Annotated in this window: 47 protein-coding genes and 2 tRNA genes; 20 read left to right on the top strand and 29 right to left on the bottom strand. The window is 41.0% G+C overall.

What is annotated here, in order from left to right; genetic code table 11:
* Positions 1–316 precede the first annotated feature (316 nt).
* From J0X14_RS18480 to J0X14_RS18495, 4 genes are all read right to left on the bottom strand, one after another.
* A complete protein-coding gene (locus J0X14_RS18480; RefSeq protein WP_207099311.1) occupies positions 317–871 on the bottom strand; it encodes a hypothetical protein in 555 nt (184 codons plus the stop codon).
* A 122-nt stretch (positions 872–993) separates the two neighbouring features.
* Entirely contained in the window at positions 994–2,451 is a 1,458-nt protein-coding gene (locus J0X14_RS18485) for a hypothetical protein (RefSeq protein WP_207099312.1), read from the bottom strand.
* Positions 2,452–2,524: 73 nt separating this feature from the next.
* Positions 2,525–3,505 (bottom strand): helix-turn-helix domain-containing protein, encoded by a 981-nt coding sequence (locus tag J0X14_RS18490; RefSeq protein ID WP_207099313.1) that lies wholly within the window; start codon positions 3,503–3,505, stop codon positions 2,525–2,527.
* 187 nt (positions 3,506–3,692) lie between these two features.
* Positions 3,693–3,774 (bottom strand) — tRNA-Leu (locus J0X14_RS18495).
* A 97-nt stretch (positions 3,775–3,871) separates the two neighbouring features.
* On the opposite strand from J0X14_RS18495, the gene J0X14_RS18500 reads away from it, so the two are divergent.
* Complete coding sequence (locus J0X14_RS18500; protein ID WP_207099314.1) at positions 3,872–5,260, top strand: dipeptidase; 1,389 nt, start codon at positions 3,872–3,874, stop codon at positions 5,258–5,260.
* Here J0X14_RS18500 and J0X14_RS18505 read toward each other — a convergent pair.
* Positions 5,257–5,835: a PhnA domain-containing protein gene (locus tag J0X14_RS18505; RefSeq protein WP_207099315.1), complete on the bottom strand. Its 579-nt coding sequence runs from the start codon at positions 5,833–5,835 to the stop codon at positions 5,257–5,259. The genes J0X14_RS18500 and J0X14_RS18505 overlap by 4 nt on opposite strands.
* A gap of 116 nt (positions 5,836–5,951) precedes the next feature.
* Positions 5,952–7,154 (bottom strand): NAD(P)/FAD-dependent oxidoreductase, encoded by a 1,203-nt coding sequence (locus tag J0X14_RS18510; protein WP_207099316.1) that lies wholly within the window; start codon positions 7,152–7,154, stop codon positions 5,952–5,954.
* Between the two features lie 198 nt (positions 7,155–7,352).
* Between J0X14_RS18510 and J0X14_RS18515 the strand changes: the two genes are divergently transcribed.
* Positions 7,353–8,453, top strand: coding sequence for a DUF4407 domain-containing protein (locus tag J0X14_RS18515; RefSeq protein WP_207099317.1), 1,101 nt, complete (start codon positions 7,353–7,355; stop codon positions 8,451–8,453).
* Here the strand turns inward: J0X14_RS18515 and J0X14_RS18520 are convergent.
* From J0X14_RS18520 to J0X14_RS18545, 6 genes are read right to left on the bottom strand one after another with little or no spacing between them, the layout of a single operon-like run.
* A complete protein-coding gene (locus tag J0X14_RS18520) occupies positions 8,450–10,219 on the bottom strand; it encodes a MutS-related protein (RefSeq protein WP_207099318.1) in 1,770 nt (589 codons plus the stop codon). The genes J0X14_RS18515 and J0X14_RS18520 overlap by 4 nt on opposite strands.
* A complete protein-coding gene (locus J0X14_RS18525; RefSeq protein WP_207099319.1) occupies positions 10,220–10,585 on the bottom strand; it encodes an MmcQ/YjbR family DNA-binding protein in 366 nt (121 codons plus the stop codon).
* 2 nt (positions 10,586–10,587) lie between these two features.
* Positions 10,588–10,986, bottom strand: coding sequence for a Dabb family protein (locus J0X14_RS18530; RefSeq protein WP_207099320.1), 399 nt, complete (start codon positions 10,984–10,986; stop codon positions 10,588–10,590).
* A 6-nt stretch (positions 10,987–10,992) separates the two neighbouring features.
* The gene (locus tag J0X14_RS18535; RefSeq protein WP_207099321.1) at positions 10,993–11,616 is read right to left on the bottom strand and encodes a DUF4230 domain-containing protein; all 624 of its coding nucleotides are present in this window, start codon (positions 11,614–11,616) and stop codon (positions 10,993–10,995) included.
* Positions 11,609–11,965, bottom strand: a complete 357-nt coding sequence (locus J0X14_RS18540) for a DUF4260 domain-containing protein (protein WP_207099322.1) — start codon at positions 11,963–11,965, stop codon at positions 11,609–11,611. The genes J0X14_RS18535 and J0X14_RS18540 overlap by 8 nt, the downstream gene beginning before the upstream one ends.
* Complete coding sequence (locus tag J0X14_RS18545) at positions 11,962–12,714, bottom strand: cyclase family protein (protein ID WP_207099323.1); 753 nt, start codon at positions 12,712–12,714, stop codon at positions 11,962–11,964. Before J0X14_RS18545 ends, J0X14_RS18540 begins: the two co-directional genes overlap by 4 nt.
* A 179-nt stretch (positions 12,715–12,893) precedes the next feature.
* Here J0X14_RS18545 and J0X14_RS18550 point away from each other — a divergent pair, with 179 nt between their 5' ends.
* The 3 genes from J0X14_RS18550 (at position 12,894) to J0X14_RS18560 (ending at position 14,324) form a co-directional block, all read left to right on the top strand.
* Positions 12,894–13,145, top strand: coding sequence for a type II toxin-antitoxin system ParD family antitoxin (locus J0X14_RS18550; protein WP_207099324.1), 252 nt, complete (start codon positions 12,894–12,896; stop codon positions 13,143–13,145).
* On the top strand, positions 13,138–13,437 hold the full coding sequence (locus tag J0X14_RS18555) for a type II toxin-antitoxin system RelE/ParE family toxin (RefSeq protein WP_207099325.1): 300 nt from the start codon (positions 13,138–13,140) through the stop codon (positions 13,435–13,437). The genes J0X14_RS18550 and J0X14_RS18555 overlap by 8 nt, the downstream gene beginning before the upstream one ends.
* 317 nt (positions 13,438–13,754) lie before the next feature.
* On the top strand, positions 13,755–14,324 hold the full coding sequence (locus J0X14_RS18560; protein ID WP_207099326.1) for a hypothetical protein: 570 nt from the start codon (positions 13,755–13,757) through the stop codon (positions 14,322–14,324).
* A 173-nt stretch (positions 14,325–14,497) separates the two neighbouring features.
* Here J0X14_RS18560 and hemW read toward each other — a convergent pair whose 3' ends face one another.
* From hemW to J0X14_RS18585, 5 genes are all read right to left on the bottom strand, one after another.
* A complete protein-coding gene (hemW, locus tag J0X14_RS18565) occupies positions 14,498–15,625 on the bottom strand; it encodes a radical SAM family heme chaperone HemW (protein ID WP_207099327.1) in 1,128 nt (375 codons plus the stop codon).
* Between the two features lie 2 nt (positions 15,626–15,627).
* Complete coding sequence (gene ruvC, locus J0X14_RS18570; RefSeq protein WP_207099328.1) at positions 15,628–16,179, bottom strand: crossover junction endodeoxyribonuclease RuvC; 552 nt, start codon at positions 16,177–16,179, stop codon at positions 15,628–15,630.
* Positions 16,180–16,183: 4 nt separating this feature from the next.
* Positions 16,184–16,660, bottom strand: coding sequence for a hypothetical protein (locus J0X14_RS18575; RefSeq protein ID WP_207099329.1), 477 nt, complete (start codon positions 16,658–16,660; stop codon positions 16,184–16,186).
* Positions 16,661–16,777: 117 nt separating this feature from the next.
* A complete protein-coding gene (locus J0X14_RS18580) occupies positions 16,778–19,003 on the bottom strand; it encodes a TonB-dependent receptor (RefSeq protein WP_207099330.1) in 2,226 nt (741 codons plus the stop codon).
* Positions 19,004–19,112: 109 nt separating this feature from the next.
* On the bottom strand, positions 19,113–19,556 hold the full coding sequence (locus tag J0X14_RS18585; protein ID WP_207099331.1) for a hypothetical protein: 444 nt from the start codon (positions 19,554–19,556) through the stop codon (positions 19,113–19,115).
* A gap of 114 nt (positions 19,557–19,670) precedes the next feature.
* Between J0X14_RS18585 and J0X14_RS18590 the strand changes: the two genes are divergently transcribed.
* A complete protein-coding gene (locus tag J0X14_RS18590) occupies positions 19,671–20,177 on the top strand; it encodes a DUF456 domain-containing protein (RefSeq protein ID WP_207099332.1) in 507 nt (168 codons plus the stop codon).
* Here the strand turns inward: J0X14_RS18590 and J0X14_RS18595 are convergent.
* Together J0X14_RS18595 and J0X14_RS18600 are read right to left on the bottom strand one after the other, a co-directional pair.
* On the bottom strand, positions 20,174–20,728 hold the full coding sequence (locus J0X14_RS18595) for a nitroreductase (RefSeq protein WP_207099333.1): 555 nt from the start codon (positions 20,726–20,728) through the stop codon (positions 20,174–20,176). The two genes, J0X14_RS18590 and J0X14_RS18595, sit on opposite strands and share 4 nt — an antisense overlap.
* Before the next feature lie 48 nt (positions 20,729–20,776).
* Entirely contained in the window at positions 20,777–21,664 is an 888-nt protein-coding gene (locus J0X14_RS18600) for a LysR family transcriptional regulator (RefSeq protein ID WP_207099334.1), read from the bottom strand.
* Positions 21,665–21,739: 75 nt separating this feature from the next.
* Here J0X14_RS18600 and hutH point away from each other — a divergent pair, with 75 nt between their 5' ends.
* The 5 genes from hutH to hutG are packed head-to-tail and all read left to right on the top strand — an operon-like array spanning position 21,740 to position 27,822.
* Positions 21,740–23,317 (top strand): histidine ammonia-lyase, encoded by a 1,578-nt coding sequence (hutH, locus tag J0X14_RS18605; protein ID WP_207099335.1) that lies wholly within the window; start codon positions 21,740–21,742, stop codon positions 23,315–23,317.
* Between the two features lies 1 nt (position 23,318).
* Positions 23,319–24,551 carry an imidazolonepropionase gene (gene hutI / locus J0X14_RS18610; protein WP_207099336.1) on the top strand — a complete coding sequence of 411 codons (1,233 nt, stop codon included), beginning with the start codon at positions 23,319–23,321 and terminating at the stop codon, positions 24,549–24,551.
* Between the two features lies 1 nt (position 24,552).
* Positions 24,553–24,846, top strand: a complete 294-nt coding sequence (locus J0X14_RS18615) for a hypothetical protein (RefSeq protein WP_207099337.1) — start codon at positions 24,553–24,555, stop codon at positions 24,844–24,846.
* The gene (locus J0X14_RS18620; protein ID WP_207099356.1) at positions 24,846–26,846 is read left to right on the top strand and encodes a urocanate hydratase; all 2,001 of its coding nucleotides are present in this window, start codon (positions 24,846–24,848) and stop codon (positions 26,844–26,846) included. The genes J0X14_RS18615 and J0X14_RS18620 overlap by 1 nt, the downstream gene beginning before the upstream one ends.
* A 4-nt stretch (positions 26,847–26,850) precedes the next feature.
* On the top strand, positions 26,851–27,822 hold the full coding sequence (gene hutG, locus J0X14_RS18625) for a formimidoylglutamase (RefSeq protein WP_207099338.1): 972 nt from the start codon (positions 26,851–26,853) through the stop codon (positions 27,820–27,822).
* Positions 27,823–27,995: 173 nt separating this feature from the next.
* On the opposite strand, the gene J0X14_RS18630 is transcribed toward hutG, so the two are convergent.
* Both J0X14_RS18630 and J0X14_RS18635 read right to left on the bottom strand, forming a co-directional pair.
* Complete coding sequence (locus J0X14_RS18630; RefSeq protein ID WP_207099339.1) at positions 27,996–28,445, bottom strand: LexA family protein; 450 nt, start codon at positions 28,443–28,445, stop codon at positions 27,996–27,998.
* Positions 28,442–29,701 carry a Y-family DNA polymerase gene (locus J0X14_RS18635; protein ID WP_207099340.1) on the bottom strand — a complete coding sequence of 420 codons (1,260 nt, stop codon included), beginning with the start codon at positions 29,699–29,701 and terminating at the stop codon, positions 28,442–28,444. Before J0X14_RS18635 ends, J0X14_RS18630 begins: the two co-directional genes overlap by 4 nt.
* Positions 29,702–29,817: 116 nt before the next feature.
* On the opposite strand from J0X14_RS18635, the gene J0X14_RS18640 reads away from it, so the two are divergent.
* The 3 genes from J0X14_RS18640 (at position 29,818) to J0X14_RS18650 (ending at position 33,318) form a co-directional block, all read left to right on the top strand.
* On the top strand, positions 29,818–32,115 hold the full coding sequence (locus J0X14_RS18640) for an FdhF/YdeP family oxidoreductase (RefSeq protein ID WP_207099341.1): 2,298 nt from the start codon (positions 29,818–29,820) through the stop codon (positions 32,113–32,115).
* A gap of 125 nt (positions 32,116–32,240) precedes the next feature.
* Entirely contained in the window at positions 32,241–32,915 is a 675-nt protein-coding gene (locus tag J0X14_RS18645) for a DUF433 domain-containing protein (protein WP_207099342.1), read from the top strand.
* Positions 32,884–33,318, top strand: a complete 435-nt coding sequence (locus J0X14_RS18650; protein ID WP_207099343.1) for a hypothetical protein — start codon at positions 32,884–32,886, stop codon at positions 33,316–33,318. The genes J0X14_RS18645 and J0X14_RS18650 overlap by 32 nt, the downstream gene beginning before the upstream one ends.
* Here the strand turns inward: J0X14_RS18650 and J0X14_RS18655 are convergent, their stop codons facing one another.
* Positions 33,319–34,497 (bottom strand): acyl-CoA dehydrogenase family protein, encoded by a 1,179-nt coding sequence (locus J0X14_RS18655; protein ID WP_207099344.1) that lies wholly within the window; start codon positions 34,495–34,497, stop codon positions 33,319–33,321.
* A gap of 46 nt (positions 34,498–34,543) precedes the next feature.
* Positions 34,544–35,254, bottom strand: a complete 711-nt coding sequence (locus J0X14_RS18660) for a tRNA1(Val) (adenine(37)-N6)-methyltransferase (protein ID WP_207099345.1) — start codon at positions 35,252–35,254, stop codon at positions 34,544–34,546.
* A 170-nt stretch (positions 35,255–35,424) separates the two neighbouring features.
* Between J0X14_RS18660 and J0X14_RS18665 the strand changes: the two genes are divergently transcribed.
* A complete protein-coding gene (locus tag J0X14_RS18665) occupies positions 35,425–35,994 on the top strand; it encodes an OmpW family outer membrane protein (protein ID WP_207099346.1) in 570 nt (189 codons plus the stop codon).
* A 67-nt stretch (positions 35,995–36,061) separates the two neighbouring features.
* Here the strand turns inward: J0X14_RS18665 and J0X14_RS18670 are convergent, their stop codons facing one another.
* From J0X14_RS18670 to J0X14_RS18680, 3 genes are read right to left on the bottom strand one after another with little or no spacing between them, the layout of a single operon-like run.
* A complete protein-coding gene (locus tag J0X14_RS18670) occupies positions 36,062–37,492 on the bottom strand; it encodes a sulfatase (RefSeq protein WP_207099347.1) in 1,431 nt (476 codons plus the stop codon).
* A 46-nt stretch (positions 37,493–37,538) separates the two neighbouring features.
* Positions 37,539–38,069 (bottom strand): ribosome maturation factor RimM, encoded by a 531-nt coding sequence (rimM, locus tag J0X14_RS18675; RefSeq protein WP_207099348.1) that lies wholly within the window; start codon positions 38,067–38,069, stop codon positions 37,539–37,541.
* A gap of 11 nt (positions 38,070–38,080) precedes the next feature.
* Complete coding sequence (locus J0X14_RS18680; protein ID WP_207099349.1) at positions 38,081–38,662, bottom strand: 30S ribosomal protein S16; 582 nt, start codon at positions 38,660–38,662, stop codon at positions 38,081–38,083.
* A gap of 222 nt (positions 38,663–38,884) precedes the next feature.
* Between J0X14_RS18680 and dnaE the strand changes: the two genes are divergently transcribed.
* From dnaE to J0X14_RS18705, 5 genes are all read left to right on the top strand, one after another.
* Positions 38,885–43,270, top strand: a complete 4,386-nt coding sequence (gene dnaE, locus J0X14_RS18685; RefSeq protein ID WP_207099350.1) for a DNA polymerase III subunit alpha — start codon at positions 38,885–38,887, stop codon at positions 43,268–43,270.
* An 88-nt stretch (positions 43,271–43,358) separates the two neighbouring features.
* The gene (gene trxA, locus J0X14_RS18690) at positions 43,359–43,691 is read left to right on the top strand and encodes a thioredoxin (protein ID WP_379831569.1); all 333 of its coding nucleotides are present in this window, start codon (positions 43,359–43,361) and stop codon (positions 43,689–43,691) included.
* 73 nt (positions 43,692–43,764) lie between these two features.
* Positions 43,765–44,694, top strand: a complete 930-nt coding sequence (locus J0X14_RS18695) for a DUF58 domain-containing protein (protein ID WP_207099351.1) — start codon at positions 43,765–43,767, stop codon at positions 44,692–44,694.
* A 126-nt stretch (positions 44,695–44,820) separates the two neighbouring features.
* A tRNA-Asp gene (locus J0X14_RS18700) sits at positions 44,821–44,894 on the top strand.
* Between the two features lie 252 nt (positions 44,895–45,146).
* Positions 45,147–46,382, top strand: a complete 1,236-nt coding sequence (locus J0X14_RS18705) for a site-specific integrase (protein ID WP_207099352.1) — start codon at positions 45,147–45,149, stop codon at positions 46,380–46,382.
* Between the two features lie 240 nt (positions 46,383–46,622).
* Here J0X14_RS18705 and J0X14_RS18710 read toward each other — a convergent pair whose 3' ends face one another.
* From J0X14_RS18710 to J0X14_RS18720, 3 genes are all read right to left on the bottom strand, one after another.
* Entirely contained in the window at positions 46,623–47,915 is a 1,293-nt protein-coding gene (locus tag J0X14_RS18710; RefSeq protein ID WP_207099353.1) for a hypothetical protein, read from the bottom strand.
* Complete coding sequence (locus J0X14_RS18715) at positions 47,903–48,337, bottom strand: hypothetical protein (RefSeq protein ID WP_207099354.1); 435 nt, start codon at positions 48,335–48,337, stop codon at positions 47,903–47,905. The genes J0X14_RS18710 and J0X14_RS18715 overlap by 13 nt, the downstream gene beginning before the upstream one ends.
* A gap of 198 nt (positions 48,338–48,535) precedes the next feature.
* Positions 48,536–48,790 carry a hypothetical protein gene (locus J0X14_RS18720; protein WP_207099355.1) on the bottom strand — a complete coding sequence of 85 codons (255 nt, stop codon included), beginning with the start codon at positions 48,788–48,790 and terminating at the stop codon, positions 48,536–48,538.
* Between the last annotated feature and the right edge of the window lie 149 nt (positions 48,791–48,939).

Below are 48,939 nucleotides of genomic sequence, written 5' to 3' on the forward strand. Positions count from 1 at the left end.
TACAACCATGAAAGAAGACACCAGTCCATTGAATACCAAAGACCAAACGATGTTTATAGAAAAGCAGCTTGATAATTATGTTAGTTTTGTAGAGAAACTGTCCTAAAGATCGGGGTATCTACAATCACAATTATTGCATCCAAACCGTTTTCATCTTTTTCAAAAACAAAAATTCCAGACTCTAGATCAAGTCTTATTTTTAAATTTAGAAATGAGTAGCCAAGAAATGCCAATATAACTATTAATTTCAATTTCGTTATATGGATTTTTTTTGCAAAAATGGATAAAACCTTTGTCCACATATTTTAAATAGGGCTTAAGAAGGATTAGTTTTTTTATTGAGAACAATTCTGCCTTGATAAACATAATTATCAATCTTATCATTTAAAGTATAAAAGTATTTGGCTCTTTCACTTAGAATACTTTCTAGCTCATTAATATTCCATTTTGAAAACCGAACGGTTTTTCTTAGATAGGTTATCATTTGTATTTCGTCTTCGACCTCTATTTGGATTTTAATAATCTCTTCCCTTATCTTATCAGGAGCCTCTTTCGGAGCCACAATTCTTTCCAGCTTTTCCCTGTAAAAAAACAATTGATTTTGTAAATTCAACAGAGAGGGAAAAACTCTTACTTCAATTTGCCTGAAATAACCAACGTTATGTAGCATTGAATAACTGATAATCAGAATTCCTAAAATTGCTGGGATTAAAAGTTTGACGGAGTAACCCATGTAAACTCCTATTGAAAAAATCATTACAATCAAAACAACGGTAAAAATTAGCAATTCACCATGTAAAGTTTGTAAAGTTTGTAATTGTCTGTAATTAACGGAATGTCTATATAGTCCGAATCGATCTTTAGTTCTCATTCCTATTGTTATTATTAAAATGAAAACAATTTTTTAGATTAATTGAGTAAAAAAATGTTTTACTAACTACGATGATTAATAACTCCAAAATACGATAAATCTGTTAAAATTGCTGTTCTTATTCATTTCAAGTCATATAAATACCTGAAAGCTATAATAAACTGATAAATGAAATAGGCTATTAATATTCTAAAGGAATTATCAATAATATAAATCCAATTTGCACTCATATTACTATTTGGACATGCATCAATCATTGTCAGAATGGTTTCGGTCCTGTGTGCCGGATTAATCAGACTGATAAGTTTCCCCCAATTATCCATAAATGATTCAATACATGCTAATGAAACTAGTGATAGCAGTAGAATTTCAATTCCTAGAAGAATCAATATCCAAATCAGAGGTCTAGTAACTGAAAGTCCATACTTATTTGATATCCAACCAAGAATTAAAGGAAAATTGAAGTTTTTATGATGTTCATTATGAAACCTTTTTTCAAATGCTCTAAAAAGACGATTATTAGGGGAATCTTGCTTTTTGTCGTAAAGTAATTTGAAAAGTAAAATGGTGCTTAGTTTCTGATGAGGTGAATCTTTATGTTTAAAGTTAACTATGGATTCATATGTCCAATTCAAGTTATTGGCTTGCACTTCTTCAAAATCATTATCTTCATTAATTTCCAAATAAAAACCAAAATATTTGGTGCCTGTCAAAATATAGTCCTTAAACATCCAACTCGGAACCTTTCCTTTTGCTGTAAAAGCTATACCGTCAAGCAATAACCGTTTTGTAATTTTATTACTAATTAATGAAATGGAACTCTGTTGTTTAAAGTTGGTTGGCTTGATTGATTTGAGATAAAGGTTTTCTATTGAATTGTATTTAAAATCAAGACGTTGAGTGTTTAACTCAACAATTTCAACAACACTAAATTTGTTTTGTTCAATTGACAATTTTTCAATTTTAGAAGCCAGTAATTGAAACTTTGAATCACCTCTATTATCCGCTAATTCAACATCGTTGGCTTCAAAATTTTCAATTACCATTTCCATTATATTTCCTTTACTGTTTAGATTCCGGGTTGTTTCAATTACCAGTTTATTAACTTTCCCTAAAACAGCAATTTCTTGAACTTGGTTATCAACTAATTTTAAAAATTCATTTTCAGATTTAACCTTGATTAGCGAGCATCTAAGATTACATATTTTAATTCCCAAGAATGGATGATTTCCGTATACTGAAATAAACAGCCTTTCCATTATTCTGGAAATCTGCATTGCGCCTTTAAAGTTAATTTCAATGCGGTCAAACATTTCCACAGACTTTAATAAGTCTACAGAAAAATCACGGCTTATATTAATGAACATTTCATTTGAACTCTTTATTTGTTCATAAAGGTCAACTTCAATATATATTGTTTTCTTAGGATTCAAATTATTGTATAAAACCCCATGAGCCCTAATTGTCAATCCAACATGCTTAATTAAAATCGTTTTACCAAAATTAGCATCAGTTTTGAAAAAGGACCTTAATTGCTCATTAAAGCCAGTTTTGAACAAATCATGTAGTTCGATTGTCATATTCCAAAATGGATTTTTTTATACAATTGAAACTAGTTTTTCCTTTAATTAAAAAATCCTTAGCAAGGATAGCTTACACTCCCCATTCATTTAAAAATGAGAATAAACCTTCCTTATTAGAAATATCATCTAGGAGTTCCTTTCTAAATTCTTCCTTGGGTCCAGTCACCTGAATCTTTTCATTTTGAAATAATATTTCCCGGGTTATTTTATAACTCTCAAAAAATTCAAATAAATATTTTGTTTCAATTTTTATATAAAAAGTCAGTACATCGAGATTCTCTCCAGGGAATATTTGTGGGGGTTTTTCATTTGTAATTTTTACTGATTCTTCATTGGAAGTAAATGAGTAGTTTCGTGATTGGCCCACATCTTGGAAATATACAACACACTGAATAATTTTCTTTAAATAAGCATTGACTCTATATTCATTAGTCATTACCGAACCAGTATTGATAATGCCAATGGAAAACTTAAAATGCATGGTTTCCTGAAATTCTTTTGATTCTGAAGTATCACTATCTACGGAAAAAAGAAACGATTCAAAATCTAAACTGATTTTAGCTCTGTTATTGTAAGCCTTTCTAACTTCATATTCTTCCATTTGAACGGACTCGAAATTTTTTCTAACATAAAATCGTTTGTCAAGATTGTTCATATGGGGAGCATCATCGCTAGCTGGTATTTGAATTACATATACAGTTTTTGAAATATCATTATCAATTCGTATTGGATGAATCCGGATATTAGATATACCTCTTTTTATTGTAGTTGAAATTATTTGATCCAAAGATTCTTTGGTAAAATCGTATCCATTAACATACTTAAACCCTATTGGAACATGATCAATTTCCTCCATTCCATAAATAATTATTCCCCCATCGGCATTCGCCATTGCTGAAATGTCCTTAGCTAATTCCTTTTTCTTTACTGGTGTCTTAGCTAGCGATTCCCCTCTTTTATATTCTAAGTTAATAGACTCCTCTATTTTGTTGTCTATTAAAGATTTCAAAGTTTCAATAGAATAATTTTCCAGCTTATGTAACTCTACCATAACGACTTACTTCATTAAGTAATATCAAGTTAAAGTATGTAAGGTTTCTAATAAATCCTAAATTGCTTTTGATGAGTTATCAACTAAGCGGACCAGAATCTTCATAAATGTTGGGAAATAGTTGGGAAATAAGGCCAATAAAAAAACGCAAACACCTAAAATTTAGATGGTTGCGTTTTTTCTTCTGTGCGGGTGAAGGGAGTCGAACCCCCACGCCTTGCGGCACTAGATCCTAAGTCTAGCGTGTCTACCAGTTCCACCACACCCGCAAAAGGGAGTGCAAATATAAATCAATTTTCCGATTTGCAAACCGGCCTACTTTAAAAACTTGTTTTTTGTACTTTTAGTGTCCTTTTTAAAACATACATGGAACACATAAACGATTACATCAACACCCACAAAGACCGATTCATAAATGAGCTTGTTGAACTTTTAAAAATCCCCTCCATCAGTGCAGACCCTGCCTATTCCGCAGCTGTTTTGGAAACAGCAAAGGCTGTTAAAAAATCACTGGATGATGCCGGTTGCGACAATACCGAAATCTGTGAAACCAAAGGCTATCCTGTGGTGTATGGCGACAAAATTATTGACCCTAATTTACCTACGGTATTGGTGTATGGACATTACGATGTGCAACCTCCAGACCCTATGAACCTATGGGATTCACCACCTTTTGAGCCCATAATCAAGAAAACCGATTTGCATCCAGATGGTGCCATTTTTGCACGGGGTGCCTGTGACGATAAAGGCCAGTTTTTTATGCACGTAAAGGCTGTGGAGTTCATGATCAAGAACAACCAGCTTCCCTGCAACGTAAAATTTATGATTGAGGGTGAAGAGGAAGTCGGAAGCGATAGTTTGGAGGATTTCCTAAAGGAAAACAGCGAAAAACTCAAAAACGACATCATCTTGATTTCCGATACGGGCATGATTTCCAACGACACCCCATCCATTACCACAGGCCTTCGGGGATTAAGTTATGTACAAGTGGAAGTGACCGGGGCCAACCGCGACCTTCACTCCGGGATTTATGGAGGTGCTGCACCCAACCCTATCAATGTGTTGGCGAAAATGATTACTTCACTTCATGATGAGAACAACCATATCACCATTCCTGGATTTTATGATAAGGTTGAAATCATTTCCGATGAGGAGCGTGCCGAGATGGCCAAGGCTCCTTTTAATCTGGAGAACTATAAAAAAGCGTTGGATATTGATGACGTCCACGGCGAAAAAGGCTATACCACTACCGAACGTTTCGGGATTCGACCCACCTTGGATGTGAACGGAATTTGGGGCGGTTATACGGGCGAAGGTGCCAAAACCGTCATTGCCAGTAAAGCCTACGCCAAAATTTCAATGCGATTGGTTCCTAACCAAAATTGGCACGAAATTACCGACCTGTTTACCAAACATTTTACATCTATCGCTCCAAAGAGTGTGAAAGTAAAAGTCACCCCGCATCATGGCGGTCAGGCGTATGTGACACCAATTGATAGTGATGGGTATCAAGCGGCTTCCAAAGCTATGGAAACGACTTTTGGAAAAACTCCGGTGCCACAACGTACAGGAGGGAGTATTCCCATCGTGGCGCTATTTGAAAATGTTTTTGACAGTAAAACCATTCTTTTGGGATTTGGATTGGACAGCGATGCCATCCACTCCCCCAACGAACATTTTGGGGTCTGGAACTTTTTAAAGGGCATTGAGACCATCCCCTACTTTTACAAATATTATACAGAAATGAAGTCTTAGGTCTTCTTCACGTATTGGGTAAGAATTACTATTTGTTGGCCATCTACCTTGCCCTCAATGTATTCGGCATTCTCACGATCCAGGGAAATCCGTCTCACGGCGGTTCCCTGTTTTGCGACCATGCTGGAACCTTTTACTTTTAAATCCTTGATCAGCACAACATTGTCACCATTCTCCAAAATGGCCCCGTTGGCATCCCTGTGAATCACTTTCTCTCCTTCGGCCTCACCTTCACCAGTGGCCTTGGCCCACGCTAAGGTGTCATCATCCAAATACATCATGTCCAAAAGGTCTTGTGGCCAACCTTCGGATTTTAACCGATGGAGCATGCGCCACGCCACAACCTTAACGGCATCGTGTTCGCTCCACATGCTATCATTTAAACAACGCCAATGGTTGGCGTCCATGTCATCGGGATTTTCAATTTGAGTTTTACAGCTGGCACACACCAGAATACTTCCATCTAATCCTCCCGTGGAAACCGGTAGCACTTCGTAACTATCCAAACCTTCCGTTGCACCGCATAATTCACACGCCGCTCCACTTCGTTCCTGCAAATCTTCCAGTAATCCCATTATACTATTTTAAAGTGATGCAAACTTAGAACTTTTCAAACTATACTGTGCTTAATAAGAGACCAAAAAAATCCACTCACCTAGGTGAGTGGATTTCAGTAAAACCACAACAAAACTCAAGGCAATTGAGAATATCCATGTCTGGTCTTCCAGAGGAAATATTTCTCAAAAAGCACCTTTGAAAAATCGTAGAACACATTGGGTATCATAATGGCAAAGTTCCTAGGTTTAAACAGGTGGTCACTTACAATGATTACCTCTTTTTTACCAGCATCCATCACGCAGATACCAGGAATTTTTCCCCATGCTTTTGTTTTTAGTTTTTCTTTTCCATTGGTGACCCTCACAATGTTTTCAGCAACAATTTTACCGGTTTCATCGGATGGATACCCTGTTTTGGGGCCAGAAAATGGAACTTTACCGGGCTTGAAGGGTAATTTTACATCCACAGCGATTCCTGCAGACCAAATATTGGGGTATTTTACATGTCTATAATCATCCCCAACGGGCAAATACCCAGCTGGAGTTGGCATAAGTTCAGGGGAATTCACCACAAAATCGACTCCTACAAATGGAGGCATCAACATCGTGAAATCACTGGCCAATTCTTCACCGGAAGTTAATATCACTTTATCTTTTGTTACTTCCTTCACGCCTACCTCGGTATGATAGAGAATGTTGAACATTTTCATAAAGGATTTGAGCATGGTCTCACCTCCGGTGATGCCATCTATTCCAAAGTGACCCAAGAAGGTTTCTGGAGTGATCCAATGCAAATCCACTTTCTTCCGAATTTTTTGTTCCCTCAACCATTTTTCCACATTAAAGAGAAATTCATAAGCGGCACCCATACATCCGGCATTTTGGGTGGCTCCAATAACAATGGGGCCGGGGTTTTTCTTGAATTCTTCCAAAGCTTTTCTGGTTTTCATGGCTCCATTGGGAGTACCAATGTAGTGGGCAAATTCGGCTACGCCAGGAGCTACGTCATATTTTACTTTGGGTCCTGTGGCGACCACTAAATGGTCATAGGCATAATCTCCTTTGCTGGTATAGACCATTTGTTCATTGGGATCTACCCGTAAAGCTTCTGCTTGCACAAAATCTACCCCTTTCTTTTCCAAAATGGTGTCTTTTCTGAAAGAAATATCTTTGATCTCCCTTCTACCAAAGGGTACCCATATCAGTGAGGGAACAAATAGAAATAAAGGAGATTTGTCGATGACAATCACCTTGTGTTCCTTTTTCCCTTTTCGTTTGATTTCCAAAGCGGCGGTCATTCCTGCGAAATTTCCACCAATTACTACTGTTGTTGTCATGGCCTTTGAATTTATTACTGTGAAATTACACCATCCCTTCACCAAAAACAGTAACCTAAGTCACATAGAATCAAGACATAGCAACATCGTTAAACATTCCCTAAAAAAGAGATCAAACCTGCGATTCATGGGCAATTGATGTAACAAAATCTGCAAAATTGCGTTCTAATATTCTATCAATCAAATCAGAACACTATAATGCTACAACGTTTTTTCATCTTCTGCTCAGGAGCGGACACCCATATTTTGGAAACGTGCTCCAATGGGGAACGCAACAAGTACGCCGGGATTGGCGCTACCGTTTTCTTTACCGCCATTATGGCCTTTATTGCCAGTGGCTATGCTTTGTACTCCGTTTTTGACAACCTCTTTACGGCTATCTTTTTTGGACTTATTTGGGGATTGTTGATTTTTAATTTGGACCGATATATCGTATCCACCATTAAGAAACGTGATAATTTTAAAAGTGAATTGCTACAGGCAGCTCCACGAATTGTTTTGGCCATCATCATTGCTGTGGTGATTTCCAAACCGTTGGAAATGAAGATTTTTGAAAAGGAAATCAATCAGGTATTGTTGGAAGAAAAAAACGTCATGACCTTGAACAACAAGGAGCAGTTGGCCTTGCAATACACTCCAAAGATTGAAAGTCTCAATGAAGATATTGCCAACCTGAAAAATGAAATAGCTACCAAAGAGGCGGAAACAAATACGCTTTACGACACCTATATTTCGGAAGCCGAAGGAACCGCTGGAACGGGTCTATTGGGTAAAGGCCCTGTATATAAGGAAAAACGGGAAAAGCATGATGCTTACCTAGCCGAGCTAAATACCCTAAAAGAAACCAATGCGGCCAAAATTGAAGGGCTGGAAGCCCAAATTGCCGCGTTAGAAACCGATTACAACACGGCCGTAACCAGTTCCCAACCCATTATTGATGGTTTTGATGGACTCATGGCCCGAATCAATGCGTTGGGCAAACTACCCTGGTTTCCGTCATTTTTTATCTTCTTGTTGTTCTTGGCGATTGAAACCGCTCCTATCATTGCCAAGCTATTGGCACCAAAAGGGGAATACGATTATAAATTTGAAGAACAGGAAAGTGTCGTGGCCACTTGGGTGTCGCAAAAAGTGGCACAACGCAAATTATTGATGGCCACCGACGGGGAAATCAACACGCAAATCTATGCCGATATCAAGAGTGAAGAAGAACTCTATCGCTACAAAAAGGAAAAAGCAGAAGAATTGCTCCGGTTACAGGCCGATTCATTCCACAATGTGCAGGTGAAAGGGCTTTAATCCACTATCCCCATATTTTTTAAAAGAAAAGAAGCGTTCATATTTTGGCACACCCCTTCTTTGAACTTATAATCAAAGAACAGTTCTCCGTTGATGATCTGGGCATCAAAATAGCGGTTTTCCACTTCGGAAAGTTTGTCTGCAAGGGTGCACAAACTTAAATCGTGGGTGGCCACCATGCCCGTTGACCCATGTTGCACCAAACGCTCAATAAACTTTTTAGAGCCTTTGGCTTTGTCCACACTGTTGGTCCCTTTAAGGATTTCATCCAAAATCACGAAGCCATCTCCCTTCTCCAACTCCTCTACAATATATTTTAAGCGTTTCAGCTCTGCATAAAAATACGAGGTCTCATCCGCCAATGAATCTGAAGAACGCATACTCGTCAACAAGCGAACGGGAGCGTATTTTACTTCTTTTCCTTTTACAGGCAAACCCATATTTGCCATGACTATCTGTAGGCCAACGGCCCGTAAAAAGGTACTTTTCCCGGCCATATTGGCCCCGGTAACGATACAAAAACGACCTTTTCCAATCTCAAAGTCGTTTAAAACGTTCTTTTGGGGGTCGACCAAAGGATGTCCTACCTCTTTTCCGCTCAATACCACATCGTCTTGCACCAAATTCGGGTAGGTATGGTCGGGATGGTTAAAGGCATAGGTACCCAATGTGATGTAGGCATCAAACTGGGCAATGGCCGAAAACCACTCCTCCACCTCATCCCCGTATTTTTCAATCCAAGACTCTACTTTGTAAGCAAAGTATAAACTCCACAGCAAAAATCCCTGCCCGAACAGCAGCACTAAAAAGTTGTTCTGCTGTTCGAAGTTGTCCATTCTTCGACTGAAGTTTTTCAATATTTTTGACGTCTTCTCACCTTCGACCTCCAGCTTTTTTTGAAGGTTCTGCAAGAGTTCCGATTTGAAATTTTGTCCTTCCAGTTCAGAAATCAAGCGCTGATGTTGTTGTATGGTTTCCTGTGCTTCAGAAACTTGAACTGCAAACTTGAGAATGCTCTTGGAAAAACGCCCTACAATCCCAATCCCAAAAAAGAACCAGAGTACCACCAAACTTTCAGGCACCGAACCAGAAACGGTCAAAAAAATCAACAAAATGGAGAGCAATGCAAAAATGGGTGTCACTACGCCCACCCAGTTTGGTGTGAACGAAACATGGTTTTTCATCCAATCCGATACCAAATCAGGTGAAATCCTAGGCTTAGTTTCGCCCGCTAAAGCCGAAAAATGTTGTCGCCATTCCGGTAATTGGGCCAATTCTTGAATTGCCTGTTGCTTTTTGGCAATATCCTTCGGATGTCCATCCAACAAAAGACCAGAAAACACTTTCCTGCCCTGTACCAGAGTCGTTCGGTTGGTGTATTGATAAAAGGAACCTCTTCCAAACACATCCAAATCTTGCGCATAAGGATGGTCTGGTTGCAAAAATTCTCTTCCGTCTGGTAAATGGTGATACCGGCGGGCCAAAATTTCCAGTTCTTTTGTATTGATGTCGATTAGCCGTTGTACATATGCCTTATACCGCTTTACATTGATAAAACGAATAATCAGATATATGAACAACCCAACGCCTAAGGGCATTAGTATAAAAATTGCCTCCGTTCTCCAAAAGAAGTAAGCCCCAAGGGTCAATGTTAAAAATATGAACAACCGTAAGGTGGCCAAAAGGGCCAATCGCTTTTTTACCTGCTGAAGTTCCTGCTGATGCTTGTCTTTTAGAGATGTGTAAAACTGCTGTAAATCCACCATCTAATCTCCACCCATATTTTGCAATTCCTGCTGTAGTTTTTTGGTAAGTCCGGCCACTACAAGTTCGTAGGAATGGTCCACCAGTTCCAGAATCAATTTTGCAGGTAGGTTTTCCAAGAAAAGGGTGTTCCAATGGGTTTTGCTCATGTGGTAGCCCGGAATAATGGTCCCATCGTATTCCTCTCGCAGTTCCACGGCACGTTCTGGGTCACATTTTAAATTGCACTGTGGAGGGAGTCGTTCCAAGGATACCAAGGCGAACATTTTGCCCATCACTTTAAACACCAACGTATTTGCGTCAAAGGGGAACTCCTCGGTCACCCCTTTTTTTGTGAGGCAATATTCACGAAGTTCCTCAACATTCATAATTAGATGCCTTGCGAATCGTACACAATGACCTTTTCCCAAAGATCTTTGCACTCTTCTATAAAAACAAGGTGCGGCGGTTCTGTTTGGTAGGCTTCCTGTGCTTCGGCGGACTCAAATGACACGATGAGTGCATAAGTGAACGAGTCATCCACTACATCCCGAACCGCTTTGGGTGGTTTTCCAATATATTGGGTCTTGGCGTATTGCGAATTGTCCAGAAACTTTCTTAGGGAAGCTTCAAACTTGGCCCTGTCGGCCTCGTTATCTGGGTTTTTGAACCAGAAATAAACGGTATGCGCAAATGCGTCGTCAAAATTAGTCTTCATGTCGTTTTTGATTTGTACACAACTGGAGGAAACTATTCCCACCAAAAATAGAATAATGATTCTTGTTTTCATGTTTATTTATTGTTCTATAAATTGTTTTTCTCGATTTGAAATTTCCAAAGCAGAGTAATCCAAGGTCCAACCAATGGTCTCCACAATTTTTTCCACCACCAAAACGGCCTGCAAGGCTTCTTTACGAGCTGTTTCCATCAGCCCGCTTTCGGGGATTTTCTGTTTGATGTGTTCCTTAGCTTCCTGATTCAATTTGGTGAGGTCGTTGGGTGAAAAGCTGTTGAACAGCCCATTTTTGATATCATAAAACTGCAAATCAGGTTCAATGGACAACACTTCTGGCTCTGGAAAATTACGCAATATGATTTTCTTATTTTGGGTGTCGGCAGATAAATCCAATTTCCCAAGATCATATCCGATATGTGCTTGTGCTTTTACCACAATGAGTGCCTTTTTCTTGCTTCGCAAAAGGCTCATAAAGCTGTCCTTGGTGTTTTCGTAATGATAGATTTCGGCAAAATCGCCTTCCACAGAAACCAATTTGCAAACGCTCCGAATCTTGTCCAACAAGACCGTGGATTGCTGTTCGGTGATTTCTCTGCTCTTCTTTTTTCGGAATAGGGAGAACACCCAATACATGAGTATGGCACCCAATACTACCCCGAGAATGGTATCAACTATTTCACCCATTATTGCCTATTTCACCCAAGTGGGTAAACTTAAATCCTTTATCATATTTTAGACCATAGCCCATTGCCCTATCCATAGCTGAATGCGAAAACAGAATAATTCCAATGAGCTGGCATAAAGGTATAGAAAAGTAGACACCCATCCCATAGATTAGTAGGGCCAAGCCTTTGTGATGGAATAGGTTATAGGAAACCGCCCCGATTTTATTCCCAAAAAGGTAGCCCAGCATTCCGATATCCGGGGTAAGAATCAATACCAAAAACCACCACCAGGCATAGGGGGTCAAACTAAACAAATAAATGCCCAAACCGAACATCATCCATTCCTCGAGTTTTAATAGTGTTTTCATGTGTTCAAAATTTTATAGAGTACTGGTCTGCTGGGGCTGGCATCATTTTCAAAGGGTGCCACTTGAAGGTCTAAAAAATAGGTCCCATCCACTACTTTGTTGGGCACATAGATAAATTCGGTAATGGTAGCCTTTTCGTGGGGTTTGCCTTGGATGTTCCAAAAGGCATTGTGGGATAAAAGTGCTCCCGCATCCCGTTCCTTGTCCACCGAGGGTAAATCTATCAGTAAGTGTTTTACTCCTTTTTTTACTAAATATTCTGCTGCTTCCTTCAACAAATAGGGTGGGTTGGTATCTGAATATTTCCTGGACCGTTTGTCCTTAAGGTTGGGCAGCGTCCGAATCACCACCGCATCCCGTTTTTTGTTGCCCAAGGCATATTTTAGTTGCTTTTCGGAAATGACAAAATCTTCACCTTCCTGTTCGGGGGCCACGGTGATGACCTCGGCCAAAAAGAAGAACTGCTTTAGTTTTTTATTGACGGAATGAAACGCCTCCGTAATATGACCCAGACACTCGGTATGGGTAACGTGGCTATGCGGGTTGAACCAAATGTCATTGAAGTTGGTGGACGCCCCCTCGGTCACTTTTCCCGTAAAACCATCTTGTTTGTGCGGTTTTATTTTCGGTGAATCCAAGTACCACGCATTGACACCCCCCTCCCCATCTTGGAGGGATATGGAAATATCAAGAGGTTTGGTCAAATCAATTGTATAATTTCTGGAGTTGTATTTTATGGTGGCTATCATTCAAACTTTACTTGAAACAGTAATTAAATCAATTCATTTGATAAATGCAATAAATCCCTTTTTTTGTTGAGTGAAATTCTGGAGGGACTTTGTGTTAAAAATCAACTTAACTAAAAACTGCGGGGGTCTATTTTGGGAAAAATACCAAATTTTGGTACTTTTAAACAAAGAATTGAATTATGAGCAAAAACACATCCATATCACTTGGAAGTTATTTCGACCAATTTGTGAACACCCAAGTTTCTGCTGGAAGGTATAAAAACGTTAGCGAAGTCATCAGGGCTGGTCTTCGACTTTTGGAAAACGAAGAAAGTAAAGCAATGGTTTTACGAAATGCCATACAAGAAGGAATTGATAGTGGAATATCTCATGATTTTGACCCAGACAAGCACCTCAAAGAGTTGAAAGCTAGACGGACAAAGAATGACTAAATATGAATTAACCAAAAAAGCAGTTCAAGATTTAGGTGAAATTTGGGAATACACTGTTGAAAAATGGTCAGAACAGCAAGCAGATAGATATTATAATTTATTGTTGGACAGCTGTCAGGATATTGCCAACAATCCTGAATTAGGTAAAAATTATGATGGAATTACAACTAACTTATATGGGCTTAAAACCAATCGGCATATCATTTTTTATCGAAAACGGTTAGACCAACCGATTGAAATAACAAGAATTCTGCACGAACAAATGGACTTAAAAAACAGAGTGACCGAATAGTAAAAGCCGCTCCCAACCGGGTTTATCAAATATTGTTTTTGAATCCCATTTGAATTGGTCTGCATTCAGGTACGGCCTAAAAGAATACTTAGACTCAAGGGTTTGAGACACGGAAAATATCACTTGCAATGTCATTCACTACGGCGTTTGTATTTTTAAATTTAGCTATCAATTGGAAATAGCGTTTTATGAGTTGAGAAAGTGCACCGGTCTATTGCAGCATTGATTTTTTGTTCCCAAAAAACTACCTTCACGTATCGGTCGATATAAATCATTAAAACGATTCATATCTTTAAACGTTGTAGCACATTAAAAAAATGAACGTTTTAGAAGAAAATTTAGCGGAATATAAAACTGACTTTCCAAAAAGCTGGTCTTTTCTTTGGTCACCAGAGGAAGCCGAAAAAATTTCTGAAGAACATAAAGACCAAATTCATTTTCTGAATAAAAAAGGAACTGAAATTGTAAAAGAATACCTGAATTCTTCTAAAATGTTAGCTTACTCAACTGGAACTGATTGGAGTCCATTTACGAAAGGATATTTCAAAACGGAAAAGAAGTTTCAAATTACAATGGACTGTGGTTCGGAAATAAAAAAATGGCTCTACAATCTTGGAATTCCATTTGATAAGTATGTTTTTGTAGAATCCGACAATTCTGGACAAGCAATAATGCTGACTTGGAAAATGGTAATCAAACATTGGGAAGGAATGTTTTGGGATACTGACTTGACAATTTTTGACGGAAGTCTGAATTGGGCACTATTTTATTATCACGAAAGTGAACTCTTTTTTGGAAAGGACAACGTGTTCGACCAGGAAGCGGAATTTGAAAAAAATCTTGAACAAAATAGACTATTAAGCGAAATAAAAAACCGAATAAAATAACGTGCTACAACGATGTATAACCGCAATTACGGCGGATTCGACTACGTCCGAATCCACTCGGAATTGCTAACGTCAGTGCTTAACCGAAAAACATTATCTTTAATCCCGTAACTGACGGTTATACGAGACCGATACGTGCAACCTCCCGAATTGAGAGACTGAACACCTCAGCGTTACCTTAAGAAAAACAAATCACTGGCAATCCCATCCGCCAAAAACTTTCCTTTTTTGGTGGTGAGCAGCGTATCGTTTTCCAGAACGAGTAAACCCTGCTCTAAAAATTTATGGGATTGTTGGGTTAGGTATTCCACATATTTTGGACCGAAATCGGCTGTTATCCGTTCCAAAGAAACACCCCAAATAGTTCTCAGTCCGGTCATCACGTATTCGTTGTAGCGGTCTGTCTGGGTCAAGGTTTCAGTTTCGTTGGGTAACTCCCCCGCTCCTATGGATTTGATGTATTTGACATTGTTCCGAATGTTCCAGCTTCGGTTTTGCCCATCAAAGGAATGGGCGGATGGGCCAATGCCCAAATAGGTTTTCCCCAACCAATACGACGTATTGTTTCGGGAAAAGAAACCTGGTTTTCCAAAGTTGGAAATTTCATAATTGATAAACCCATTCGCTTCCAATAGATCCACCAAAATGTAAAATTGTTCTTGCGCCTGCTCGTCATCCACATCGGGGACGATGCCTTTTTCGATAAACTTTTTGAGGGCGGTTTTGGGCTCCACAGTCAACGCATAACTGGAGATATGGGGCAAGCCAAAATCCACCGTTTTTTGGATGTTGGTTTTCCAACGGTCATTGGACATGCCAGGGATTCCGTAGATCAAATCGATGGAGATATTATCGAAGTGCTTTGTGGCTTCCCGAATGCAGTTTTCGGCTTCTTCGGCATTGTGAGCACGGTTCATTAACTGCAAATCTTCCTCAAAAAAGGATTGTATGCCGATGCTGAGTCGGTTTATGAGACTATTGGACAGTTGAACAATTCGATTGCTGGACAAATCATCCGGATTGGCTTCCAAAGTGATTTCCGGCATATCAATTACGTTGTAATGGTCATACACCGTTTGAATCAATCGCTCAATCTCCTCATTGGAAAGTACGGATGGTGTTCCTCCTCCAAAATAAATGGTTTCTACTAGCTCATTGGGCAGTTCATCCTTTCGCAGTTCCATCTCTTTGACAAGGGCGTCCACCATAGTCTCCTTTTTACCCAATTGTGTGGAAAAATGAAAATCGCAATAATGGCAAGCTTGTTTGCAAAACGGCACGTGAATATAAACTCCAGACATGGTCAGCGAAGTTTATCCGGATTCTGCTTAACGAAGGCTTCCCATCCCGTGTAACTTTTGCCTACTTGCACTTTTCCATCATTATAAAAATGGCAAACAGCGGCGGCGAGTCCGTCTGTGCTGTCCAGATTTTTGGGGAGGGTTTTCAACTTCAGCAGGCTTTGCAACATTTTGGCCACCTGCTCTTTGCTGGCGTTTCCGTTTCCGGTAATGGCCATCTTGATTTTCTTGGGCATATACTCCGTAATCGGAACTTGCCGGGATAATCCCGCGGCCATGGCCACGCCTTGTGCCCGACCCAATTTTAGCATGGACTGTACATTTTTTCCATAAAAAGGAGCCTCAATGGCGATTTCATCGGGGTGGTAGGTGTCAATCAATTCCAGTGTACGCTCAAAAATAAGTTTGAGTTTGGTGTAGGGGTCGTCATATTTTCGGAGCATCAACTCGTTCATCTGCACAAAGTGCATCTGTTTGCTGACCACCTTTATGATGCCAAAACCCATGACAGTTGTTCCTGGGTCAATCCCTAAAATGATTTTTTCTGTTGCCAAATCTCTAATTGGTGTTTAGTACCAGTGGTAACCGGAAACGGAGGCTCACTGGATTCCCTCTTTTTATGGCCGGCGCCACCGTGGTGAGGTCGTTTAGAAGTTCGGATACCTTGGTGTTGAAATCTGCTATTTCGTTCAAAACGGAGGTTTTTTCTTCAACATGAAGCACAGAAATGAACCCATGCTCATCAATCACAAAATCGATATAAACCGTGTCGTTCAAATCTTCATTTACTTGAAACTCCAAGCTGTCCAAGGCATTGGAAAAGGAGTCCAGCATCACATTCTGAAAACACTCGCGCTGGGCTTGCTTGGTAGCGGTCTCATCGCAGCCGTCAAAATGGGGGTATTGGTCCACATCGTTCCAATCTATCGCCAAAAGTTCCTCATTGACCAATTTTTGGGTCTTATCTTCCCGCGACATAAAAAGTTCGCAGGAAACCAGCAAGCCAAAAAAGGATAACAACATGTACTTCCGCATAACAGCCCCGAGAATTTGGCTGAAATTACGATATTTTAATGAAGAACTGTATAACAGAAAGAGGCCTGAAATAATTTCAAGCCTCTTGCTACCTTAATAAATAGATCCAAAAAACCACTAAAAACTAACTGAAACCTTTCCCCGCACATAAAAAGGTGTCCCTGGGGTAAAATGAATCTCTTCAAATGAGTTGGGTTCGTTGAACAAACGGCTTTCTGTCGCAAACTGAGTCTCGTTCCATTTGGTATCGAACAGATTTTCCACAATCAGGCCAAAGGTCCAATTGTTTACACTATAATTGAGTGTAGCATCAGTGACAAAATAACCTTCCGCCACTATGGAATTGTCCTCATTGGCCGGTCTATCATCAATATATCTGTAATTGATTCCCCCTGAAAAACCTTGGTCACCACCCAAGGTGACTCCTCCAACCATGGTAAAATCGGGTGCCAAAGGAATATAATCTTCTCCATCTGCCTCCTCAGTGCTACGGGCATGGGTGTAGTTGGCATCGGTATACAGATAAAGCCAATCCAAAGGTTGATATCTTGCACCTACCTCAAGTCCCATTCGTCTTGTTTTTCCACTGGGTTCCACGATTCCTGCATCACCCACGTACACAAACTCCTGATCTAGGAATAAGGTCCACAGCGTGGCGTTCAAGACCAATTTATCCGCTGGTTTTATAATGGTTCCCAAATCCACGCCATAAGCGGCAGGCAAGATATCTTCTCCTCCGTTCGCCACCACAACCCGAGTATCGTTGGAATGAAATCCGATTCCAGTTTTCAGGAAAAACTGGGTGCTTTCTGTTGGACTGTAAATGGTATTGAACTTTGGGCTGAAAGCCACTTTTTCTTCACTACGGCTATCATACAGTTCACTCATTTTGTTGATGTAATCAAACCTGAAGTAATCTAAACGAAGGGCAGGCTCAAACGTAAACTTGCCCGATTTGAATTCAGCTCCTGCAAAAGCGTAGCTGTTTACCTCATCCACATCGCCATAAGCCAAACGTTCCAATAATTCTTGGCGGTTCAACGTATGCGATAGTTGGTTGTCGTCCACATTATCATACCTAAAACCGATTCCCGCATTGTATTTGAATCCCATTCCACCCAAATTGGCCGAATTGTTCTGAAAAACCGTCTTGGCACCAGCCATCACTCGGTCTTCAAACTGTTTGATTTGGTCACCATTAACAGGGTCATCCAAGAAAAAGGTAAAGTTGGAATAGAGCTCAAAATCATAATGCGATACAAACGCCGTGGTATTAAGTGATTTTCCTGCACCCAAATTCTTGTTATGGTTCAATACAATGTTGGTCCGGCTCGTTTGTCCACCCTCGGTATCATCGATGGCGCCAAAACGACCAATCAAACCTTGGTCCACTGCCCGTTGTGGAATTTGACCTGAAGCATCCCACTTGCTCGAAAAGTGCGAAGCTGTCAACAACAACTCCTGGTCACCAGGCAACGCATAACGGTATCTTCCCAAAATATTGATGCGGTTAAAGTTCTGTGGGGATTCAAACGGGCCGTCTGTCAAATATAGTTCTGAAGCCAAGTACGCATTACTATTTTGGTTGTCCATCACATTGAACATTCCCATAAATCTACGGGTACCAAATTGCCCAATTTCAGTGGACAACATACTTTGGTCCAAACTCTTTCTCAGCTTTAAATTGATATACCCCGCCGTATTAAAGTTCCCTTGGTCGGCATAATAGGGTCCTTTGCCAAAATTTATATTTTCTATGGTCTCCGGAATCACAAAGTGGAGGTCTGCATATCCCTGACCGTGGGCGTGGGACACCATATTCACCGGCATTCCATCCACATTAATAGCCACATCGGTTCCGTGATCCACGTCGAAGCCGCGTAAAAATATCTGCTCGGCCTTGCCACCACCAGCATGTTGGCCAATAATCAATCCGGGTACCTTTCTTAAAATTTCCTGTGAAGATTTTACAGGATTGGTTTTTACATCCACATCCACCACCCGACTCAGGGCATCCACTTCGGATACCAAAACCACTTGGTCTAAAGAAATGGAGCTCTCTTCAAGAACAATGTCCATCGGATTTTGCAAATTGGATTGACTCACCACTTTGGTTTGCGTAGCGTAACCGAGTTTTGAAAAATAAATCGTATCATTTATCGAGGTTCTATCCAGAACAAAGTGTCCTGTTCCATCCGTATGACTATGTTGACCGCTGGTTTTGTTGAAAATTCCAGCATCCTCGATGGGGGAACCAGCTTCATCAACCAGTTTTCCCTTTATGTTTTGCGCAGCAATGGTGCCCATGAATAGCATGGACAATGCCGCCATAAAATATTTCATGTCGTTGTCTTTTAATTTGATTTGTTTAAATACCTCTGAACAATAGAAACACTAGACCATCTCCAAAAAAGATTGGAACTCGTTCTTTAAAATTGGCCTAGCTGATTTTTCAGCTAAATTGGGGAGGAGGTGTGGTTACGGATTGAAACCAAAAAGAAGTTAGGTTTTGGTATGCCCAATTGCGAATGCCAACTGGTAAGGTAATAGGTGTTTCCGGTGTAGCTCCGGTTTTTTCAGCAAGATGCTTGTCCAATTTAAAGCTAATTTCATCCTTGGATTCTTGCTCATGGGGCCGATTGGCCTCCAACAAATCTTTTAAAACTTCCAAAGCTTCGTGCGAGTGACCCGCCATAGCCTCCAATGAAGAATAATCGATTGTTTCGTGATCCGATGCAAAACCATGGTGATGCGTTTTTTTGGTAAATGCGTGGGATACCTCGTGCAAAGTTTCCAACACCAAACCATTAAAAAGCCCAATCACATAAAACAGACACATCGCGGCACATCCCATTCGGATGAACCTTGACTTTGTATGTCTATTCTTTGTTTTCATGATTGCTGGATAATCGGTTTCAAATTTACCTACGAAATTTTTAAGGGTAGGGTTTTATTTTGATTTTGTTTGTAACAATTGTCGGTTACATTTGTCTAACAGGAAAACACAACCATGGACATTGCTTTACTCATTTTGGGGTTCCTTTTGATGTTGGTTGGGATACTGGGTAGCTTTCTACCCGTATTGCCGGGTCCACCCATTAGTTGGGTTGGGCTACTTTTATTGTATTTGACCAAAGCAGTGCCCGATAATTGGTGGGTTCTTGCCATCACCTTTGTTATTGCCATCACCATTACGGTTTTGGATTATGTGATTCCGGCTATGGGCACCAAAAAATTTGGGGGCAGTAAAGCGGGTATGTGGGGAACCATAATCGGGCTGATCATCGGCCTCTTCCTTCCGATTCCAGGAGGGTTTATCATTGGAGCATTTCTGGGAGCTTTTGTGGGAGAGCTCTCCAACAATATTGACCAAAAAAGAGCTCTTAAAGCGGCTTTTGGTTCGTTTTTGGGTTTTTTAACGGGTACCTTTATGAAGTTTGTGGTCACACTTCTCTATGCCATATTCTATGTGTTTATAGCAATTAAGTATGCAAGCGAACTATTTACGTTTAGTTAGTCTAGCCACTCCACTTTTTCAGAGATAGGTGTTCTTTCGGATTGAATTACCTCGCCCTCAAAATACCCTATATAAAAAAAGCCCAGGCATTTTTCGCCCTCCTTCAGATTAAAGAACTCATCCATATACTTGATGAGCCCGGGCGAAGACCAATAACTGCCAATACCCAGTTCGGTGCAGCACAACCACATATTTTGAACGGCCATGGCTACGGAGGCAATCTCCTCCCATTCCGGGAGGCTCTCTTTTGGGTCCCGTTGCATACAGATCGCGATTACCGCTCCAGAGTTGGATGGATTAAATTGCAGTTTTTTGATTTTCATTTGCTTTGGTCTGGGATCAGTTTCCTCATATTTGTTGGATAAAAAAATACCCAGTTCTTGTTTTTTGTCGCCTGTTAACACTTTAAAGCGCCACGGTTCGGTTTTTTTGTGGGTAGGAGCCCAATTGGCCGCTTCCAAAATCTTTTCCAAGGTTTCTTTGGCAATGGGTTTATCAATATATTGAGGAGGGAAAATACTTCTTCGGTTCTTGATCAAGTCAAAAATCATAGCTATTCTTTTAATTAATATCCAAAGTTACTTCCCAAAAAGTTGCCATCATAATTTCAGGGGCAAATCCATACATTTTTGAAGTGCAGGGTTTCTATTATCCGTTTTCCAGACCATGCTCAACACCGCGCGTTGTTTTATGTTTTTCATTTCGATAAACTTTACCTTCATCTGAAATCCATACTGAAGCGTTGTGGGCACAATGGCAATACCCAATTTGTTCTCCACCAATTTAAAGATGGTCTGCGCATGAACTGACTTATGCGAGACGTTGGGCACAAACCCACTATCTTCACAAATGCTCAGGACGGTATCGTAATACATGGGGCTATAATCTTGGGAAAACAAGATAAAGTCCTCATACGCCACTTGATTGATGTTTTTAAAGTTCTTTTCATCCAAAGGATGCTCTGCAGGCAACACCAAAGAAAAAGTGTCTTCAAAAACCGGTCTCACGTCCAGTCCTTTCGGCACGCGGGATAATCGAACAAAACCCAAATCCAATCGGTCGGCCAATATCGCATTGATTTGTGCTCGATTGGAAAGTTCTTCCAAAGTGGTATGTACCGTTGGATACTTTTCTTTCAATCCCAATAATAAATTCGGTACCACATTTTGCATGGCCGAACCCAAAAAACCAATGCGCACCTCCCCCAATTGTCCTTCACCTATAAGTTTTACCTGCTTTTTGGTCTGTTCCAGATGATTCAAGACGAATTCTACCTCTTTTTTCAAATACTCACCCGCTGGGGTCAAGCTCACCTTTTTCTTGTCCCTCACAAAAAGTTGGGTGCCCAGAATCTCCTCCATCTGTTTGATTTGGGTACTCAAACCGGGTTGGGAAATGAACAGCTTTTCCGCGGCCTTTCTAAAGTGAAGCTCTTCGGACACGGCCAAAAAATAGATGAAATGTCGAAGTTCTATTTGATAATTCATACTTATTGATTGTTACAAAAATAAGTATTGGTAATTATTAATCCTAACTCGTAATTTTATTCAAAAGAAAAACACATGGCGATAGACCGAACATTTCTATTTGGCGAAGACCATTTAACCGCAAGCATAGCTTTGGGCTTGGCCCATGGCACCATAAAAGGTGTTTTCTCCGATGAATGCCTAAAAAATGTGAATGTGAGTTACCAACGCGTTCAGCGCATTGTGGAAAAAGGCGATACGGTGTATGGAATCAACACTGGTTTTGGTCCTTTGTGCAACACCAAAATTTCCAAATCGGACACCAAGATTCTACAATCCAACATATTACAGAGCCATAGTGTGGGGGTGGGAGAACCTATTTCCAACGAATTGGCTAAAATTATGCTGATTCTTAAAATCCATGCCTTGGCCAAGGGATTTTCTGGAATTGCCGAAACCACTTTGCAACGCATGCTCTGGCATTTGGATAACGATGCCATTCCCGTGGTCCCCTCCCAAGGTTCGGTTGGTGCTTCTGGCGATTTGGCTCCACTCTCCCATCTATTTTTACCACTGATTGGGCTAGGGAAGATTGAATACCAAGGAAGAACCATCCGTACTCAAGAGCTTTTTCAACAAACTGGATTGAAACCACTCGATTTAGGACCAAAAGAAGGTCTTGCCTTGATCAATGGCACTCAATTTATTGCCGCCCACGGGGTAATGGTCGTTCACAAATTACAGCATTGCCTGCGCCATGCGGACATCATAGGCGCCATGATGCTCGAAGGGCTACAAGGCTCCATGAAGCCCTTTTTTGAAGAATTGCACGAACTACGCCCCTTTAAGGGCAACCAACATGTGGCCGGCAGAATCCGAACACTCCTTCAAGGTTCTGAAATTTTGGAAGATCATATCGATTGCGAACGGGTACAGGACCCCTACTCCCTACGTTGCATGCCACAGGTACATGGTGCATCCCGTAATGCATGGCTCCACCTGAAAGAATTGTTGGAAATCGAGCTCAATTCGGTTACGGACAACCCTGTCATCATCAATGATGAATTGACCATCAGCGGTGGGAATTTCCATGGTCAGCCTTTGGCCATGGCCTTGGATTATGCTGCCTTGGCCGCTTCGGAAATTGGAAATATCTCCGACCGACGCATCTATCTGGCCCTCGAAGGCAACAGTCCGGGTGTTCCCAAATTATTGATGAATGATACAGGTATCAATTCGGGCTATATGATCTTACAATATACTTCCGCAGCATTGGCAAGTGAAAACAAAAGTTTGTGTTTCCCAGCTAGTGCCGATAGCATTCCCACTTCGTTGGGACAGGAAGACCATGTGAGCATGGGGTCCATCAGTGGTAGAAAAGCATTAAACATTATTGAAAACGTGGAGAAAATCCTCGCTATTGAATTGCTGACCTCTGCCCAGGCGTTCGAATACAGAAAACCGTTGAAATCGGGCATTGTGTTGGATGAAATCCATACATTCCTCAGAACCAAGGTCGCTTTTGCCGAAAACGACCGTGTTTTTGCGGATGATATCGAAAAAGGAATCGAAATCATCCAAAATCGGGAAATCATTGATTTGGTAGACCTTGTGATGGATGAAAAACAACTGAAGTGGAACACCCCACATTTGGAGGAATTTGAAACATATTAAAATGAACAGACCACTACTCATAGGACCCTTTGCCCAATTGCTCCCCATGACAGGGCTCCCTTTAAAAGGAGCACTCAAAGATGAGCAACTGCCCATTATTGAAAACGGGGGCATTTTGGTTTCCGAAGGAAAAATCCGCAAAGTCGGAATATTTGATGAGTTAAAATCCGATGATGTTGACATCCACCATATTGAAGGTGACCATGTTTGCCTTCCTGGCTTTGTAGACTCCCATACCCATATTTGCTTTGACGGTACCCGAGCCCGTGACTATGCCTACCGAAATGCCGGAAAAACCTACTTGGAGATTGCTAAGGCGGGGGGTGGTATTTGGGATACGGTCACCCAAACCCGAAAAGCTTCACAGGGGGAATTGGTGCAAGGCATTATTTCCCGAAGTAAAAAACATCTCAAAAACGGGGTCACTACCATCGAGGTAAAAAGTGGCTACGGTCTTTCTGTGGATGAAGAATTAAAAATGCTACGCGCCATCAAACAGGCCAACGAAACCACAAATGCCGCATTAGTCCCAACTTGTTTGGCAGCCCACATGAAACCCAAAGATTGGCATCAGGATAAAGATTATTTGGACGTAATCATCAATGAATTGTTTCCCATCATCAAAGCTGAAAACCTGGCTAATCGGGTGGACGCCTTTGTGGAAGAAAGTGCTTTTTCCCCTGAAGAAATTAAACCCTACTTTCAAAAAGCAAAGGAAATGGGATTTGATATCACGGTACACGCCGACCAATTTACCACGGGAGGCAGTCAGGTTGCGGTTGATTTTGATGCGGTGAGTGCCGACCATTTGGAAGTCAGTACTGAAAAAGAGATTCAATTGCTCGCCAAAAGCAACACCATTGCCACGGCATTGCCTGGAGCGTCCATCGGTCTGGGATGTGCCTATACCCCTGCACGCAGAATTTTGGATGCAGGCGGGGCTTTGTCCATTGCAAGCGACCACAACCCGGGCTCTGCTCCCATGGGCGACCTGTTGACCCAAGCCAGTATTTTGGGAACTTTTGAGAAGCTATCGAATACTGAAGTACTTTCCGGAATCACTTTTAGAGCAGCTGCAGCATTACGATTGGCAGACCGTGGCAAACTGGAAGAAGGAGCACAGGCAGACTTTTTGATTTTCCCAACAGACAACTATCAAGAAATCACGTACCATCAAGGGCAGTTGAAGCCAAGTGCCGTTTGGAAAAAAGGAAATCAAATAAAAACAACTTAAAATGAGTAAACCTTTAGTCATTGACATTATGGCCTTCATAAAAAAATCATTTGAAAAAGGAGAATCTATTCCAATAGACCAACTACTTTCATGGGTTGATTCAAAACATAGATTGATTCCAAATATAGATGAATTAAATACTGCGATTAAATTGATAGGAGGTTGTCAAAAAACTGTAACTACTGAAGGTGTCCTCATTAGTACCCTTAAAAAAGAAGAAAGTGATTTTCTTTCTGAATCTGATTTATCCACAGCATTCAAGATATATCAAAATAAATTCAACAATCTTAAATGATGAGTTTCCAAGCACAAATATTACAAGGCATACCCGCACAGCTACCCGCAAAAAAGGGCTATCCAAAGAATGGGAATCCTGCTCCAAAACGGAAGGATATTCTCTCCAAAGAAGAGAAAAAATTGGCCGTACAAAATGCACTACGTTATTTTCCCGAAGCTTGGCACAAAGAGCTTGCTCCCGAATTTGCGGAGGAGCTAAAAACCTATGGTCGCATTTACATGCATCGGTTCAAGCCCGATTATGAAATGTATGCACGACCTATTTCGGAATATCCTGCCAAAACCCATCAGGCCGCTGCCATTATGTTGATGATCCAAAACAATTTGGACCCCGCTGTGGCACAGCACCCCGAGGAACTTATCACCTACGGGGGCAATGGAGCGGTATTCCAAAACTGGGCACAGTACCTGCTTACCCTAAAATATTTGGCGGAAATGACCGAGGAGCAGACCTTGAACATGTATTCGGGTCATCCGATGGGACTTTTTCCATCATCCAAAGAAGCACCACGAGTGGTGGTCACCAATGGGATGATGATTCCCAACTATTCCAAACCCGATGATTGGGAGCGCTTTAACGCACTTGGTGTGACCCAGTATGGGCAAATGACAGCAGGTTCCTATATGTACATCGGCCCTCAAGGTATTGTGCATGGAACGGCTATCACTGTAATGAATGCTTTCCGGAAAGTATTGAAGAAAAATGAATCCCCAGAAGGCAAGATTTTCTTGACTGCAGGACTTGGAGGTATGAGTGGTGCCCAACCCAAAGCAGGAAATATTGCTGGAGGTATCACCATTTGTGCGGAAGTCAACCCCGAAGCTGCCAAAAAACGTCATGACCAAGGTTGGGTGGATGAACTTTTGGCGGGTTTAGATCGATTGGTCATTCGAATCAAAGAAGCTGTAGCTAACAAAGAAGTGGTTTCCTTGGCGTATATCGGCAATGTGGTGGATGTTTGGGAACGCTTTTATGAAGAAGAGATTTTTATTCATTTGGGCTCTGACCAAACCTCTTTGCACAATCCTTGGGCGGGGGGTTATTATCCTGTTGGACTTTCTTTTGAGGAATCCAATATTATGATGGTTAACAATCCTGAAGCCTTCAAGGAAAAAGTACAGGAATCATTGCGACGACAAATCACTGCCATCAACAAACACACCGCAAAAGGCACCTACTTTTTTGATTATGGCAATGCCTTTTTGTTGGAGGTTTCCCGAGCGGGTGGCGATGTAATGGCCAAAAACAACATCGACTTCAGGTATCCGTCATACGTTCAGGATATTTTGGGACCCATGTGTTTTGATTACGGATTCGGTCCCTTCCGATGGGTCTGCACCTCGGGCGACCCAAAAGATCTTCAAAAAACGGATGCTATTGCCCTTGAGGTCATGAAAAAGATAAAATCCGAAGCTCCTGAAGAGATTCAACAGCAAATGCAGGACAACATCAAATGGATTTCCGAAGCGGAACAGAACAAATTGGTGGTGGGCTCGCAAGCTCGAATCCTCTATGCCGATGCCGAGGGACGGAGCAAGATTGCCGATGCCTTCAACACAGCAATTGCCAAGGGTGAAATCAGTGCTCCCGTGGTGTTGGGCAGGGATCATCACGATGTAAGTGGAACGGATTCCCCTTTCAGAGAGACCAGCAATATTTACGACGGCAGCAAGTTCACCGCTGATATGGCAATTCAAAATGTGATTGGTGATAGTTTTAGGGGTGCCACTTGGGTCTCTATCCACAACGGTGGCGGTGTAGGTTGGGGTGAAGTGATCAATGGTGGATTTGGCATGGTACTCGATGGTTCCGAGGAAGCCTCCATCCGGTTAAAGAAGATGTTGTTTTTTGATGTAAACAATGGGATTTCCCGCAGAAGTTGGGCTCGTAATAAGGAAGCCCGATTTGCCATTGAACGAGAAATGGAACGTACTCCAAATTTAAAGGTAACTTTGCCTCATCTGGTTGAATCCGATATTTTGGATAATCTTTTTTAATGCGATGAAACACTACAGCCTCCCGAAAAAGGACCTCTGGACAGGCAGAATCTCCAATAAATGGTTGTATCTGCATGAAAAAGTGCATTGCACTCCTTTGGACGAACTTCTCGAAGCCCAGAAAAAATCCATTGCGCTTTTAGGCTATGCTTGCGATGAAGGAGTGCGTAGAAATCAAGGTCGCGTTGGGGCTTCGGATGGCCCAGATGCCATTAAAAATAGCTTTGCCAAAATGCCCAACCATTTGGGCAGTAATGTGCTGTTGCACGATGTGGGTTCCATTGCCTGTGATGGAGGTGATATGGAGTCTGCGCAAAACCAGCTTGCTGAAGCTGTTGGCCTACTTTTGCAGAAAAAACAGTTTCCAATCGTTTTGGGCGGTGGGCACGATGTGGCTTACGGACACTACAACGGCATCAAATCCTATTTGGATGCCAAAAAAGAGGGACAGACCATTGGCATCATCAATTTTGATGCACATTTTGATTTGCGAAAAAATACGGAGCAAAGCAATTCGGGCACTCCGTTTTATCAGATAGCCAAGGACTGCGAAAAAGAGGGTGTCGATTTTAACTACCTATGCTTGGGTATCCGAAAAGATGCCAATGACCGAAACCTATTTCAAACGGCCAGGGACCTTGATGTGATTTATGTGATGTCCGAAACCTTTCAAGTCACTTTTTTGGAAGAAATCACCACTTTTATCAATGCGTTTACCAAAAATGTGGACCATGTGTATGTGACCATCGATTTGGATGGATTTTCATCGGCCTTTGCGCCTGGGGTCAGTGCCGCTTCGCCCATGGGCTTTACCCCTCATATTGTACTGGAATGTTTGAAAACGATTATCGGTTCTGGAAAGTTGATCAGTATGGACATTGCTGAGATGAATCCTAAGTATGATATTGATGGACAAACGGCAAAATTAGCCGCTTCTTTGATGCACCATGTAGCACATGCCGTTACCGGAGGTTGATTTGTTACTCCCCTAAACAAAAAAAGCCTTCCAAAAGGAAAGCCTTTCATTGGCGAGCATCGGTCTGATGCTTCAACCTGATTCCAATCATCGCGACTGGAATCCAACACAACGAGGCAAAGATAGCAAAGGTTTTTGATTCACCAATTTGTTTTCATGTGCTAAACGGGAAATTAAACAGCTTTAATGACGTAAGTAACTATCCCCCAAATCAATAAATCACTGTCCTTGGAAACCTTGATGGGCTTATAACTTTTGTTCTCGGGCATCAATGTTATGGTGTTCTTTTCTATGTGCAACCGCTTTACGGTAAACTCCCCATCCAAAAAGCAAACGGCTATTTTACCGTTCTCGGCCTCCAGACTACGGTCAATGATCAAAAGATCTCCATCATCCAATCCTGCATTGACCATTGATTTTCCACTTACTCTTGCATAAAAGGTGGCTTCTTTATTTTTTATCAGGGTTGCATCAAGACTAATTCGGCTTTCCTTAAAATCATCTGCCGGCGATGGGAATCCTGCAGAAACCATATTTCTGGACAAAGGAATATGTAAACCCTGCCCCTCATCTGGTGAAAAAAATGTAAGTGAACTGGTTTTTAGAGGCTGTTTTGAGGTCATTTCACTTTTATGATATCATTAATGTTTGTGGTGTATCTCGGAGAAAGGTGATTTTGACGCATCTTCCAAGTTCTTTTTAGGTCTTGGTTGGCAATCTTCATTTTAAAATCTCCATATTTGGTGTTGATGCCATCCATCACCTGCATAAGCTTATGGTGTTTTGGATTTTCGGATAAGAACAAATCCAATTGCCTTTCATTGGTGGGCACCAATCCTGAAACAATCACTCCTGCCCTTTTGTATTTAATTCCCGATTTGAATATGGAAACTGCTGCCTTAACGGCATAGTTGGTTATCGTTAAACTGGAATCTGTGGCATAGGGCAAGGTAACAATCGCAGTACCCCTATCTTGTGGCGCATCTTTTTTGTGTCTATCGCTCCGCAAAATCACCACAAGATGGTTGCAGCTGCTGCCTTGACTCCGCAATTTTTCGGCACAACTACCTGCAAAAGTTGAAATACGTTCTTTAATATCCTCAATATCGGAATAGGTACCTTCAAAGCTACGGGTAGTGGCAATGGCCTTTTTATCTCGGGTGTCATCATCCAAATCCAAGGTTGGAATACCTTCCAAATCCTTTTTGAGCCTAAGACCTATTATCGCCATTTGTTTCCGTACCCATTCATCGGACAGTTGCGTAAAATCATAGGCCGTTTTTACATTTTGGGTCTGCAATCGCTTTAAATTTCCATGGCCAACGCCCCAAACACTTTCAATTTTGGTCCATTTCAATGCTTTTACGCGGCGTTCTTCGGATTGAATCACATACACTCCTCCTGTTTTTGATTTCAGTTTTTTGGCGATTTTATTGGCGACTTTGGCCAAGGCCTTCGTAGGCGCAATTCCAATACTAATGGGTATTCCTGTACATTTTTGTACCGTTCGTTGGATTTCCCTTCCATAAGCATCAAAATCGTAATCTTTGAAGCCATCAAACTTTAAAAAGGCCTCATCCACACTGTAAACTTCCATATCGGGTGTAAAAGTTCCCAGAATATTCATGACCCGAGTGCTCATATCCCCATATAAAGGATAGTTGGATGAAAACACCTTTATGCCATTTTCTTCACAGAACTTGCGATATTTGAATTCGGGAGCGGCCATGGGCAAACCCAATTTTTTGGCTTCATCACTGCGCGAAATGAAACATCCATCGTTATTGGACAAAATGGCCACAGGAACATTGTTGAACTGAGGCTGAAAGGCCCGCTCACAAGAGGCATAGAAGTTATTGCAATCCACCAAGGCAAACATGCTTCAAAATATTTGATTTTTCCTAAATTACATAGGAAATCTGTTGTAACAAAAATAAGAATCAAAGGCAATTTCATTCCATTTTGATGGAACCAAAATTGCACCATTAGCCCATTATGAAAAAAGATACGGCACGGAATGTTTCCCTTACCGGGGATATTAAATTCACCGGACTTCGTTTAAAAGAACCTATGCAGACCTCAGCAGGTCTTTTGGGAATAAAGGAAGCATTACGACACAGTTTTAAGGAAATGGGCATAGTGCGTTCCATGCGTACGCTGTCGGAAATGAACCAAGAGGATGGGTTTCGCTGCCCCAGTTGCGCTTGGCCCGTGCCCGAACACCCCTCAAAAGTTGCGGAATATTGTGAAAACGGAGCAAAAGCCTTGGCCGATGAGGCTACCACGGAACACATTGGAGCTGATTTTTTTGCCAAGCATTCGGTGGAAGAGTTGTCTCAATTGAGTGATTATGAATTGAACAAATTGGGAAGGGTCGTGGAACCCTTGGTCTTGAAACCGAACAGTATCCACTATGAACCCATTTCGTGGCAAGATGCTTTTGAATTGGTTTCGGATGAACTTCACAAACTGAAAGACCCCAATGAAGCCATTTTTTACACTTCGGGCCGATCCAGCAATGAGGCTGCCTTTCTTTACGGCATGTTTGCCCGTGCCTTCGGCACCAACAATATGCCCGATTGCTCCAATATGTGCCATGAATCATCTGGGGTGGCCCTTTCCGAAACTTTGGGCATTGGAAAAGGCTCTGTTACGCTGGATGATTTATATGGGGCGGAAGTGGTTTTGGTGGTAGGGCAAAACCCAGGAACTAATCACCCAAGGATGCTATCCGCCTTGGAAAAGTGCAAAAAGAATGGCGGTAAGGTCATCAGCATAAATCCATTGGCCGAAACAGGTATGGTCCGCTTTAAAAACCCCCAAAGTGTTTCGGGTATGTTAGGCAGTGGACAACCGATTGCCGATATTCATCTTCCTGTAAAAATCAATGAGGATATTGCCTTGGCCAAACTGATCCTAAAAAAACTGGTCGCCCTTGATGCCAAAAATTCCAATATTCTGGATCATGAATTTATTGTAGAATATGTTGATGGTTATGACGATCTACTGAAGGATTTGGATCGCTACGATATGGAAAATCTGCAACGAAGGACCGGGGTTTCCATGCGAAAAATTGACAAAACCGTTCAGTTGTTGGCCGAAAATTCCAAGATTGTAATCTGCTGGGCCATGGGGCTCACCCAGCACAAAAATGCAGTGGAATGCATCAAAGAATATGTAAATATTTTATTGTTGAAAGGTGCCGTGGGAAAACCCTTTGCTGGAACATGTCCCGTTCGTGGTCACAGTAATGTACAGGGAGACCGATCGGTGGGCATCATGCACTATGTAAGTAAAACCTTGAACGAGAAGATTCGGGAACATCTTAATTTTGACCCACCTACCGAACCCGGCCACGATACTGTGAAAGCCATCGAAGCCATGCATGGAAAAAAAGCCAAGGTATTTATTTGTTTGGGCGGTAATTTTGTGATGGCGGCCTCGGACACAAAATATACTGCGGAGGCCCTTCAAAATTGTAACTTAACAGTCCAAATCAGTACCAAATTGAACCGAAGTCATTTGGTGACGGGCAAAACAGCGCTGTTATTGCCCACTTTTGGACGTTCCGAAAAAGATGAGAAAAACGGAAAGCTCCAGTTTTTGACCATGGAAAGCAGCATGGGCAAAGTCCGTCAAAGTAGAGGTTTGTTGAAGCCTGCATCGAAACACATTAAAAGTGAACCTGAGATCATTTCGCTATTGGCCCATACCTATTTTAGAGGAAATCATTCCATGAATTGGCATGCCTTGGGACAAGATTACAATCTCATTCGAGCTCTTATCGATAAGACCATAAAAGGATTTGAAAAAACAAGTGAGCAATCCAAAGGGTTTGGGTACTATTTGCCCAACAATGTCCGTAAGCGTGATTTTAGAATGCTCCCCAATGGCATGGCTCAATTATCGATTACCTCCTTGCCCGACCATCAACTCCAATCCGATGAGCTGCTTTTAATGACCATTCGTTCCCATGACCAGTTCAACACTACCATTTATGGATTGAATGATCGTTACAGAGGTATTTACAACGAACGCCGTGTAGTGTTTATGAACAAAGCGGATATGGCCAATCGTAAATTGAAGAAATTGGATGTCATCAACTTGTACAGCAATTATGATGGGGTTCAACGTACTGCTGAACAATTTTTGGTAATTCCGTATGAGATTCCCAAAGGAAACATGGCCGCCTATTTCCCGGAAACCAATTTGCTTGTTCCCTACAATCATTTTGCTGATAAGAGTCAGACCCCCATTAGCAAATCCATTAAGGTAACCGTAGAGAAAGTTTAATAATCAGAGTTATTGATGCATTGTGATGATACAAAGTTAGGAACGGGAAAAGAACATATTTTTCCTACAAAACTCATTTGAATTCAAAATATATTTAACTTACAACCCACTAACCATATATTATTATGGGTTTTCAAACAAAAGTTGAGGTAGGAAAAGGCATCTACACAATTTCTGAAATATCCCTTATTCTACGGGTTCCTTACAATAAGGTACACAGGTATATTTCACAATATTGGGATGGTAAATTTAGCGGTGAATATGTGAAGAATTATTCTTGGGTAACTGATAAATCCAGAGCTGTTAATTTTTACACACTCATTGAATTAGATACTTTTATAAAATTAACAGATGCTGGCGTACCCACAAAAAAATTAATAAATGCCCACAATCTCCTAGTCCAAAAGTTCAGTCACCCGTATCCCTTAGCTCTAAAAAGTGTAATGGAACGTGTCAAAAGTGCTGGAAAAAGGGTTTTTTTCGAAGAAAACAATGAAACAATAATTTCATTGGATGGAACAAACCAGATTACTTCAAATTTTATTACACATTTTTATGAAAAAATTGACTTCGTTGATGACATTGCTGAAAAGTTATGGCCTCTTGGAAAGGATAAAGACATAGTTTGTGATCCTACACGTCAATTTGGCTATCCAACAATTGCAGGAACAAGAATTTATCCGGATACAATTTATGATCTGTACAAGAATGGAGAAAAAAAGAAATTCATTGCGGATAGTTATGAATTGACAATACAACAAGTTGAAAATGCAATCAAGTTCTGTTCACAAGCCGCTTAAAATATATATTGATGAGAATTTGCCCAGGCAGTTTGCCGAAGCCTTCAATATAATACAAAACCACTTAAATAAAAGTGAGAAAAAGAGTATTGAGGTTTATTCAATGAAAGATATTGATGAAGGAGCTACTGACATTGAATGGTTTCAAAAACTAAAAAATGAGAATGCAGTTATTCTTACGCAAGATAGAAACATTCAAAGGCACAAACATGAAAAGAAGGCATATGAAGAAAATGAAATCGGAATAATTTTCTTCAAACAACCAAAGGGCGGAATCTCATTCTGGAATGCATTTAAACATTTAGTGAAATATTGGGATGACATAAAATCTATCTGCAGAAAAGAAAAATTACCGTTTTCATACCGCCAACCCGGTCAAAACAAAAAATTTCAAAAATGGTAATTATTTGAAAGCGGGAATCCCCGTGATATCGGCACCAGTAATCAACAGATGGATATCATGAGTGCCTTCATAGGTAATCACACTTTCCAAGTTCATCATGTGGCGCATAATACTGTACTCCCCGGTAATCCCCATTCCGCCCAGTACTTGTCGGGCTTCCCGGGCAATCTTGAGAGCCATATCCACATTGTTCCGCTTAGCCATGGAAATTTGTGCCGTAGTGGCTTTCCCTTCATTTTTTAATTGCCCCAACCGAAAAGCCAACAACTGTGCCTTGGTGATTTCGGTAATCATTTCGGCCAATTTTTTCTGTTGTAATTGATAGGCCGCGATGGGTTTTCCAAATTGGATGCGTTCCTTCGCGTAGCGTAACGCCGTATCGTAACAATCCATAGCAGCACCAATAGCGCCCCAAGCAATGCCGTAACGGGCAGAATCCAAACAACCTAAGGGTGCCCCGAGCCCACTTTTATTGGGCAGCAAATTTTCTTTGGGCACTTTTACATTGTCGAAAATCAATTCTCCCGTAGCCGAAGCACGCAACGACCATTTGTTATGAGTCTCGGGAGTAGAAAACCCTTCCATGCCCCGTTCCACAATAAGTCCGTGGATACGACCATCTTCATTTTTGGCCCAAACTACAGCTACATCGGCAAACGGTGAGTTGGAAATCCAAAGTTTAGCACCATTTAGAACATAATGGTCGCCCGCATCTTTGAATTTGGTTTCCATACCCCCAGGATTGGAACCATGATTGGGTTCTGTAAGTCCGAAGCAGCCCATCCATTCCCCTGTGGCCAGTTTGGGCAGGTATTTTTTCCGCTGCTCCTCTGTTCCATAAGCAAAAATGGGATACATCACCAAAGAAGATTGCACTGAAGCTGTGGAACGAACCCCACTATCGCCGTGCTCAATTTCTTGCATGATCAAGCCATAACTGATTTGATCTAAGCCAGCTCCCCCGTATTCTTCTGGAATATAAGGACCGAACGCTCCAATTTCTGCGAGACCACCAATAATCTGTTTGGGAAATTCCGCCTTTTGGGCAAACTCCTCAATAATAGGCGATATGTCCCGCTTTACCCACTGCCGGGCAGCATCGCGAACCAATTTATGTTCCTCGGAAAGAAGATCATCTATATTGTAGTAATCTGGGGCTTCAAATAAATCAGGCTTCATCAATAGTAGTTTTACTTGTCAAATATAACATTTAGTCCGTGTATTGTTACATTTTTAAATAAAATGCTTGTGTCAATTCAATATACTCTTTTGTGTACTGATGACGCTCTTTTTCAATGACCAAACCATCTACAATCGGTTCTTTTTTTGAAAAACTAAACTCCAATAAACTTCGTTTGGTCTCCGCTTTTGGGTTGCCTTTCACTCTAGTGATTCTATTTGGATACAATCCCGCTTCCAAAGCTAAAGCTATAAATTCATCTTCCTCTTTGTAAGGAACAACAACGGCAAATATTCCATTTTCCGAAAGAAGTTTAGATACTCCTTCCACCAATTCTTCAAACGGCAATGAGCTGTTTTGTCTTGCCTGATCACGTGATTTATTCCCACTGCCAACATCTTCAGCATAAAACGGTGGATTGGAAACAATGAGATCATAGGTCTCATCCATCTCCTCCACAAACTCATCAAACCCTGCATGATAACAGAACAGTCTGTCTGCCCATAGTGAAGCCTCAAAATTGACCACACATTGCTCATAAGCACTTTCATCCAATTCAATAGCATCAATAAGATCTGCATGCGACCTTTGGGCCAGCTGCAATGCAATCAACCCAGTGCCCGCTCCAATATCCAGAATAGTGGTGGGATGATGTTCCAAAGAGGCCCATGCGCCCAATAATACTCCATCGGTACCCACTTTCATAGCACATTGATCCTGATGGATAGTGAACTGTTTAAAAACAAATGGTTTCATGTTTCAAATGTAATTATATAAGGCATACCTCAGTATCCCACCAATTCAACTCAAGCATTCATAAAGTCAAACCGCCCATCCATTAGATTTGGATATCTCAAACCTTGTATATGAGCTACTTTCGACCCTTAATTGAAATAAAATCAAATTACCAATTAAACATTTTTATTATGAAAAAACTTTTTTATGCTTTCATTGTGATGGTATCTCTGGCACAATGGGCACATGCGCAGGAACAAAATAAATTTCGCGTAGGACTTGACTTCGGGTATGTAATGCCTGATGGCGGAGGTGGAATTTTACTAGCCATTGAACCCAAGTACAATGTAGCCGACAATATGAATATTGGTCTACGTTTTGAATCTGCCGCAATGGCCAAAAATATTAAAGGTGGTGGATTGACCTTGGAAGCAGATTTGGCCGCAAGCACATCTTACCTAGGTACTTTTGATTATTATTTTCATAACGGAAGTTCCTCCTTTGCGCCATTTATGGGAGCAGGTGCTGGGTATAGTACTTTAGCCAATATCGGCGTTCAAGAACTGGGGCCTGATGAAGTAGAAGTAGATGGAAAATTTGGTGGGCTAATCCGTGCTGGATTCGAATTGGGAAAATTTCGAGTAGCTGCAAGTTATAATCTTATAGGCAAATCCGATCTTGGCGATGGTGCCGAAGTCAAAAACTCCTATTTTGGCATCTCCCTTGGTTTCTACATAGGTGGTGGCAAGTGGAAAAACTAGAATTTTTTAGTGTTCATTTGAAAAAAGAAGGAGGCCAATTGGCTTCCTTTTTTGTTTGACTATCCAATCATTCCCCCAATCTTCCCGGCTCTCTGGTTTCAGAACCCTCTAAATCCAGTAAGGAATCGCCCAATCGTTGTCGCATAGTATTGGCTAACACCTTTATTTCGGCCACAATTTCAGGATTTTCCTCAGCCACATTTTGGGTCTCCCCGATGTCATTGACCACATCATACAATTCAATTTCTTCCAAATCCACCATTCGATAATGGCCCGGTTGTCCATCTTTACCCGGTTCTTGCCCATCCATGGTCCGATAGGTATGCGGAAAATAGAGCTTCCATTTCCCATAACGTACCCCAAAGAGTTCATTCACTCTATAATAGAAAAAATAGGCTTCTTGTACTGGTTCCTTTTGTTCACCAGTTAGCATCTTCCAAGCACTTTTTCCATCAATCGTGGTTTCTGGTAATTCCGACTCCGTAATCTCTGCGATGGTGGGTAAAATGTCGATGGCCATCATAGGTACATCAATGACACTCCCTGCTTTGAGTTTTTTTGGATACTTGATAATGCAGGGTTCGCGCTGACCTCCTTCCCATGCGGTACCTTTTCCTTCCCGGAGGGGCAAAGCACTTCCCGCATGATTCCCGTAGGACAACCAAGGACCATTGTCTGAAGTAAAAATGACCATGGTATTCTCTTCCAATCCATTTTCTTGTAGCGCTTCCATAATTTGTCCCACCGACCAGTCAATTTCCATGATTACATCTCCATACAATCCCCTTTCCGATTTTCCCTTAAACTTATCCGACACAAACAATGGCACATGGGGTTGCGGATGAGGTACATATAAAAAGAAAGGATTATCCTTATTTCTCTGGATAAAATCCACACTGCGCTCCGTAATTTGCGTAGTCAATTGGGATTGTTCGGTTAATGTTTCAATGACCGTTTCGTTTTGATACAACGGTAAATCCGGAAAATTAAAAATCGTTCCCTGTTGAGGATGATTGGGCCACATGTCGTTGGAATAGGGAATACCGAACCATTCATCAAATCCGTGTCGTGTGGGCAAAAATTGTTCATGATGCCCTAAATGCCATTTCCCATAAATGGCGGTGGCATATCCTTTTTTCTTCAACATTTCGGCAATTGTGGTCTCTGAAGCATTGATGCCATGGGTGTTGTCCGGTCCCAATGCATTATGGATTCCAATTCGGTTGGGGTAACATCCTGTTAAAATTCCGGCTCTGGATGCAGAACAAACCGCTTGGGCAGCGTAGTAGTTGGTAAGCTTTACTCCTTCCGAAGCCATTTGATCCAGATGAGGCGTTTTAATGTTGGGCGAACCAAACACCCCTACATCTTGATACCCTTGGTCATCGGTAAAAATCAGAACAATGTTCGGAGGGCGATCGGGTTCAACGGGTTGTGGTTTCTTTTCACCACAGGAAATCAAACTAATGGTTAAGAGAAAAAAGAGAGATATGCGCATAGGGCAAACAAAATGTTTCCCTAAATATAGGTTTTAAAATGCTATGCTAGGAATTGAGGTAGAGGTCCACCAATCCTTCCGGGGTTTTCACGTGGATGATCTTGTTTTTCCGGTCCACCTTGGTGATGATGTCATCACTAATGGGAATTAAAAGTTCCTTCCCATCCTTTTCAACCTCAAAAAGGTCTTGTGAAGCGCTATCATTTACAGATTGTATAGTTCCAATATCACCATGTACCTCATCCATGAGAGTGAAACCGATTACTTCGTGAAAGTAAAATTTGTCACCACTCAATTTAGGCAGCATGGAAAGAGGTAGATACAATTCGGAACCGATAATTTTATCCGCCGTAGCTTCATCCTTCACTTCCTCAAAATCGATACGCAGCAAAGCCGATTTATGAAGTCGGCAGCGGTCAATAAAAAATGGAACCAGATTGTTTCCCAATGAAACAAAAACTGATTCCATGTTTTCGTAGATTTCGGGTTCGTCGGTGTCCAATTTTACCAACACCTCACCCTTAAAACTGTATTTTGATACGACTTTGCCCAGGTAGAAGCATTCTTCCTTGCGCATTGTCCGTAATCTTACTCTTCTTCTTTGGAAGCTTCTTCAGCGGCAGGAGCCTCTTCAGTCTCTGCAACAGTTTCCTCAGCAGGAGCTTCCTCGGTAGTAGCAGCTTCAGTAGCCTCTTCTGCAGCTTCCTCAGCTACTTCTTCTTCAGGAGCAGCAGCGGCGATTCGTTTTTCGTTGGCTTCTTTTTCAGCTTCCAACGCTTTTGCCTTGGCTTCTGCATCAGCTTTGCTCAAACCATCTTTCTTGGCTTGGATAGCAGCTTCTTTCTCATCCAACCAAGCTTGGAATTTTTCCTCGACTTGCTCTACAGTATGAGCCCCTTTGGCAACACCTCCCATGAGGTGGTGCTTCAACAAAACTCCTTTATAAGAAAGGATGGCTCTTGCAGTGTCAGTCGGCTGAGCACCATTTTGCAACCATTTTACAGAACTATCAACATCCAATTCAATAGTTGCTGGATTGGTATTGGGATTGTAGATTCCCAATTTTTCCAAAAATTTACCGTCTCTTTTTGCTCTGGAATCAGCGGCAACCACCCAATAAAATGGTTTACCTTTTTTACCGTGTCTTTGAAGTCTAATCTTAACTGGCATATCACATTAATTTGTAGGGTGCCCGACCCTGGTTATTAATTCATTTTTGCGATCAGTGAGCGTAGTCGAACTGAAAGCGGGTGCAAATATAGTTTAAATCCCATAATCCACAACACCTTTTATATTATTTTGCCAGTTGATAAGTCGTAAAAACTCTATTTTTCCAAAACAGCCTTCTTCCGTACTTTTATTCATTGCTTTTTTTGACCTACAATTGAATTTATGTACTTAATCTTTGATACGGAAACCACTGGACTTCCCAAGCGTTGGGATGCCCCCATTACCGATACCGATAACTGGCCAAGATGTGTTCAGATTGCTTGGCAATTGCACGATGAACTCGGTAATTTGGTGGAACAAAAAGATTTTTTGGTACGGCCAGAAGGATTCAATGTGCCTTATGAAGCCGAACAAATCCACGGTATTTCCACAGCTTTAGCGGAACAAGAAGGAGAATCTCTGGAAAATGTTTTGCATGCTTTTCAAAATGCATTGGAACGCACCAAGTTTGTTGTTGGACAAAATGTAGGTTTCGATGTCAATATCATGGGGTGTGAATTCCACCGAAAAGGCATTGAAAGCCCTTTGGAAGAGCTTCCCGTGCTTGACACCTGTACGGAACATACCGCAGAACTTTGTAAAATTCCTGGAGGGCGTGGAGGAAAATTCAAGCTGCCCACCCTTACCGAGCTGCACGAATTTTTGTTTGGCGAAACCTTTGCTGAGGCACATAATGCAACTGCGGATGTGGAGGCGACCACCCGATGTTTCTTGGAACTGATTCGAAAAAAACAGTTTACCAAGGAAGAACTCGATGTACAACCGGATTATTTTGAACGTTTTTCCGAAGCGAATCCGCAAGAAGTCCAGCTGATTGGATTAAAGCACATCAATCTCAAAGAAGCCTCCAAGAAAATTGCCGATGCGCTTTGGGCTGAAGACACTGGCGAAATCTCAGAAAAAGAAATTCAAGAGAACATTGAGACGCTTGAGGACGCTCCTTTTGCGCATTTGCACAACCATTCCCAGTTTTCCGTACTCCAATCCACCATCAACATAAAGGATTTGGTGAAGTTCACCGCCCAAAATGGAATGCCAGCCGTGGCATTGACAGACCATGCCAATATGATGGGTGCCTTTCACTTTGTGAAAGAAATCATGGCACACAACAAATCGGTCAAGGATAAGAATGCCGAACTAGTAGAAAAGGGTGAGCAACCTTCCGAAAAAGAGATTACCCCAATCGTAGGCTGTGAATTCTACGTTTGCGAGGACCACACCAATAAAAATGTAAAGGACTACGGCCATCAAATTGTATTGTTGGCCAAAAACAAAAATGGGTACCGCAACTTGGCCAAAATGTCCTCTATAGCTTATACCAATGGCTTCTACTACGTTCCCCGCATCGACAAAAAAGTAGTGGAGCAGTACAAAGAAGATGTCATTGCCTTAACTGGAAACCTGTATGGTGAGGTCCCCAGCAAAATATTGAATGTAGGCGAAAAACAGGCCGAAGAAGCCCTTTTATGGTGGAAAGAGCAGTTCGGGGACGATTTTTACATTGAAATGATGCGCCACGGTCAAGAGGATGAAGACCGGGTGAACCAAGTGTTGCTGCAAATGGCCAAGGACCACCATGTAAAGTTGGTGGCCACCAACAACACCTATTATTGTGATAAAAAAGATGCTGAAGCCCATGACATTTTGCTTTGTGTAAAAGATGGGGAAAAGCAAGCCACACCCATAGGTCGGGGTCGGGGCTACCGTTATGGACTGCCCAACCAAGAGTACTACTATAAGTCTTCGGACGAGATGAAGGAACTCTTTAAAGATGTTCCCGAAGCCATTCTCAACATCAAGGAAATCATCGACAAAATTGAGCCGTATGATCTCGCCAGTGACATCCTCCTGCCCAAGTTCACCATTCCTGATGAATTCAAGGTTAAGGAAGATGACGAAGATGGAGGCAAGCGCGGTGAGAATGCCTATTTGCGCCATATCACCTACGAAGGTGCAAAAAAACGGTATGGGGAAATCACTTCAGAAATCAGCGAGCGTGTAGATTTTGAATTGGAAACCATCAAAAACTCAGGCTATCCCGGTTACTTTTTGATTGTTGAGGATTTTATTCGCGAAGCCCGAAACATGGACGTGTCAGTTGGTCCGGGTCGAGGGTCCGCAGCCGGTTCCGTGGTGGCCTACTGTTTGGGCATTACCAACATAGACCCTTTGAAGTACGACCTCCTTTTTGAGCGTTTCCTGAATCCAGATAGGGTATCCATGCCCGATATTGATATTGACTTTGATGATGAAGGTCGAAGTAGGGTCATGGATTACGTAATCAATAAATATGGTGCCAATCAGGTGGCTCAGATCATAACGTATGGAACCATGGCCGCAAAATCCTCTATCCGAGATACGGCCCGGGTTTTGGATTTGCCGTTGGGTGATGCAGACCGCATTGCCAAGCTCATTCCCAACATGTCCAAACTGAACAAGATATTTGGGGTCGATGAAGCCGATTTGCGGAAAAAGTTCCGTTCGGATGAATTGGAAAAAGTAAATGAACTGTTGAACATCTCAGAAGGAGATGACCTCGAAGGGCAGACCGTTAAAATGGCCCGAGTGTTGGAAGGTTCGTTACGAAATACAGGAATCCATGCCTGTGGGGTTATCATTACTCCCGATGATATCACCAATTTCGTACCCGTGGCCACGGCCAAGGATTCTGACCTTTATGTGACCCAGTTTGATAACTCGGTTGTGGAAAGTGCCGGCCTCCTCAAGATGGATTTCTTGGGATTGAAAACACTGACGCTCATCAAGGACACCGTCAAAATTGTTAAGGCCCGAACCGGAATAGATTTGGTGCCCGATGATTTTCCGTTGGATGATGAAAAAACATACGAGCTTTTTCAGCGTGGAGATACGGTAGGGATATTCCAGTACGAATCGCCCGGGATGCAAAAGCACATGAAAAACCTGAAACCTACGGTTTTTGATGATCTTATTGCCATGAACGCGCTGTATCGACCTGGACCGATGGAATACATTCCCAGCTTTATTGCACGGAAACACGGCGAGGAAGAAATCACTTATGATCTTCCCGATATGGAGGAATACCTTCAGGAAACGTATGGAATTACGGTGTACCAAGAGCAGGTGATGTTACTTTCCCAAAAATTGGCCGGGTTCTCCAAAGGTGATGCGGATGTGCTTCGTAAAGCCATGGGTAAAAAGATTTTTGCCCTCCTTCAAAAATTGAAACCTCAGTTCTTGGATGGTGGTGAAAAGAATGGACATCCCCGTGACGTATTGGAGAAAATCTGGAAGGATTGGGAAGCTTTTGCCTCCTACGCTTTCAATAAGAGTCACTCTACCTGTTACGCTTATATCGCTTATCAAACTGCCTATTTAAAGGCCCACTACCCTGCCGAATATATGGCAGCGGTACTGTCCAACAATATGAACGACATCAAACAGGTGACGTTCTTTATGGAAGAATGTAAGCGCATGGGCTTGGAAGTACTTGGTCCAGACGTTAATGAATCCTACTACAAATTTGCGGTGAACAAGGACAATGCAGTACGTTTTGGTATGGGGGCCATTAAAGGTGTGGGACGTTCTGCGGTGGAAACGATCGTGGAAAACCGAAAAAAGGACGGTCCCTACAAATCTGTTTTTGATTTGGCCAAACGTGTCGATTTAAGGGCTGCCAACAAAAAAGCATTCGAAAACCTGGCCTTGGCCGGAGGGTTCGATTCCTTTATGGATACCCATCGGGCACAGTATTTTCATCATGATGGGGACGATATCACCTTTTTGGAAAAAGCCATTAAATACGGAGCGAAATTCCAGGAGAATGAGAATTCGTCACAAGTAAGTCTTTTCGGGGATGCCAGTGAAGTACAGATTCCGGAACCCATCGTCCCACCCTGTGAGGATTGGGGCACCATGGAAAAACTCCGTCGTGAAAAAGAAGTGGTGGGTATTTACATTTCTGGCCATCCTTTGGATGATTTCAAAAAAGAGATTACGGCATTTTGCAATACCAGTGTTTCTGCCTTTACGGATTTGGAGCCATACGTGAATCGGGAACTTTCAGTGGCAGGGGTAATTACCGATGTGCAACACCGCATTTCCAAAAATGGAAAAGGATGGGGGCTTTTCACTTTGGAAGATTACACGGATTCCCATGAATTCCGGATTTTTGGAGAGGAATACCTCAAATTCCGGCATTTCTTGATGATTAATTCCTTTGTGTATGTCAAGGCCTTTGTCCGAGAGGGATGGGTCAATCGGGAAACTGGAAAAAAAGGGGAACCACGGTTGCAGTTCAATGACTTTAAACAGCTTCAGGATGTTATGGATGCTTATGCACGCAAGCTGACCATAAAATTGGATGTGGCCCGTTTGCAAGAGCAACGCATTCAAACCTTAAAAGACACGTTACATTCATTTAAAGGAGAACATCCACTCAGCTTTGTGGTGTACGAGATGCAGGATGAGATAAAACTAAAACTGTCCAGCAGAAAACAGAAGGTAAAAATTAGCAGCGAATTATTATCGGCTTTAGAGGCCCATGAGATTCATTATAAGCTAAACTAGTCCATATAGGTAATGCTGATGGCACCATAATTAAAACGAATACGCTGTGCGTAAGGTACATGGACAATATTTGACTAACTTTGCGAATATTAAAACAAATAAGATGGCACTAGAAATAACAGATGCAACTTTTGACGAAGTAGTTTTAAAAAGCGACAAACCCGTCGTAGTAGATTTTTGGGCAGCATGGTGCGGCCCTTGTAGAATGGTAGGTCCAATCATTGAGGAAGTAAGCCAAGAATACGAAGGTAAAGCCGTTGTGGGCAAGGTGGATGTTGATGCTAACCAACAGTTTGCCGCTAAATATGGGGTACGTAACATTCCTACCGTATTGGTCTTCAAAAATGGCGAGATTGTGAACCGTCAAGTGGGTGTATCTCCCAAGAAAGTTTATACAGATGCGATAGAGGCCGCTCTATAACATTGTTCGAATACCGATTTTAAAAAAGGTTTGGCAATCGCCAAGCCTTTTTTGTTTTATCTTGAAGCCTTGAATGGATATTCGGTCAGAACTTCATAAAGCACAACTTTTCCAAAATCTGGAGCTATTGGCCCATCAGATTGTGGAAGGTTTTATCAGTGGTATCCATAAAAGTCCCTTCCATGGATTTTCTGCTGAGTTTGCCGAGCATAAAATTTACAATGCTGGCGAAAGCACCAAACACATTGATTGGAAATTGTTTGCCAAAACAGACCGACTGTACACCAAACGATACGAGGACGAGACCAACTTACGTTGCCACATGATTTTGGACAACTCTGCCTCGATGTACTATCCCGAGGTAAAAAATCTTTCCATTAACAACCTCAACAAGATTGGGTTTGGGGTTTTGTCCATTGCCGCTTTGATGCAAATCCTAAAAAAACAACGAGATGCGGTCGGATTGAGCATTTATTCCGATGCCTATAACTTTTATGCTAGTGAGAAAAACAGTGAGCGTCATTTTCAGATGTTGTACTCCAAACTGAACGAGGTTTCGGAAACTCAAAATGCTTCTGAAACCACCAAGACGTATACCTTTTTACATCAAATAGCCGAAAAAATACATCGCCGGAGTCTTATTTTCCTGTTTTCAGACATGTTCCAGACCGAAACCGAAGAGGCCCAACTCTTTGATGCCCTCCGCCATTTAAAATACAACAAACATGCTGTGGTGCTTTTTCATTTGCTTGATGAGAAGCATGAGCTTGGTTTTGAGTTTGAAAATACCCCCAAGCGTTATGTGGATGTGGAGACTGGGGAACATATCGATTTATATGCAGACAACATTAAGAAAGCCTACGCCAAAAAAGTCCGGGAATATCAGGAAAGTTTACAATTAAAATGCGCCCAGTACCGAATCAAATATGTAGGTGTGGATGTGCGGCAAAACTTCTCCCAAGTACTGAATACATTTATGATTGAGCGACAGAAATTTGTTTAGCCATTTATTTTAAAAAATGTTTTGTCGAATCCGAAATGAGAATGTATATTTGCACTCGCTTTAAAAAAGCAAATGAACAAGATTTGAATCCCGCTGTTGCAGGAGTCTAGTAAAGATAAAATCATTGGTCTGGTAGTTCAGTTGGTTAGAATACCTGCCTGTCACGCAGGGGGTCGCGGGTTCGAGTCCCGTCCAGACCGCTTGGAATATTTCCAAATTTATGCAAAAGCCTGTAAACGAGATGTTTACAGGCTTTTTTCATTTCCATTGGCACCAAAATACAGCAAAAAACACCATATAAAAGGTGCCTAATTCGGTGCCTCTCAAGACTCCGGTTTCAGAGGCACCTCCATCGCTATAATTGACTGTTTTGCAATTTATTGCAAGGATTTGTTAACATTTATTTAAGACCTCTTTTTGTACCTTCAAAGTGTTAATTAAATCCAATTCTTATGTTTTCAACAATCAATGTCATCTTTTACCCAAAGAGAAAGGTAGTTAAGGAACCCAAAAAATCAATTATATATGCTCGAATCACCCTTGATGGAAAACGTGCTGAGTTCAGTACGGGCAAACAAATTGAGCTTTCAAGATGGGACGCAGACAATTGCAGGGTTCGCGGTAAAGGCCCAGAAATACTGGTTTTGAACCGATTTTTCGATACTTTGAAGGTCAAGTGTATCTCTATCTATGATGAGCTTGTCCGTAGTGGTGAATACGTGGATGCAGATACCGTGAAGAACATATTTTTGGGCAAGGGCCAGAAACAGTATATGATCTTGGAAATATTCCAAAACCACAATGATGAAATGGAAAGTTTGGTAGGCCAAGAATTTTCTGCGGGAACACTTCAACGGTATAAAGCTGCCAAATCACATATCTCCGATTATATAGTACACAAGTACCAAAAAAAGGATTTTCCGCTTAAAAAGCTCGATTATGAGTTTATAACGGGCTTTGATTACTTTTTGAAGAGCAAAAAAAATTGCTCCCACAATACGGCGACCAAATATATCGTCAATTTCAAAAAAATTGTTCGTATCGCATATGCCAATCAATGGATCGATCGAGACCCATTCTTTCACTGGTCGGCCAGTTGGAAACAAAAAGAGCGGGAGTTTCTATCACACGAGGAACTCGAGTCAATGTTAAGACAAGAGTTTGAATTTGAAAGATTGGATACGGTAAGGGATATGTTTTTGTTCTGTTGTTATACCGGACTGGCTTTCGCTGATATAGAAAAGCTGACCAAAGACGATCTGGTCAAGGACATCAAAGGAAACATGTGGATCAAGACCAAAAGGAAAAAAACCAAAGTTTTGAGCAGCATTCCTTTGTTGAGTATTCCAGAAGCCATTATCGACAAGTATAAAGAACATCCCAGGGTAATAGAAAAAAAGACATTGCTACCGGTTTACACGAATCAACGCACCAATTCCTATCTGAAGGAAATTGCAACGGCATGTAAAATCAAAAAGACATTGACCACCCATTTGGCCAGACATACCTTTGCAACCACCGTGACCCTTTCCAATGGGGTGCCGATTGAATCCGTTAGCAAAATGCTCGGGCACACCTCTTTAAAAACAACTCAAATCTATGCCAAGGTATTGGACAGCAAAATTTCGGATGATATGGAAAAATTGAAGAATGACCCTGCTCTATTGAAGTTTGCAAATTCTATATGAGCTTAGCGGTGTCTTAAAAATGTAAGGCTACAGGACAAAGTAATATTATCGCGCGATAAGTCGGTAATTAGATGTTTAATCACTATGGTTTATAATGTAGCTAACCGTCTTGTATATGAAAAGTAACGGGTTTTTACGCACTAATTTTCGATTTATAACAGACCTTTATTTAATTATTGATCCTTCGTTTAAGCTCCATAACCGCTATTTTTTATATACGTTTTTAGAACCAGTTTTATCTCAAAATGGTAAATCGGGAACATCGAATAAACTTTCATTAGTGTCATCAAAATAACTTCCTCTTGGAGCACTTTTTGACTTCTCGTTTTTAAATTGAATTCCTATCGTTTTTTGGTCTTGGGACAAAAAATAATCTTGATTAAAAGAATAAATTTGAATACAATCATCAAGTATCACGTGTAGATGATTTTCGTAATTCATAGACCTTGGATAAACTCTCCATCGTGTTATTGGTCCAGGAATCGTAATAATTTGATTATCACTTAAAATAACAATTAGTGCATTTTCACACTCAACAATGTTTCCAAAATAAGCAGTTCCGCCATTTGTTACTTTTCCTTTCCAGGCGTGTAAATTGAAAGAAGTCAGTTGTTCAAATTTTTGCTCTCCTTTTTCTTCGTTTGCGTAGTTATTATATTTTATTATTTCAAATCCACCATTTTTGGCTTTGTATAATTTATCGGCTATTCCCCAACTAACGAAGTGCTGCTTTGATTTAGTTTTAAATAAGGTACGGTCTGTAAGTTTAGATTCAAAATTTCTTGTAACCTCCATTTGTCCCGTAAGTTGAAGTTTTGCATCCCATTTAAAAGTTGCCAAAAAAGAATCTTTTACAAGCGAAGAATTATAAATGTTCATATATGAATAATTCGAAAATGAAGAGTGTTCACTACTTACTTGATAGATAGGTTTTTTACTCTCAACTTTTTTTAGGTTTTCTGGTTGTGCTCTTGAAGTATTAAGTTCAAATAGCCCTTCATCACCACCTGATAGAGCAATTTGTGGATATTTATTAGCTTTAATTGATAGTAAGTTACAATCCCAGAGCTTTGCTGGTTTGGAACTCACCAAATACTTTTCAGATTTTGCTCTGTGAGCAGAACTTGAAAACAAACCTTTTTCGTGTATGAAGTATAATTTATTACTGTAAATTTCTGTATCAGTCGGTAAAATTCCTGTTGGTGTATCTTGTTGCCCAATTAAAAATTCATTTAATTTTTTCTGACTTATTTCAAAGGTTTTATCTTCAACACGTCTAAATTTTTTCAATAAAAGATTTTTAAAATCTTTGTCTTTGAATAATTCAATTAAAGAAGATTTGTATAAATAATTACCATCTAAAAAACTAAATGTTAAGGCTATTTTGTCTGTTTCTTTCTTGATCAAACTTTGAACAATAGATGTCCAGTCGTAAACCTTAAGGCTTCCTTCAAAGTCCCATAGATATAATCTGCCACGATAAATTTGGCAGTCATAATAATCTCCTTTTATGCTTACCTTTAAAGGTTGCACGATTGTCCTCTTCTTATTTTGTTCATTTTTGCTTTTGTCAAATACCCTTGGTCAACCCAGCTTTTTAAAATGAAAGTTGGGGGTCTATCTTGCGACTTTCTCAAATAATCCGCTGGATATCCGTGCCAAATATCATTTGCACCTCCATCAACAAATTTTGCGATTTTTAAGGTTTCATTCTCAAAATTATGTCCAATATACTGTAAAACTGAATCAATTATTTTTAAACCCCAGCCATAATTACTTTCAATCCATTTAAAGGTTTTGGTTTGGGTAAAACACTCAATTTCATCATCAAAGTTAATTGTCCAAACAGTCTTATTCGGATTTCCTATTGCTCGATGCTGCGAAGAAATTATATAAGTTGTTGTCAATTCCTCTTCAAGTTCAATTTCTATTTCTGTGTCTGTTTTATATGGCATTCTCGATGTTTGTTTAAATTTGTTCTAACGGGTTGAATATGGTGCGTTTGGCATTTTAACGCTCCAAACTTTCAATTTCCTTGTATGTTTATTTAATGCTATCTAATTCATTTTGAGCATTATCTGCCAAATGCACTATATTTTTTGGTTAGCCACCGATTTTACTATTTAAACATTCGTCTTTTTTGATATTGAAGATTAGAAAATCCAAGTCAGAATTGAAAATACTATATACAATAATACTAATGCAAGTAAAAGGAATGTTATCATAATAATCCATCCAGTTGTGGCTTCGGCAGTAGCGCCAATTTTGTTGAGCGTCTTTGATATAAAAGGCAGTTGTATTATTTCTTTACCACTTTTAGCAAGAATATTGTCTGAGCCATTTTTGTCAATATCGATATATATAGGAACAGCTAATACTGCAATTGAAAATACAATTATGAATAGCATAAATTATCTTTTTAATATTAGTATGTATGTAGATACCCCGATCTTTAGGACAGTTTCTCTACAAAACTAACATAATTATCAAGCTGCTTTTCTATAAACATCGTTTGGTCTTTGGTATTCAATGGACTGGTGTCTTCTTTCATGGTTGT

The sequence above is a fragment of the Allomuricauda sp. CAU 1633 genome (assembly GCF_017313225.1).
Taxonomy (GTDB): domain Bacteria; phylum Bacteroidota; class Bacteroidia; order Flavobacteriales; family Flavobacteriaceae; genus Flagellimonas.

What these genes read in the sequence shown, in the direction of transcription:
- J0X14_RS18480 (WP_207099311.1), bottom strand. Translation starts at nt 871, where the DNA reads ATGAGAACTAAAGATCGATTCGGACTATATAGACATTCCGTTAATTAC.
- J0X14_RS18485 (WP_207099312.1), bottom strand. Translation starts at nt 2,451, where the DNA reads ATGACAATCGAACTACATGATTTGTTCAAAACTGGCTTTAATGAGCAA.
- J0X14_RS18490 (WP_207099313.1), bottom strand. Translation starts at nt 3,505, where the DNA reads ATGGTAGAGTTACATAAGCTGGAAAATTATTCTATTGAAACTTTGAAA.
- J0X14_RS18500 (WP_207099314.1), top strand. Translation starts at nt 3,872, where the DNA reads ATGGAACACATAAACGATTACATCAACACCCACAAAGACCGATTCATA.
- J0X14_RS18505 (WP_207099315.1), bottom strand. Translation starts at nt 5,835, where the DNA reads ATGGGATTACTGGAAGATTTGCAGGAACGAAGTGGAGCGGCGTGTGAA.
- J0X14_RS18510 (WP_207099316.1), bottom strand. Translation starts at nt 7,154, where the DNA reads ATGACAACAACAGTAGTAATTGGTGGAAATTTCGCAGGAATGACCGCC.
- J0X14_RS18515 (WP_207099317.1), top strand. Translation starts at nt 7,353, where the DNA reads ATGCTACAACGTTTTTTCATCTTCTGCTCAGGAGCGGACACCCATATT.
- J0X14_RS18520 (WP_207099318.1), bottom strand. Translation starts at nt 10,219, where the DNA reads ATGGTGGATTTACAGCAGTTTTACACATCTCTAAAAGACAAGCATCAG.
- J0X14_RS18525 (WP_207099319.1), bottom strand. Translation starts at nt 10,585, where the DNA reads ATGAATGTTGAGGAACTTCGTGAATATTGCCTCACAAAAAAAGGGGTG.
- J0X14_RS18530 (WP_207099320.1), bottom strand. Translation starts at nt 10,986, where the DNA reads ATGAAAACAAGAATCATTATTCTATTTTTGGTGGGAATAGTTTCCTCC.
- J0X14_RS18535 (WP_207099321.1), bottom strand. Translation starts at nt 11,616, where the DNA reads ATGGGTGAAATAGTTGATACCATTCTCGGGGTAGTATTGGGTGCCATA.
- J0X14_RS18540 (WP_207099322.1), bottom strand. Translation starts at nt 11,965, where the DNA reads ATGAAAACACTATTAAAACTCGAGGAATGGATGATGTTCGGTTTGGGC.
- J0X14_RS18545 (WP_207099323.1), bottom strand. Translation starts at nt 12,714, where the DNA reads ATGATAGCCACCATAAAATACAACTCCAGAAATTATACAATTGATTTG.
- J0X14_RS18550 (WP_207099324.1), top strand. Translation starts at nt 12,894, where the DNA reads ATGAGCAAAAACACATCCATATCACTTGGAAGTTATTTCGACCAATTT.
- J0X14_RS18555 (WP_207099325.1), top strand. Translation starts at nt 13,138, where the DNA reads ATGACTAAATATGAATTAACCAAAAAAGCAGTTCAAGATTTAGGTGAA.
- J0X14_RS18560 (WP_207099326.1), top strand. Translation starts at nt 13,755, where the DNA reads ATGAACGTTTTAGAAGAAAATTTAGCGGAATATAAAACTGACTTTCCA.
- hemW (WP_207099327.1), bottom strand. Translation starts at nt 15,625, where the DNA reads ATGTCTGGAGTTTATATTCACGTGCCGTTTTGCAAACAAGCTTGCCAT.
- J0X14_RS18575 (WP_207099329.1), bottom strand. Translation starts at nt 16,660, where the DNA reads ATGCGGAAGTACATGTTGTTATCCTTTTTTGGCTTGCTGGTTTCCTGC.
- J0X14_RS18580 (WP_207099330.1), bottom strand. Translation starts at nt 19,003, where the DNA reads ATGAAATATTTTATGGCGGCATTGTCCATGCTATTCATGGGCACCATT.
- J0X14_RS18585 (WP_207099331.1), bottom strand. Translation starts at nt 19,556, where the DNA reads ATGAAAACAAAGAATAGACATACAAAGTCAAGGTTCATCCGAATGGGA.
- J0X14_RS18590 (WP_207099332.1), top strand. Translation starts at nt 19,671, where the DNA reads ATGGACATTGCTTTACTCATTTTGGGGTTCCTTTTGATGTTGGTTGGG.
- J0X14_RS18595 (WP_207099333.1), bottom strand. Translation starts at nt 20,728, where the DNA reads ATGATTTTTGACTTGATCAAGAACCGAAGAAGTATTTTCCCTCCTCAA.
- J0X14_RS18600 (WP_207099334.1), bottom strand. Translation starts at nt 21,664, where the DNA reads ATGAATTATCAAATAGAACTTCGACATTTCATCTATTTTTTGGCCGTG.
- hutH (WP_207099335.1), top strand. Translation starts at nt 21,740, where the DNA reads ATGGCGATAGACCGAACATTTCTATTTGGCGAAGACCATTTAACCGCA.
- hutI (WP_207099336.1), top strand. Translation starts at nt 23,319, where the DNA reads ATGAACAGACCACTACTCATAGGACCCTTTGCCCAATTGCTCCCCATG.
- J0X14_RS18615 (WP_207099337.1), top strand. Translation starts at nt 24,553, where the DNA reads ATGAGTAAACCTTTAGTCATTGACATTATGGCCTTCATAAAAAAATCA.
- J0X14_RS18620 (WP_207099356.1), top strand. Translation starts at nt 24,846, where the DNA reads ATGAGTTTCCAAGCACAAATATTACAAGGCATACCCGCACAGCTACCC.
- hutG (WP_207099338.1), top strand. Translation starts at nt 26,851, where the DNA reads ATGAAACACTACAGCCTCCCGAAAAAGGACCTCTGGACAGGCAGAATC.
- J0X14_RS18630 (WP_207099339.1), bottom strand. Translation starts at nt 28,445, where the DNA reads ATGACCTCAAAACAGCCTCTAAAAACCAGTTCACTTACATTTTTTTCA.
- J0X14_RS18635 (WP_207099340.1), bottom strand. Translation starts at nt 29,701, where the DNA reads ATGTTTGCCTTGGTGGATTGCAATAACTTCTATGCCTCTTGTGAGCGG.
- J0X14_RS18640 (WP_207099341.1), top strand. Translation starts at nt 29,818, where the DNA reads ATGAAAAAAGATACGGCACGGAATGTTTCCCTTACCGGGGATATTAAA.
- J0X14_RS18645 (WP_207099342.1), top strand. Translation starts at nt 32,241, where the DNA reads ATGGGTTTTCAAACAAAAGTTGAGGTAGGAAAAGGCATCTACACAATT.
- J0X14_RS18650 (WP_207099343.1), top strand. Translation starts at nt 32,884, where the DNA reads ATGCAATCAAGTTCTGTTCACAAGCCGCTTAAAATATATATTGATGAG.
- J0X14_RS18655 (WP_207099344.1), bottom strand. Translation starts at nt 34,497, where the DNA reads ATGAAGCCTGATTTATTTGAAGCCCCAGATTACTACAATATAGATGAT.
- J0X14_RS18660 (WP_207099345.1), bottom strand. Translation starts at nt 35,254, where the DNA reads ATGAAACCATTTGTTTTTAAACAGTTCACTATCCATCAGGATCAATGT.
- J0X14_RS18665 (WP_207099346.1), top strand. Translation starts at nt 35,425, where the DNA reads ATGAAAAAACTTTTTTATGCTTTCATTGTGATGGTATCTCTGGCACAA.
- J0X14_RS18670 (WP_207099347.1), bottom strand. Translation starts at nt 37,492, where the DNA reads ATGCGCATATCTCTCTTTTTTCTCTTAACCATTAGTTTGATTTCCTGT.
- rimM (WP_207099348.1), bottom strand. Translation starts at nt 38,069, where the DNA reads ATGCGCAAGGAAGAATGCTTCTACCTGGGCAAAGTCGTATCAAAATAC.
- J0X14_RS18680 (WP_207099349.1), bottom strand. Translation starts at nt 38,662, where the DNA reads ATGCCAGTTAAGATTAGACTTCAAAGACACGGTAAAAAAGGTAAACCA.
- dnaE (WP_207099350.1), top strand. Translation starts at nt 38,885, where the DNA reads ATGTACTTAATCTTTGATACGGAAACCACTGGACTTCCCAAGCGTTGG.
- J0X14_RS18695 (WP_207099351.1), top strand. Translation starts at nt 43,765, where the DNA reads ATGGATATTCGGTCAGAACTTCATAAAGCACAACTTTTCCAAAATCTG.
- J0X14_RS18705 (WP_207099352.1), top strand. Translation starts at nt 45,147, where the DNA reads ATGTTTTCAACAATCAATGTCATCTTTTACCCAAAGAGAAAGGTAGTT.
- J0X14_RS18715 (WP_207099354.1), bottom strand. Translation starts at nt 48,337, where the DNA reads ATGCCATATAAAACAGACACAGAAATAGAAATTGAACTTGAAGAGGAA.
- J0X14_RS18720 (WP_207099355.1), bottom strand. Translation starts at nt 48,790, where the DNA reads ATGCTATTCATAATTGTATTTTCAATTGCAGTATTAGCTGTTCCTATA.